This is a genomic window from Massilia phyllosphaerae, assembly GCF_034659755.1.
Classification (GTDB): Bacteria; Pseudomonadota; Gammaproteobacteria; order Burkholderiales; family Burkholderiaceae_D; genus Telluria; species Telluria phyllosphaerae.
Genome location: NZ_JAXSQX010000001.1, coordinates 115,343 through 172,455 on the forward strand (window position 1 = coordinate 115,343; position 57,113 = coordinate 172,455).

Consider the following 57,113-nt stretch of genomic DNA (forward strand, 5'->3'; position numbering starts at 1 on the left):
AGGACCATACCGGCGGCGTGTCGAAGGCCGGCGCGCCATCCTTCAGGTACTGGTTAAAGAAGGGCAGCATGACTTCGCGCCGGAACTGCTGGGCGGTGTCGCCGCTGAATTTCAAGGCGCCGAGCGACGAGCCCTCGTAGTTCACGCCGCTGTGGCGCCACGGGCCCACCACCAGCGAATTCAGCTTGTTCTGCGTGTCCTTCGGCTCCACCGCGGCATAGGTGGCGTAGGCGCCGTAGATGTCTTCCTGGTCCCAGCGCCCGACCACGGTCATGGTCGGCACCGTCAACGGGCGCTTGGCCAGGATGCGGTCGAGCGCCTGCTCCTGCCAGAAGCTGTCGTAGGCCGGGTGCTCGAACAGTTTTTTCGTGAAGTTCAGCTGGTCGACGCCGTACATGTGCGCAAAGTCGGCAGTCGAACCGGCGCGCAAGAAGGCGTCGTAGTCGTCCCAGGTGCCGGTCACGATCTGCTGGCCTTCGCCGCGCGCCGCGTTCTGGCTGGCGATGTACGACAGGTTCGGATTGCGGAAGGCGCCGTTGTGGAACCAGTCGTCGCCGCGCCAGCCGTCGACCATGGGGCTCATCGGCACCGCCGCCTTGAGCGCCGGGTGCGGCTCGGCCAGCGCCATCAGCACGGTAAACCCTTCGTACGAGGAGCCGACCATGCCGACCTTGCCGTTCGACTGCGGGATGTTTTTCACCAGCCAGTCGATGGTGTCGTAGGCATCGGTGACGTGGTCGACTTGCGTGTTGTTGAGCGGGCCGCGCACCGGCCGCGTCATCACGTAGTCGCCTTCGGAGCCGTACTTGCCGCGCACGTCCTGGAACACGCGGATGTAGCCGTTCTCGATGAAGGCATCGTCGCCGTCACCGAGGATCGAGCTGATGTGCGGACTCTTCATGCGGCCGGCGCGGCGCGCCGCGTTGTACGGGGTGCGGGTCAGCATGATCGGCGCCTTGGCCGCGCCCGCGCTTACCTGTCTTGGGATCACGACCACGGTGTACAGCTTGACGCCGTCGCGCATCGGGATCATGAACTCCTGCTTGACGTAGTCGGCGTTCGGGACCGTCGTGGTGAATTTTGCGCTGGGGATGTCGGGCGCCATCGGCGCCGTCTGGGCCGCGGCGGTGCCGTGGAGGGTGAACAAAGCAAGGGAAAGGGCGGACAGGGACAACAGGCGCGGCATCAGGAATCTCCAGGACGGTTGGGCAAGCTGCAACCTGGTTAAAGTTGCATCGAAGCATAGTACCGAAGCTGAAGATCCCCTGCAATCCGCGCCTTTGATCCGTGCCCGCCAGCGACGCCCCGGGCTGAAGCGTCAGGCCGGCAGCAGCGTGCGCGGACGCTTGCCCTGCACCTCGGCGCCGTGCACCTTGAACACGCTGAACACCTCGCCCAGGTGGCGCGCCTGTTCGTTCATCGAGGCCGCCGCCGCCGCGGCTTCCTCGACCAGCGCCGCATTCTGCTGGGTCGCGTTGTCCATCTCGGCGATCGCCTGGTTGACCTGGGCGATGCCGGCCTGCTGCTGTTCGCCGGCATTGGCGATCTCGCCGATGATGTCGTTGACGCGGGTGACGCTGGCAACGATCTCGCGCATCGTGCCGCCGGCCTCGGTCACCAGCTTGGCGCCGGCGCCGACCTTGGCCACCGAATCGTCGATCAGCGTGCGCACTTCCTTTGCGGCGGTGGCCGAGCGCTGCGCCAGGCTGCGCACCTCGGATGCCACCACGGCGAAGCCGCGCCCCTGCTCGCCGGCGCGCGCCGCTTCCACCGCCGCGTTCAGAGCCAGGATATTGGTCTGGAAAGCGATGCCGTCGATCACGCCGATAATGTCGGCGATGCGGCGCGCCGAAGCGTCGATCGCGTCCATGGTGCTGACCACCTGCTCGACCACGGTGCCGCCGCGCTGGGCCACTGCCGCCGCTTCCGAGGCCAGGCCGCTGGCGTGACGCGCATTGCCGGCGTTCTGCTGGACGGCGCCGGTCAGTTGTTCCAGCGTGGCCGCGGTTTCCTCGAGCGAGCCGGCCTGCTGCTCGGTGCGGCTGGACAGGTCCTGGTTGCCGCTGGCGATCTGGCTGGACGCGCTGGCGATGGTGCGGATGCCGTTGTCGACTTCGCCGACGATGCCGGACAGGCTGTCGTTCATGTCGCGCAGCGCGCGCAGCAGGCGCGCCGTTTCGTCGTTGCCATGCGCCTCGATCGCGGTGGTCAGGTCGCCCGCCGCGACTTGCCCCGCCAGGCGCACGGCGCTCGACAGCGGCCCGCGGATGCTGCGCGAGATCAAGTGGCCGACCAGCATCAGCACGCCGGACAGCAGCAGCGCCGCGCCCGAGAACATCCACACGCGCGGCCAGAACACGGCGTCCAGCGCATCCATGTAGACACCCGAGCCGAGCACCCAGCCCCACTCGGGCACGCCTTTCACGTAGGACAGCTTGGGCACCGGCGCCTCGTTGCCCGGTTTCGGCCACATGTACGACAGGAAGCCGCCACCCTGGGCGCGCACCAGGTCGACCATGGCCACGAACAGGTGCAGGCCGTTGGGATCGGCCTTGGCGCTCAGGTCCTGTCCCTGCAGCTTGGGCGAAATCGGGTGCATCAGCATGCGCGGCTGCATGTCGTTGACCCAGAAGTACTCCTGGCCGTCGTAGCGCAGGCCGCGCAGCGCGTCCAGCGCCTCGCGTTTGGCCTGGGCTTCGGGCATGGCGCCGCTGGCGGCGAGCTGCTGGTAGCGTGTCACCACGCCGCTGGCGACTTCGACCGCCTGGCGCACGGTACGGCCGCGCTCTTCCTCGATCAGGTGGCGTTCGGACAGCAGGAAGGCGGCGGCGACGGCAAGGATGCCAATGCCCGTGATCAGGGTCAGCAGGCCCAATTTTTGTGAGATGTTAAGTCGGGATAGGAGCATGGCGGGGGTAGGGGCGCAAGTTATCGGCAGTTCAAGGGTGCTTGAACCGAAATTGACGATCTATCAAGGAGCGGGGGCGAGTATAACAAAAAGTTGCTTGTGCACAATATAAATTGTCAGATTTGCTGATGCCTTTGGGTATTCGCACAACAATGCTAAGCTAGCGCCATTTTCCAAATTGGAATTGACCATGATCATCGTCCATCACCTGAACAATTCCCGCTCCCAGCGCATCCTGTGGCTGCTGGAGGAACTCGGCCTGGCCTACGAGATCAAAAAATACCAGCGCGACCCGAAGACGATGCTGGCGCCGCCCGAACTGCGCGCCGTGCACCCGCTGGGCAAATCGCCGGTGATCAGCGATGGCGACACCGTGGTGGCCGAGTCGGGCGCCATCGTCGAGTACCTGGTCGAACGCCACCGCGTTGGCGCGGAAGGATCGGCCCTGGCGCCGGCGCCGGGCACGCCAGAGCGCCTGCTGTATACATATTTCCTGCACTACGCCGAGGGGTCGATGATGCCGCCGCTGCTGCTCAAGCTGGTGTTCGACCGTGTGGCCAACGGTCCGGCACCGTTCTTCGTGCGCCCGATCGCGCGCGGCATCGCCGGCAAGGTGCTGGGCACCTTCGTGCAGCCGCAGATCGACCGCCACCTCGGCTACCTGGAAGCGGAGCTGGGCAAGCGCACCTGGTTCGCCGGCACCCAGTTCTCGGCGGCCGACATTCAGATGAGCTTCCCGCTGGAAGCGGCCGCGTCGCGTGGCGGGCTGGATGGGCGCTACCCGAACCTGGTCGCCTTCCTCGAACGCATCCACGCGCGCCCGGCCTACCGCCAGGCGCTCGAACGCGGCGGCAAGTACGACTTCGTCAAATAAATATAGTCACAAGGGAGGAGCATCACCCGACATGGCCAAGCTGCTCGCCATTGACGGCCTGAACATCGTGCGCCGCGTGTACGAGGCCAGTCCGGAACCGGACTCGGACCTGAAGGCCAGCATCGCGCTGCGCCACGCGCTGTCCTCGTTCCGCAACGTGCTGGAGGCGCATGCGCCGACCCATGTGCTGGCCGCCTTCGACTACGGCGGCGACAACTGGCGCCATGCGCTGTACCCGCGCTACCGCGAGGGCCGGGCGCCGATGCCGTCCTACCTGCGCGATGCGCTGCCGGGCTTCCACCAGCGCCTGCGCGAGGTCGGCCTGCACGTGGTGACGATCCCGGAAGTGGAAGCCGACGACGTGATCGCCACCGGCGTCACGCGCTGGCTGGCGGAAGGGCGCGGCGAGGCGATCGTCGCCACCACCGACAAGGACTTGCACTGCCTGATAGCGGACGGCGCCCTGGTGTGGGATCATTTCAAGGGCGAATGGCACGACGATGCCTGGGTGCGCGCGCGCTTCGGCGTCGCGCCCGAGCGCATGCTCGACCTGCTGGCGCTGATGGGCGACCCGACCGACGGCGTGCCCGGGGTCGACAAGGTCGGCATGAAGACCGCGGCACGGCTGCTGAATGCCTACGGCGACCTGGATGCCGTCATGGCCGGCGCCGGCATCCTCAAGACGCCGCTCGGCGAACGCCTGCGCGCCGGGCGCGAGATCCTGGCGCTGTCGCGCCGGCTGGTGCAACTGAAGACCGACGTGCGGCTGGGCGTGACCTGGAAGATGCTGGCCTACGACGCACACTGAAAGGAATCACATGCTCAAGGCGATTATCATCGACGCCAGCGCGGTGTCGCGCGGCCTGCTCAACACCGTGCTGACCGACGGCGGCTACGAGGTGGCCGGCCAGGGCCACACCAGCGCGCTCGCCTATGCGCTCGCGCTCAAGCACCGCCCCCACTTCGTCTGCATCGCGCGCGAGCAAATCGAGGACGGCAGCGACATCGTCGAACAGCTGCGCGCGAACCTGCCCAAGACCCTGGTGTTCATGGTGTCGGGCACGCTGGATGCGGCGGCAATCCAGGCCGCGCTGGCGCGCGGGGTGCACGGCTTCATCGTCAAGCCGTTCAAGGCCGATACGGTACTGCGCACGGTGCGCAATACGATCCTGTCGATCGTCAAGAAACACCAGGCCGGCTGATCCCGCACAGGCGGGGATCAAGTCCTGCGCGCCAGCTCTTCCGAGGCGATCGTCGCCAATTCTTCCAATGCCTTGAGTTCGCGGTCGCGCAGGCGCCGCGGTTCGCGGTCCAGCACGCACAGGGTGCCAAGCGGCTGGCCGCCGCCGTCGCGCAGGGTGACGCCGCCATAAAAGCGGATGCCCGCGCTGCCGGTCACCAGCGGGTTGTCGGCGAAGCGCGTATCGCTTTGCGCGTCTTCCACCATCAAGGGCTGGTCCTGCACGATGGCGTGGTTGCAGAATGCCCAGCCGCGCGGCGTCTCGGTGAAATCCACGCCGATGTGCGACTTGAACCACTGGCGATGCTCGTCCAGCACGGTGATCAGGGCGATCGGGCATTCGGTCACCTGGGTGGCGAGCCAGGTCAGGCGGTCGAACACGTTTTCCTGCGGCGAATCGATCAGGCCGCTGGCCTCGACCGCCGCCAGGCGCGCCGGCTCGTCAACGGGCAGCGGATGGGGCCCCGGCGGCGGCGGCACGACAGGGGCCGGCGCCGCAACCGATTTCAAGGGCCCGGCACGCACGCCGCCCTGGCGTGCGCGGGCACGGTCTTCGAGCAGCCTGAGGACGGCGCTGAGCCTGACGCGGCGGTGGCCACCCGGGGTTTTCCAAGAGGGCAGGGCACCGCTTTCGAGCCACAGCTGGGTGGTGCTGACGGCGACGCCCAGCAGCCGTGCGGCTGAGGCAGTCGTCAACACGGGGTCTTCGGTGTTGTCTTGTGCGGGGGGATGCATGGTGAACTAGAGCATGTAGGTAAAGATATTTTACCGTCAATCAACTGTTTCCTCAATTAAATTGATGAATTTGATTGTGATTGCCATCATCATATCTGTTGTTTTTAACGCGTGCACGTTAAACATCACGGTAAATCATGGACAAGGGTTGACTAAAGGAAATTACATAGGCACAATTCAATCAAATTCAATTATTTAATCAAATCCGTCAATTGCCCTGTCCGGGTCGTCATGAACTTACCTCTACCCAGTCCTCATTGCGAGGCCAGCCGGCTCGAAGCGCTGCGCAAGCTGAATCTGCTGGACACCCCGCCCAGCGAAGCCTTCGACCGCATCACGCGCATGGCGGCCCAGATGTTCAACCTGCCGATCGCGGCGGTGTCATTGACGGACAGCAACCGCCAGTGGTTCAAGTCGCGCGTGGGCGTCGAGCACGACTCGATCCCGCGCATGAAGGCGCCGTGCGGCCAGGTGGCGGATGAAAGCGAAATGCTGGTCATTCCCGACCTGATGCTGGACTGCCACTATCGCGAGAGCATCCTGGCCGAATCCGGCATCCGCTTCTATGCGGGTGCGCCCTTGATTACCCAGGACGGTTATTGCCTGGGCGCGATGTGCGTGCTCGGGACCGAGCCGCGCGTGATCAGCGAACTCGAACGCGAAGCCCTGCGCGACCTGGCGGCGATGGTGATGGCGCAGATCGAACTGCGCCACGCGCTGGGCCGGGTCGATCCATTCAGCGGCCTGCCCAACCGCAACCAGTTCGTCGACGATTTCCAGGACATGGCGGCCGACCGCCTGCAGGGCGAGGAAAGGCTGGCGGCGCTGGTCAACCTGGCCAGCCCGGAACAGCTCAGCAACGCGCTGCGCGCGATGGGCCCGGGCTACCTCGACGAAGTGGTGGGCGAAGCGGTGCGCATGCTGAAGACTACCATCGGCCTGGAGAGCACCGTGTATCACATCTCGCCAACCGAATTCGTGTTCGTGGCCAAGCCCGGCACCGGCGCGGTCGAGTTCTGCGTCAGGCTCGAGAACTGGCTGCGCCGCCGCGCCGCATCGCTGACCTCGCGCTTCGTGACCACCGCGCGCATCGGCGTGGCGCCGTTCACGGTCGGCGTCACCGGCTATGCCGACCTGCTGCGCAACCTGCATTCGGCCGTGCAGCACGGCCTCGACCAGGAGTGCGGCGTCTCCATGTTCTCGCAGGAGCAGGATGCGCTCTACCAGCGCCGTTTCTGGCTGGTCAACGAGTTCGGCGCCACGCTGGACGGCGCGATTCCCGGCCGCGACGGCCAGCTGCGCCTGGTGTTCCAGCCGAAGATCGATCTCGCCACCGGTGCCTGCATCGGCGCCGAAGCGCTGCTGCGCTGGACCCATCCGGAATTCGGCGATGTCTCGCCGGGCGAATTCATTCCCATCATCGAGCGGACCTCGATGGTGCGCGCGGTCACCAACTGGGTGCTGGAAACCGCCATGGTCCAGCTGGCCGAGTGGCGCATGGAAGGGTTGGAACTGGAACTGGCGGTGAACGTCTCGGCGGTCAACCTGCTGGAGCCGGACTTCTGCATCCGCATCGTCGATGGCCTGCAACGCCATGGCCTGCCGCCGTCCAGCCTGTCGCTGGAAATCACCGAGAGCGCGCTGATGCAGAACCCCAAGGTGGCACAGGCCACGCTGCGCGCGCTGAACGCGGCCGGCGTGCGCCTGGCGATCGACGATTTCGGTACCGGCTACAGCAGCCTGACCTATCTGCAAAGCCTGCCGGTGCAAGTGGTCAAGATCGACCAGGGCTTCATCCGCGGCATCGACAGCGACGAACGCAAGCGTTCGCTGGTGTCGGCCATGATCAAGCTGGCGCACGACCTCGGGCACCGCGTGGTGGCCGAGGGCGTCGAAACGCCCGAGGTGATGCACACGCTGGAACGCGTGGCCTGCGACGAAGCCCAGGGTTATTTGTATGCGCGGCCAATGCCGCCGCAGGTATTCGCGCAGTGGTTTGCCGAGCGCCGGGAAGAGGTGCTGGCCCTGGCCTGAATTGCTCGAGGGCATGCACGATTGGAACTATTGGTTGACGTATGGAAATAAGCTGAGCAAAATTGCTGGGTCAACAGATCGATGTCACCATCGTACGCCCATGAGCCTATTTCCTTCCAATCCGGTCACCGAAGCCAGCCGCCTCGACGCCTTGCACCGCCTGAATCTGCTGGATACGCCGCCGAACGTCGCCTTCGATCGCATCACGCGCATGGCGTCGCGCCTGTTCGGGCTGCCGCTGGCTGCCGTCTCCCTCACCGACGTCGATCGCCAGTGGTTCAAGTCGCGCGTCGGCATCGTGCAGGAATCGGTGCCGCGCCTGAAGGCGCCCTGCGCCCGCATTGCCGAAAGCGGGCAGATGGTGGTCGTGAACGACTTGCAGGCCGATGGCTACTATGCCGATAGCCCGCTGGCCGGCGCCGGCGTGCGCTTCTATGCAGGCGCGCCGCTGCTGACCAACGACGGCTATTGCCTCGGTTCGATGTGCGTGCTCGGCACCGAGCCGCGCGACGTGAGCGAGGCCGAGTGCGCGGCCCTGCGCGACATGGCCGCCATGGTGATGGCGCAGATCGAGCTGCAGCATGCGCTGGGGCGGATCGACCCGGCCAGCGGACTGCCCAACCGTACCCAGTTCGTCGACGACTTCAATGACCTGACCCAGGACCGCCCGGCCGGCGAACAGCGCGTGGCCGGGCTGCTCAACCTGGCCAGCCCCGAACAGCTCAGCAGCGCGTTGCGCGCGATGGGCGCCACCTGGCTCGACGAAGTGGTCGGCGAAGCGGTGCGCATGCTGGCCGAGATCATCGGCGCCGGCAGCACCGTGTACCACGTCACCCCGACCGAATTCGCCTTCATCACGGCGCCCGGCACCGACATCGATGCCGTCTGCGCCGAGATGGAAGCCTGGCTGGTGCGCCGCGCCCTTTCCGTCACCTCGCGCTTCGTGACCACCGCACGCATCGGCGTGGCGCCGTTCACCATCGGCGTGACCGGCTCGGCCGAACTGCTGCGCAACCTCCATTCGGCCGCCCAGCATGCGTTCGACCAGGACCGCGGCGTCTCCGTGTTCTCGCAGGAGCAAGATGCGCTGTACCGGCGCAGCTTCTGGCTGATCAACGCGTTCGGGGCAGCCCTGGACGGCGCGGCCGGCGCCGATGCGGACGGCCAGCTGCGGCTGGTGTTCCAGCCCAAGGTCGACCTCGTCAGCGGCGCCTGCATCGGCGCCGAGGCGCTGCTGCGCTGGACCCATCCGGAGCTCGGCGACGTCTCGCCGGGCGAATTCATCCCGATCATCGAACGGACCTCGATGGTGCGCGCCACCACCGACTGGGTATTGCGCTGCGCGATGCGGCAGCTGGCGGCCTGGCGCGCCGACGGGCTGGAACTGGAGCTGGCGGTGAATGTCTCGGCCGTCAACCTGCTGGAACCGGACTTCTGCACGCGCATCGTCGACAACCTGCGCAGCCACGGCCTGCCGGCATCCAGCCTGGCGCTGGAAATCACGGAAAGCGCACTGATGAAGAACCCGAAGGTGGCCGAAGCCACAATGCGCGACCTGCACGCTGCCGGCGTGCACATGGCGATCGACGACTTCGGCACCGGCTACAGCAGCCTGGCCTACCTGCAAAGCCTGCCAGCGCAGGTGGTCAAGATCGACCAGAGCTTCGTGCTCGGCATCGAGGACGACGAGCGCAAGCGCTCGCTGGTGTCGGCGATGATCAAGCTGTCGCACGACCTGGGACACCGCGTGGTGGCCGAGGGCGTGGAGACGGCCGAGGTGGCCGGTGTGCTGAAGGGCGTCGCGTGCGACGAGGCGCAGGGGTACTGGTATGCGAAACCGCTGGCGCCGGGGGCGTTCGTGGACTGGCTGGAGGAACGGGAGAGCGACGTCGCGAAGTCTGCTTGATCGTTAGCCTCAAATACGTCGTCCCTGCGAAGGCAGGGACCCAAGTTGGATGCGCAGCGTTAGCGCATATAGAACTTGGGTCCCTGCCTGCGCAGGGACGACGTTTAAAAGCTACGGGCGCTTTTCAGGCGCCCGTCATGTTTCAGGCAGCCGAACGCGCCGCCGCCAGCAGGCCCATCTCTTCCGAACCCAGCAAGCGATCGATGTCCAGCAGGATCAGCATGCGCTCGCCCACCGTACCCAGGCCCTGCAGGTAATCCGACGACACGCTGGCGCCCAGGTCCGGCGCCGGCTTGATCTGGTCCGGAGTCAGGGTCACGACGTCGGAGACGCTGTCGACCACCATGCCGATGGTGTGGCCATTGATGTTCAGGACGATGACGACGGTGAACGCGTCATAGGTCGCCTGGCCGACGTTGAACTTGATGCGCATGTCGACGATCGGCACGATGATGCCGCGCAGGTTGATCACGCCTTTCAGGTACTCGGGCGCGCTGGCGATGCGGGTGACGGCATCGTAGCCGCGGATTTCCTGCACTTTCAGGATGCTGATGGCGTACTCTTCGCCGCCCAACCGGAACGACAGCACTTCATTGGTGTTGTTGATGTCTTCAGCCATGGAACCTCCCTAAATTTTTCCTAACGGCAATATATAAGGAGGTTACGGCATTTTTACGTCGAGTTCGATGGAGAAAAGACAAGAGTGCGCAAAAATGTAGAACATTGCGGGGCCGTAACAACAGCCGGCCCCGCAGCGGGCGTCAAGCCGCCGACGCCGAATCGATGATGCCGCCGCCCAGGCAGACGTCGCCGTCGTACAGCACGGCCGACTGGCCCGGCGTTACCGCCCATTGCGGATCGGCGAAGGTCAGCGCGAAGCGGTCGAGGCCTTCCGGCATCACGGTGCAGGCGACGTCAGCCTGGCGGTAGCGGGTCTTGGCCGACAAGGCACGCGGCGCTGGCGGCTCGCCGGCGATCCAGCTGGCCTGGCCGGCGCCTAGTTCGCCGGACAGCAGCCACGGGTGGTCATGGCCCTGCACGATGTACAACGTGTTGTTGGCGATGTCTTTTCGCGCCACGAACCACGGCTCGCTGGTCCCGTCCGCGTTCTTGTGCGACTTGAGGCCGCCGATGCCGATGCCCTTGCGCTGGCCTAGCGTGTAGAACGACAGGCCGACGTGCTCGCCCACCGTCTGGCCGTTGTCCAGCTTGATCGGGCCCGGCTTGTGCTGCAGGTAGCGGCCCAGGAATTCGCGGAACGGACGCTCGCCGATGAAGCAGATGCCGGTCGAATCCTTCTTCGCCGCGTTCGGCAGCTGCAGCTTTTCGGCGATCTTGCGGACTTCCGTCTTGGCGATCTCGCCCAGCGGGAACAGCGATTTCGACAGCTGCGCCTGGTTCAGGCGGTGCAGGAAATAACTCTGGTCCTTGGTCGCATCCAGCGCTTTCAACAGCTCGAACTTGTCACCGTTCTGACGCACGCGCGCATAGTGGCCGGTCGCGATCAGGTCGGCGCCCAGCTTCATCGCATGGTCGAGGAAGGCCTTGAACTTGATCTCGGCGTTGCACAGCACGTCCGGATTCGGCGTACGGCCGGCCTGGTACTCGCGCAGGAATTCGGCGAACACGCGGTCCTTGTACTCGGCGGCGAAATTGACCGCCTCGATGTCGACGCCGACCACGTCGGCCACGCTGGCCGCGTCGATCCAGTCCTGGCGGGTCGAACAGTATTCGGAATCGTCGTCGTCTTCCCAGTTCTTCATGAACAGGCCGATGACTTCGTAGCCCTGTTCTTTCAGCATCCACGCCGCGACCGAGGAGTCGACGCCGCCCGACATCCCGATCACGACTTTTTTCTTGCTCATCTTTGTTTACTCTTTACGTTACGTCAGGTTCGGTCGACAGCCCGCCCTCGAAGACCGTCTGGTCGGTGTACAGCAATTCCAGGGGCGTGCGCTTGCCGGCCAGGTAATCGTCCACGCATTTCAGCACGGTCGGGCTGCGGTGGCGCTCCTGGCAGGCCGCCAGCTCGTCGCGCGTCATCCACAAAGTACGCAGGATGCCGTGGTCGAGCGGCTGGTCGAACTGCCTGCCGGGCTTGCCGCAGAAGGTGAAGCGCAGGTAGGTCACGTCGGTGTTGCGCGACTTCGAATGGTAGCGCGACATGTACATGCCGACCAGGGCTTCCGGGAAGAACTCGTGCGCCGTCTCTTCCAGCGCCTCGCGCACCACCGCCTGCTCGAGCGATTCGTGGGGGTCGAGGTGGCCGGCCGGCTGGTTCAGGCGGATGCCGTCGCTGGTCTCTTCCTCGATCACCAGGAAGCGGCCATCGCGTTCGATGATCGCGGCGACGGTGACTGACGGTCTGAAGGTATGTGTCATGCGCGTCCTTGGAAATGAGCCGACATTCTACCTTGATGGAACAGGCGTTGCTCGGCCGCACGCTGCAATGCAACAGGTTCTGTCGGTTTCAAACGTTGATCTGATACAAAAAATAAAATGACACGCCTAGGCGTGTATCAGGTTGTGTTGCAAAACAGTCGAGCTGTTTACGAAAAACTACGAATAAGTATTTACTATGAATCCCGCGTTGGGAACGTGCTAGATTGTAGACAGTTTATCAATTTTGCGAGGGAATCGTGAAGATTGGTGTTCCGGCAGAATCCAGACCGGGCGAAACGCGCGTCGCCGCCACGCCCGAAACCATCAAGAAGCTGTCCGCCAGCCACGAGCTCATCGTGGAATCCGGCGCCGGCCTGCATGCTTCCATTACCGACGACGCCTACGTGGCCGCCGGCGCCCGCATCGGCACCGCCGCCGATGCACTTGGCGCCGAACTGGTGCTCAAGGTGCGCGCCCCGGTCGCCGAGGAACGCGCGCTGATGCAGCCCGGCGCGGCACTGGTCGGCATGCTGAATCCTTTCGATAGCGACGGCCTGGCCGCGATGGCCGAGCGCCGCCTGACCGCCTTTGCACTGGAAGCGGCGCCGCGCATCACGCGCGCGCAGTCGATGGACGTGCTGTCGTCGCAAGCCAACATCGCCGGCTACAAGGCGGTGATGATGGCCGCCAACGCCTACGGGCGTTTCATGCCGATGCTGATGACGGCGGCCGGCACGGTCAAGGCGGCGCGGGTGCTGATCATGGGCGTCGGCGTGGCCGGCCTGCAGGCGATCGCGACGGCCAAGCGCCTCGGCGCCGTGATCGAGGCGTCGGACGTGCGCCCGCCGGTCAAGGAGCAGGTCGAATCGCTCGGCGCCAAGTTCATCGACGTGCCTTTCCTCACCGACGAGGAACGCGAGATCGCGCAAGGGGCCGGCGGCTATGCGCGCCCGATGCCGGCCGACTGGATGCGGCGGCAGGGCGAGCTGGTGCACGAACGCGCCAAGCTTGCCGACATCATCATCACCACCGCGCTGATCCCGGGCCGCAAGGCGCCGGTGCTGATTGCCGAGGACACCGTGCGCGCCATGAAGCCGGGCTCGGTGATCGTCGACATGGCGATCGAGCAGGGCGGCAACTGCCCGCTGACGGAACTCGGCAAGACCGTGATCAAGCACGGCGTGACCCTGATCGGCGAGCCGAACCTACCGGCGCTGGTGGCGGCCGACGCCTCGGCGCTGTACGCGCGCAACGTGCTCGATTTCCTGAAACTGATCATCGATAAAGAGGGCAGGCTGATCATCGACCGCGCCGACGAGATCGTGAATGCGGTGCTGGTCTGCCTGGATGGCCAAGTAGTACGCAAGTGAGTGCGCAGCCGATTGCACAAGCAGTCACATAAATAAGATGAGGAGACGCTCATGGAAATCAGTCACACGATCATCAACCTGATCATCTTCGTGCTGGCGATCTACGTCGGCTACCACGTGGTCTGGACGGTCACCCCCGCGCTGCACACGCCGCTGATGGCGGTGACGAACGCGGTGTCGGCCATCATCATCGTCGGCGCCATGCTGGCGGCCGGGCTTACCGAGGGCCTCACCGGGCAGATCGCCGGCACGCTGGCCGTCGCGCTGGCGGCGGTGAACGTGTTCGGCGGCTTCCTGGTCACCCAGCGCATGCTGGAAATGTTCAAGAAGAAGGAGCCGAAAACGGCCGCCAAGGCCGGCGCCGGTGCCGGCGTTCCGGATGCCGCCAAGGCCAGGGAGGCGGCATGAATGCAATCAGCATGAACATGGTCACCCTGTTCTACCTGGTGGCCTCGGTGTGCTTCATCCAGGCCCTCAAGGGCTTGTCGTCGCCGTCGACGGCGCGCGTCGGCAACGTGTTCGGCATGAGCGGAATGGCGATCGCGGTCGTGACCACGATCGCCCTGATGCTCAAGCTGCGCGAGCAGTTGAGCAGCGGCGGCATGGGCTTCGGACTGGTGCTGCTGGGCGTGGTGGTCGGCGGCGCGATCGGCGCGGTGGCCGCGCGCCGGGTCGAGATGACCAAGATGCCGGAGCTGGTGGCGGCCATGCACTCGCTGATCGGCCTGGCCGCGGTGTGCATCGCGATCGCCGCCGTGTCCGAACCCTGGGCCTTCAACATCGCCGCGCGCGGTGCGGCGCTGCCCTTCGGTAACCGGCTCGAACTCTTCATCGGCACCTTCGTCGGTGCGGTGACGTTTTCCGGTTCCGTGATCGCCTTCGGCAAGCTGGCCGGCAAATACAAGTTCCGCCTGTTCCAGGGCGCGCCGGTGCGCTATCCGGGCCAGCACATCATCAACCTGCTGGTGGCCATCGCCATCGTCGCGCTGGGACTGATGTTCTGCTTTTCAAGCGGCGCCACGCCGGCGTGGACGCCGTTCATCGTCATGGCCGCATTAGCCTTCGTGCTGGGCGTGCTGATCATCATCCCGATCGGCGGCGCCGACATGCCGGTGGTGGTGTCGATGCTGAACTCCTACTCCGGCTGGGCGGCGGCCGGCATCGGCTTCTCGCTGAACAATTCGATGCTGATCATCGCCGGCTCGCTGGTGGGCTCGAGCGGCGCGATCCTGTCGTACATCATGTGCAAGGCGATGAACCGCTCCTTCTTCAACGTGATCCTGGGCGGCTTCGGCGGCGAAGCGGCCAGCACCGGCGGCGGCGGGGCGCAGGAACAGCGTCCGGTCAAATCCGGCTCGGCCGAAGACGCCGCCTTCATCCTGCAGAACGCGGAAAGCGTGATCATCGTGCCCGGCTACGGCCTGGCGGTGGCGCGCGCCCAGCACACCGTGAAGGAACTGGTCGACAAGCTGACCGAACACGGCGTCACCGTGCGCTACGCGATCCATCCGGTGGCCGGGCGCATGCCGGGCCACATGAACGTGCTGCTGGCCGAAGCCGAGGTGCCCTACGACCAGGTGGCGGAAATGGAAGACATCAACGGCGAATTCGGCCAGACCGACGTGGTGCTGGTGCTGGGCGCGAACGACGTGGTGAACCCGGCGGCCAAGGACCCGACATCGCCGATCGCCGGGATGCCGATCCTGGAAGCCTACAAAGCCAGGAGCATCATCGTCAACAAGCGCTCGATGGCGTCGGGGTATGCGGGGCTGGACAACGACCTGTTCTACCAGCCGAACACGATGATGGTGTTCGGCGATGCGAAGAAGGTCATTGAATCGATGGTCAAAGCGGTTGAGTAAGAGGCAAGTGGGCGGGTGGTTGAGCGCGTGGACGGGAGACCCGTCCACCCTAGCGTAGGGTGGACAGCAGAGCTGTCCACGCGTTCAAATCACGTTTGCAAACACGCGCCGAGCTGTCAGCGCCGCCCGAACATCATGAACTCGGCCAACAGCATGCGCGCCGGCTTGACGGTGTCGAGCGCCGCCAGCGCCAGCCCGAACAGCGGCTGCAACGGTCCCTTGTCGGCAAACACCCGCGCCATGGTATCGGTGGCGCGGATCACCATCCCGCGGTCGCGTTCGCGCGCCGCGGTGAACTGCGCGATCGCGGACTGGCCGTCATCGTCGGTCAAGGAACGTGCCAGCAATCTCGCCAGCACGGCCGCATCGCGCAAGCCCAGGTTCAGGCCCTGGCCCGCCACCGGATGCAGGGTCTGGGCCGCATTTCCGATCGCCACCGTGCGCGCGGTCGCGCGCGGGTCGGCATTCAGGCCGAGCGGAAAGGCGGCCCGCTCCGACACCCGGGTAAAGCTGCCGAGCCGTTCGCCGAAGGCCTGGCCCAGCGCGCGCAGGAAGTCGTCGGCGCCGAGGTCGAGCAGCTGCTGCGCGCGTTCCGGCCGCACGCACCATACCAGCGCGTACTGGTGCCCATCCGCGCCGTCCTGCGGCAGCAGCGCCAGCGGGCCTTCGTCGGTAAAGCGCTCGAAGGCGCGGTGCGGGATCGGCGCGCTGGCGGACACGCGCGCGATCACCGCGGTCTGGCCGTAATCGTGCGAGCGCGCCGCTGTGGCTTGTTCACCGAACACGCCGCCTTCGGCCTGCACCGCCACCTTCGCGTGCAACGCCCGGCCATCGTCCAGCTGCAGCACCACGCCATCCGTCCGTTCGTCGAGCGCGGCCACGCGCAGCGGCCGCAGCACCTGCACGCCGGCGCGCTCGCAGGCGCGCGACAGCGCATCGACCACGTCGCCGTAGCGCGCCACGTAGCCCAGCGCTTCCAGGCCATGCTCGCTGCGGTCCATCATGCTGCGGCCCAGGTGGCCGCGGCGCGACACGTGGATCTCGTGGATGGCCGTGGCCGATGACGCCATGCCGGGCCAGGCGCCGACGTCCTGCAGCAGCAGGCGGCTGCCCCAGGCCAATGCGATCGAGCGCGGGTCCGAGATCGCCTGGCCCAGCGACTTGCCGTCGATGAGGGCGATGCGTTCGCCGGCCACGCCGCGCGCCGCCATCAGCGCCGCCAGCGCCATGCCCACCGGGCCGGCGCCGCAGATCGCCACGTCGACGTCCAACCGCTTATCCAACTGCGCATCCATCTTCACGTCATCCGTCATGCCTGTCCTTTGCCAACCAGTGCTTCGATCTCGGCCACCGTCTTGGGCGCGGCGCCGGTCAGGATGCGATACCCATCCTCGGTGACGACCACGTCATCCTCGATGCGGATGCCGATGTTCCAGAATTGTTCGGGCACGCCTTCGCTTGGGCGTACGTAGATGCCCGGTTCCACCGTCAGCGTCATGCCGGGCACCAGCGGGCGCGACGGCTTGCCGGGCTCCGCCAGGTCGCGGTAGCTGCCGACGTCGTGCACGTCCATGCCCAGCCAGTGGCCGGTGCCGTGCATGTAGAAGGGCAGGTGGGCCTTGTCGGCGATCGCGTCGTCGGCGTTGGCGTAGCGCGCGCGGTCGATCAGGCCCAGGTCCAGCATGCCCGCGGTCAGCACGTGCAGCGCCGCCTCGTGGAAGGCGCTGTACGGCTGGCCGGGTGCGATCGCGGCGAACGCCGCGTCCTGCGCCGCCAGCACCAGTTCGTACAGGGCGCGCTGCGGCTGCGTGAAGCGGCCATTCACCGGGAAGGTGCGGGTGATGTCGGACGCATAGCCATCCAGCTCGCAGCCGGCGTCGATCAGCACCAGTTCGCCATCCTGCATGCGCCGGTCGTTGGCGTTGTAGTGCAGCACGCAGGCGTTCGGGCCGGACGCGACGATCGAGGTGTAGGCCGGGAACTGGGCGCCGTTGCGGCGGAATTCGTACAGCAGTTCGGCCTCCAGCTCGTACTCGGCCATGCCGGGGCGGGCGGCGCGCATGGCGCGCGCATGCGCCTGGCCCGAGATCAGGCCGGCGCGCAGCATGACCGCCTGTTCCTCCTGGTCTTTCACCAGGCGCATCTCGTCCAGCAGCGGCAGCAGGTGCTGGAAGCTGGCCGGCGCGGTGACGCCGCTGCGCGCTTGCGCGCGCACGGTCTTGATCCAGCCGGTCACTTGCGCGTCCAGCGCGCCGCTCGCGCCCACCGCGTAATACAGGACGGGCACGTTGGCGAGCAATTTGGCCATCTGGGCGTCCAGCGCGTCGATCGGCCAGGCTTCGTCAAAGCCGAATGCGGTGCGCGCGGCTTCCGGGCCGTAGCGGTAGCCGTCCCAGATCTCGCGTTCCAGGTTTTTCTCGCGGCAGAACAGGATGGAACGCGCCGGCGCGTCGCCGGAAGCGGCCACCAGCACCAGCACGCTTTCCGGCTCCGTAAAACCGGTCAGGTAATAGAAATAGCTGTCGTGGCGGTAGGGGTAGTCGCTGTCGCTGTTGCGCGCGACTTCGGGTGCGGTCGGCAGCACGGCCACCGCACCCGGCTGCATCTGCGCGGCCAGGCGCGCACGGCGTGCTGCATGAACGGTCATTTCTTGGCTCGGCTCGACAAGGGGGTATTCAGTTCTTCCAACTGCTGCATGGTACCCACGTTGACCCACTGGCCGTCGTACAGTTCGCCGCCGACGCGTCCCAGGTCGATGTACTTGCGCATCAGGGGGCCGAGCTTGGCGAATTCGCCCGGCTCGATCCCGTCGAACATCTCGGGCCGGTAGACGCCGATGTTGGCGAAGTTCCACTTCGGCGTGCCCTCGTTGGACAGCGTGTACATGGTCATGCCGAAGTCGCCTTCCGGGTTGTGCCACGGGTTCGGCGTCAGGTACAGCCAGGCGATGTCGCGCTTGTCGAGCGGGTAGGGCTGGCCGACGGCGTCGATGTCCTTGAGCGCGTCCTTGCACTGTTCGAAGTCGAAGTAGGGCGCGTAGATGTCGCCCGACAGCGCGATGAAGGGCTCGTCGCCCAGCAGGTGCAGGGCGTTGGCGATGCCGCCGGCGGTTTCCAGCGGCGCCGGCTCGTGCGAATACGCGATGCGCGCGCCGTAGCGGCTGCCGTCGCCCAGCGCTTCCTCGATCATGTGGCCCAGGTGCGAGTGGTTGATCACGATGTCGGTGATCCCGGCGCGCACCAGGTTCAGCACGTGGTAGACGATCAGGGGCTTGCCGCGCACCTTGACCAGCGGTTTCGGGAGCGTGTCGGTCAGCGGGCGCATCCGCTCGCCGCGGCCGGCGGCGAAGATCATGGCTTTCATGCTGGTGGTGCCCTCAGAAGGTGTAGCCGACCTGCGGACCCTTTTCCTCGAGCGTGTCGAGCAGGCGGGCCAGCGGTTTCAGTTCGGTGTAGCGGTTGGCGGTCTTGCGCACGTAATCCATCACGGTCGGCAGGTCGCCCATGTAGACGTTCTTGCCGTCGCGGTAGTTCAGGCGGCAGAACAGGCCGAGGATCTTCAGGTGGCGCTGCAGGGCCATGTATTCGAAGTCGCGGTAGAAGGCGTCGATGTCCGGATTGACCGGCAGGCCGGCCCCCTTGGCGCTCTGCCAGTAGCGCACCACCCAGTCCAGCACGAATTCCTCGTCCCACTGGATGTAGGCGTCGCGCAGCAGCGACGCCAGGTCGTAGGTGACCGGGCCGAACACGGCATCCTGGAAATCCAGCACGCCCGGATTGCCCTGGTCGAGGAACATCAGGTTGCGCGAGTGGAAATCGCGGTGCATGAACACCTGCTGCTGGGCCAGCACGTTGGCGGTGATCGCCTCGAACACTTTATCCAGCTGCGCCTGCTGGATGTCGTTCAGGGTGGCGTTCAGGTGGCGCCCGATGAACCACTCCGGGAACAGGTTCATTTCGCGCAGCACGAAGGCGCGGTCGAATTCCGGCAACACGCTCGGCTGGCTGGTCATCTGGAACTTGATCAGGGCGTCGACCGCGTCCGAGTACATGAAGGACGCGTTGTCGACGTCGAGGCGCTGCAGGTAGGTGGTGGTGCCGAGGTCGGACAGCAGCAGGAAGCCGTTGTCGACGTCGCGCGCGACGATCGCGGGCACGGTGACGCCGGCGTCGAACAGCAGGCCGGCGACGTGAATAAAGGCCGGCACGTTTTCGCGCTCGGGCGGGGCGTCCATGGCGATCAGGGTGGCGCCGAGCTTGTCCCGCAGCGCCGGCACGACGTCGAGGCGGTAGTAGCGGCGGAAGCTGGCATCGGACGAGGCAGGGCGCAGGCTCCCGGTGTCGACCAGGTCCAGGGTGCCGAGCCAGGCGGTCAGCTGGGCCAGCCGGGCATCTTTGTCAGGGGTCGAGGGAGAGGTGGAGGGCAGAGAAGACATGAAGCGTCCCGGTGATCCGGTCGGTGAGGAGTGAGCAGAAAGTGAGCACGGTGCCGCGCAGCGTTTGGGCGCACGGGGGCTGGATTGTAACGTTGAAGTTTAGAGCATGCTCCAGAGCATGGCAATCGGCAACCGTGCCTGCCCGATGCGTACGCTGCCACCGTTGTCGATGCGTTATCTTTGAGTCCGGTCAATCCATGCAGCCGGATTGCCATTGCCAGGCGCATCTAATCTTGCCGGTTGTAACATTTGTATCCAGTGATGCTCGGCGGGTCTTTTAAAATCAAAGACTTACGAGTGCACGGGCTGGCTGCAAGCGGCACCGCGCTCAGGCGTTTTTGCGACCCCGGCGCGGATATTCCCATATAATAAGGAATTCATTAGCAAAAATCGCCCTCCATGGTGCAACGCGACCTTTCATGAGCTGGATCTCGGCCCTACCTTTCCCGCCACGGCGCGCCGTCGCCTTGTCTGCACTCGTCTCCGTGGCCACGGGGCCGCTGCACGCCCAAACGGCGCCCGCCGTCGCCTCTGCCTTCGCGCGGCCTGCCGCTCCTGCCTCCACGCAGGCGTCGTCTGCTGCGGCGACTTCCCGTGCCGATGAGCAAAATCTGCCGGTCACCATGATGGCCGAGGAATTCACCGGCCGTCCGGACCGCGAACTGAACCTGTACCGCAACGTCGAGATCACGCGCGGCGCCACCGGCATCACCGCCGACACCGCCTGCTACCGGCGCGTCGAAGACGAGGTCACGGCCGAGGGCAACATCAACATGTGGCGCTTCGGCGACCGCTACAAGGGCGACGCCCTGCAGCTGAACCTCGAAACCGGCAAGGGGTGGGTGCGCAATCCGGCCTACCACCTGCACCTGAACAATGCGCAAGGCACCGCCCAGCGCATCGACTTCCTGGGCGAAGACCAGGCGGTGGTGGTGGACGGCACCTACAGCACCTGCGAAGGGCCGAACCCGGCCTGGTATCTGAAATCGAGCTCGCTGCGCCTGGACCAGGGCCGCGACATCGGCACCGCCGGCAAGACCGTGGTCTATTTCAAGGACGTGCCGATCCTCGGCACTCCGGCGCTGTCGTTCTCGCTGTCCGGTGCGCGCCGCTCGGGCTGGCTGCCGCCGACCGTCGGCTTCGGTTCCGGCGCCAAGGGTTCGGCCGAGCTGATGGTCCCGTATTACTTCAATATCGCTCCCAACCGCGACCTGACCGTGTTCCCGCGCTACATCGTCGAACGCGGCCTGCAGATGGGCGCGACCGGGCGTTACATCGGCGAGACCGCGGCCGGCATGTACAACGGCGAGACCCACCTCGAATTCCTGCCGAACGACCGCCTGGCGCACCGCGACCGCTGGTGGATCGACACCCTGCACAGCCAGGTACTGGCACCGGGCTGGACCTTCGGCTGGAATGCGCACGCCGCGTCCGACAACGAATACCCGTCCGACTTTTCGCGCACCGTGGCGGCCAGCGCCGAGCGCCAGCTGCTGCGCGAACTGCGCACCGATTACTTCGGCCAGTACTGGAGCCTGACCACGCGCGTGCAGAGCTACCAGGTGCTGCAGGACCCGGCATCGCGCACCAATCCGGCGCTGACCGTGCCGCGTCCGTACGACCGCCTGCCGCAGGTAAACTTCCACACCGGCCGCTACGACGTGCTGGGCGGCTTCGACTGGTCGCTGGATGCCGAGGCGGTGCGCTTCTCGCATCCGACCGACACCACGGTACAGGGCAACCGCGCCAACCTGGTCGGCTCGGTCAGCTATCCGATCGTGCGTCCGGGCTGGTTCTTCACGCCCAAGCTGCTGATGCACGCGACCAAGTACAGCCTCGAGAACAACTTCGATGCCGGCGGCAACAACCGCAACAACATCTCGCGCGTGCTGCCGACGGTGTCGCTGGACAGCGGCCTGGTGTTCGAGCGCGAAGCCTCGCTGTTCGGCCGCGCATCGACGCAGACCCTGGAGCCGCGCCTGTTCTACGTGCGCACGCCGTACAAGGACCAGAGCGCCATTCCGAACTTCGATACCGCTGTCGCCGGCTTCAACTACGCACAGCTGTTCACCGAAAACCGCTTCGTCGGCGCCGACAAGGTGTCGGATGCCAACCAGCTGACCGCTGCGCTGGTATCGCGCTTCATCGAGTCGAGCGGCATCGAGCGCATGCGCCTGGTGGTCGGCAACCGCTATTATTTCAGCGATCCGCGCGTGCGCCTGGATCCGACCGAAAAGCCGAACGTGACCCGTTCGGACGCGCTGCTGGCCGCATCCGGCCGCATTTCCGAGTCCTGGAGCTTCGACAGCGGCGTACAATACGATGCGCAGGCACGCAGCCTGTACAGCATGAACTACGGCGCGCAGTGGAGTCCGGCGCCGATGAAGGTGCTCAATGCCGAGTACCGTTACCAGCGCGACACCGTCACCACCTCCAGCGGCTTCCGCAACGTCGACGTGTCGGGCCAGTGGCCGCTGTCGGACCGCTGGTACGGCGTTACCCGGGTCAGCTATTCGATGCGCGACCGCAAGCTGCTCGAGAGCCTTATCGGGCTCGAGTACAAGGCGGACTGCTGGGTGTTCCGTGTCGGTGCCCAGCGCTTCGTGACCGCAGCCCAGACGACGTCGACGCCGGTCTTCTTCCAGCTCGAGCTGAGCGGCCTGTCGGGTCTCGGCCTGGGCAACAATCCGCTCGAGACGTTCAAAAAGAGCATTCCGGGCTACACCCGGCTGAACTCCAACGTAGGCCGCCCCTGAACGGGGCTATGGACAACTAGAACCCTGAATGAGTGCTTCCCTGACTATGCGTACCACCCAAATCAAGCTGGCGGCAGCCCTGCTGTGCGCCATCGCGGCCAACGATGTCCTGGCCCAGGCCGCCAAGCCTGCCGCCAAACCGGCCGCTGCCGCCGCCGCACCCGCCGCCAAGCCCTCGACCGGCTTCCTGCCGCCGGCGGCCAGCAACGCCAACGTGATCGACTCGGTCTACGTGATCGTCAACGACGAAGTCATCACCAATCGCGAAGTCGACCGCCGCATCAACGAATACACCCAGCGCGCGCGTGCCGCCAACATGCAGCTGCCGGCGCCGGACGACCTGCGCCGCCAGGCCGTGGAGGCCATGATCAGCGAACGCGCCCAGCTGCAGCTGGCCAAGGAAATGGGCGTGCGCGTGTCCGATACCGAACTCGACCGCGCCATCGGCCGCATCGCCGAAAGCCAGAAGATGAGCGTGCAGGAACTGCGCAACCAGGCGGAAAAGGAAGGCATGAGCTATGCCGCCTTCCGCGAGCAGATCCGCAACGAGATCATGATGAGCCGCCTGACCGACCACGAGGTCGACAGCAAGATTCAGGTGTCGGAAGCGGAAATCGACACCTACCTGGCCGCCGAAAAGGCCGCCGCCGCCGATCGCGTCGAGATGGACATCGCCCAGATCATGGTGCGCATCCCGGAAAACGCCTCGCCGGAACAGATCGCCGCCCGCAAGGCGCGCGCCGACGAAGTCGCGCGCCAGCTGCGCACCGGTGCCGACTTCGCCAAGATGGCCGCCACCTATTCCGACGCGCCGGACGCGCTGAAGGGCGGCGCGATCGGCTGGCGCGACCCGGCATCCCTGCCGACGCCGATCTCCAACGAACTGCGCAAGTTGAAGCCGGGCCAGTCGACCCAGGTCATCCGCGCCAACTTCGGCTTCCTGATCCTGAAGCTGAACGACGTGCGCAAGCTGGCGGCCGCGGAGCAGGCACAGGGCCCGGCCGCGGTGACCCAGACCCATGCCCGCCACATCATGCTGAAAGTGACGCCGACCCTGACCGAAGCCGACGCCCGCAAGCGCCTGGCCGAGTACAAGGCGAAAATCGACAGCAAGCAGGCCACCATGGAAGACCTGGCGCGCCAGTTCTCCCAGGACAGCTCGGCGGCCAAGGGTGGCGACATGGGCTGGCTGGAGCCGGAAGACACCGTGCCGGAACTCACGGCCGCGATGGATGCGCTGCAGCCGGGCCAGGTGTCGGACGTGGTCAAGTCGCCGTTCGGCCTGCACATCGTGCAAGTTATCGAGCGCAAGACCCAGGACACCGCCAAGGACCGCGAGCGTACCGCCGCCCGCCAGGTGCTGACCGAGCGCAAGCGCGGCGAAGCGCTGGAAGACTGGGCACGCCAGGTGCGCGACCGCGCCTACGTCGAGTTCCGCGAGGATAAGTAAGCGCATGGCTACGCCAGCATCGCGTCCTTCGCTGGCGCTCACGGTCGGCGAACCGGCCGGTATCGGCCCGGAAATCTCGATCCGCGCCGCCTGGGCGCTGCGCCACCAGGCGCGCTGCGTGCTGATCGGCGACGCCGCCTTCCTGTCGCTCACGGCCAGCCTGATCGATCCGGCGATCCGCCTGTCGGCGATCTCGACGCTGGCGCTGCGCCACAGCGGCCTGCCGCATTTCGGGCCGGACGTGATCCCGGTGATCGACGTGCCGCTCGACGCCCACGTGGTGCCGGGCCAGCTCGACGCCCGCAACGGCCGCGCGGTGCTGGCCACGCTCGATCTTGCGATCGAGGGCGTGGGCGCGGGGTGGTTCGACGCCATCGTCACCGCGCCGCTGCAGAAAAGCACCATCAACGACGCCGGCATCGTCTTTTCCGGCCACACGGAATACCTGGCCGACAAGACCGGCACGCCCAAGGTCGTCATGATGCTGGCCGGTTCGCCGGGCAGTGACGAGCCTTACCTGCGGGTGGCGCTGGCCACCACCCACCTGCCCCTGAAGGACGTGCCGGCGGCGCTCACGCGGGATAGCCTGACCCAGGTGCTGGACATCCTGCATGCCGACCTGGTCGCCAAGTTCGGCCTGGCGGCGCCGCGCATCCTGGTCACAGGCCTGAATCCGCATGCCGGCGAAAACGGCTACCTGGGCCGCGAAGAGATCGACGTGATCGAGCCGGTGCTCGAGGCGGCGCGCGCACGCGGCATCGACGCCCGCGGCCCGTATCCGGCCGACACCCTGTTCCAGCCCAAGTACCTGCGCGACGCCGACGCGGTGCTGGCCATGTACCACGACCAGGGCCTGCCGGTGCTCAAGCACGCCACCTTCGGGCGCGGCGTCAACATCACCCTCGGCCTGCCCCTGATCCGGACCTCGGTCGACCACGGCACCGCGCTCGACCTCGCCACCCAGGGACTGGGCCTGGCCGATTGCGGCAGCATGGAAGAGGCGATTCGCGTCGCCCTGTCCATGGCAGATGTGCAAAAATCGGCTCAAAACAACAAATAAGAACTTCATGAAACACGTAGCCCGCAAGCGCTTCGGCCAGAACTTCCTGACCGACGACCACGTCCTCAACGACATCATCGAGGCGATCGGCCCGCGCCAGGGCGATACCATGGTCGAGATCGGCCCCGGCCTGGCCGCGATGACCGCGCTGCTCCTGAAGGAGCTCAAGCACATGCACGTGGTCGAACTCGACCGCGACCTGGTGGCGCGCCTGGAAAAAGCCTATCCGCGCGAGCGCCTGACGGTGAATTCCGGCGACGCCCTGAAATTCGACTTTGGCAGCATTCCAGTCCCGGAAGGCAAGAAGCTGCGCGTGGTCGGCAACCTGCCGTACAACATCTCGAGCCCGCTGCTGTTCCACCTGGCCGAGTTCGCGCACCTGGTCGAAGACCAGCACTTCATGCTGCAGAAGGAAGTGGTCGAGCGCATGGTGGCCGAGCCCGGCACCAAGGCCTACAGCCGCCTGTCCGTGATGCTGCAATGGCGCTACGACATGGCGATGCTGTTCGTGGTGCCGCCGACCGCCTTCGACCCGCCGCCGCGTGTCGACTCCGCGATCGTGCGCATGGTCCCGACCAAGCGCCAGCTGCCGGCCGACGCCGCCACGCTGGAAGCGGTGGTCGCCAAGGCCTTCTCGCAGCGGCGCAAGGTGATCCGCAATTGCGTGGCCGGGATGTTCACCGAGCAGCAACTGATCGAGGTCGGCATCGATCCGGGTGCGCGTCCGGAAGCGGTGGGGCTGGAACAGTATGTGGCGCTGGCGAACCTGCTGAAGCCCGTCGCCTGATAGAAAGTTGTCCCCGCGTGCGCGGGGGCGACGGCAAGCCACTTCTGCCGCACTGCAGCATCCCGATTTCCCTGCCTTTTTACCTCTTCACGCCACGTTTTCGACCGTCCGTCGCACCCCGATGGCACCGCGGCGCGCATGCGCCTACAGTGACTCCATCGAAAGACGAAACACAGTCCAGAACCTGAACTGACACTGAAGGAGCGCACAATGAACATCCTCAAGAACATGGAAGCGATTTTCCTGGCAGCCGCCTTCCTGGCCGGCGTCACCAGCTACGCCAGCGCCGCCATCCCGGCCGCGCATGCCCGCTACAACGCCCAGGTCGCGATCGAAGGCCAGCAGATGGCCGTTGTCAAAGTCACCGCCAAGCGCCTGGGTAGCGCCGGCTGAGGCACGCAAGCGAAAAAAAAGCCCGCTTTTGAGGGCGGGCTTAAATCCAATTCTTTTCTGAGGAGAGTTGGAGGAGACAGATGCAGTATGCTGCATCACAGCATATCAGTCCAATTTTTGTTTGGAATATTTGATATAAGCTGGTTTCATATCTCCTCGACTCGCTTCAGGTCGGATTGTTGACGCAGCTGATCACGAAGTTCGATACCCCACCGGCCGTTTCCGCCGCCTGGTCCATCGTGCCTGCCCCGGTGCCGTTGGCGCCACCGCTGACCGTGCAGGTCTGGCCGGTCGGCTGGCTCAGGACGGTCACGCCGTAGGTGGTAGCGAACGTCACCGAGAACAAGGTGAGGTTCGTGATATCGGCGCCAGTCGGCTGGTTGTCGGTGCCGAGGACCGGCGACACCGATACGGGCGCCACGCCGCTACCGTTGGCCAGGCTCAGGCCAGTGGCGCGCAGGCCCGTCACCTTGGCAACCAGCGGATAGGCATTGATCGAGCAGGCATAGTTGATCTGGATCTTCGCCAGCTGGCCCGCAGTGCCGGTGATCGGCAGGCCGATCGGATAACCGGTGGCCGGCGAGCAAGTCTGGTGTTGCGGGTAGCTCACCGTGGTAACGGCTTTGCCATCGCTGCCGGTGGTGGTCACGGTTTTCGGCACCACGGTGTAGATCTCGCCGTACTCGATCCCGTTCGGGAAAACGGCATTGATCGTGGCCGGTGTCTTGGGATCGCCAGTGTAGTGGATGGGCAGTTCCTGGCCATTGGTGGTCAGGATCAGGCCGTCGTAGGACACGCCAGAGACCGAGACGTTGATCGGGAAGGTGGCCTTGCCGCCACCGCAGGATGCCAGCGTCAGCGTTGCCATCAGGGCCAGCGCGCCACGCGCAAAGGAAAACTTCATGTGCTTCTCTCCAGAATAATTAAGCGGGGCGTATCAGGCGCAATTCACGATAACGTTGTTGTTGTTCTGGTCGGTCGAGCCCATGGTGGCCGTGCCATTCTGGACGGTGCAGGTCTGGCCGCTCGGCTGGGTCAGGACTGTGACGCCGTAGGCGCCGTCTTCGTAGACCGGACTCATCTCCAGCGTGGTCGAGTTGGCCGGGACTTCCCTGCGGTCGGTGCCATTCACCACCACCAGGCCACTCGTGGTCAGACCCTGGATCTTGATGATGAACGGGTGCGTCTTGATTTCGCAAGACATACTGACCTGCGCGATCGTGTAATAGTTGGCGCGGGCCTTGCCATTAACAATCGTACAAGTCTTTACGTTCGACGGATATTGCTTGACCTCGATGTTGAATTCGTCATCGGTCGAGACCGCACGCGAAAACTGGAAGCTGGTCGCACCGGCCGGGATGACCAGGTCGTCGCCGCCGTTGTTGGTCAGGATCAGACCGGCCTTGGTCACGCCGCTGTAAATCGTGCCTTGCAACAGCAAATCGCCACTCCCGCCGCCGCATGCGGCCAGGCCCAGTGCGCATGCCAGCGCAACGCCGGCACGCAGGATCGAACTCTTCATAACTTCTCCAAAATGGACAGGATGTGGCGCGCGAGAAAGACTGCCGGCACCGCTGAGTAGAAAAATGCCCATCATTTTAGTGCATTTGCCAATCTGGGGCGCCATTTGCCATGCATTACCTTTGTATCACGGTGTAACCAACACTTGACACGGCGCAGCACCGTTGCATTTCGCAGCGGCCATCGTTATGCTGGACCCGCCTCGTCTTCATGCTTCCTGCATCCATCCTGCTACCCTGGCGTTTCAACATGACAAGCCCCCGTGCCTGGCCGAAGGCCATCCTGTTCGACCTGGACAACACCCTGTGGCCGATTTCGCCCGTGATCGTCCAGGCCGAGGAAAGCCTGTTCGCCTGGCTGCGCGAGCACGCGCCGCGCGTGGCCGAGCGCTTCACCATCGACGGCCTGCGTCAGGCGCGCCTGCAACTGCTGGCGCAACAGCCCGAATTCCACCTCGACCTGGGCAAGCTGCGCCGCGCCGGCCTGCATGCGGCGTTCCAGGAAGCGGGCGAGGATGCCGCCAAGGTGGAACTGGCGATGCTGCACTTTTTTGCCGCCCGCAACGCGGTCACGCCCTACGACGACGTGCTACCGGGCCTGTTGCGTTTGCAAGACAAACTGCTGGTCGGTTCGATCTCGAACGGCAATGCGGACTTGAAAGCGATCGGCCTGTCCCATCATTTCAAGGTGTCGGTGGCGGCGCACGAACTGGGCGTGGCCAAGCCGGACGCGGCGATCTTCCTGGAAGCCTGCCGGCAGCTCGGCGTGGCGCCCGAGGATGCGGTGTACGTCGGCGACGACGTGCTGCTCGACGTGCAGGGCGCCCAGCGCGCCGGCCTGCGCGCGGTATGGATGAACCGCACCGGATCGACCAGCCACCTGGAACACGAGGTGGTGCCGGATGCGATCGTGCGCGATTTCGACGAGCTGCTGGCCTGGCTCGAGCACCAACACGCGCACACTAAATAAGGCCGCGATCACTGCACGCCCGGCATGTGAACAGGCATAATGACATCTGAATAACGTACCGCGATGACCTGCAAGCGCGGATTTCTTCCGCCTCGTTCTAAATTATGCAACTCGATAATCGTGCCCAAACCCTGCTGAAAGCCCTGGTCGAGCGCTACATCGCCGATGGCCAGCCGGTCGGTTCGCGCGCGCTGTCGAAGATTTCCGGGCTGGACCTGTCGCCGGCCACGATCCGCAACATCATGGCCGACCTCGAAGAGATGGGCTATGTGGCCAGCCCGCACACCTCGGCCGGGCGCGTCCCCACGCCGCGCGGCTACCGCCTGTTCGTCGACACCCTCCTGACCGTGCGCCAGATCGACGAGAACGCGGTCGAGGCCGGCATGCGCCTGCCGGCGCACCAGCCGCAAAAAGTCATCGCCAACGCGGCGCAGATGCTGTCGTCCTTGTCGCAGTTCGCCGGGGTGGTGCAGAGTCCGCGGCGCGAGTCGATCTTCCAGCAGATCGAATTCCTGCGCCTGTCCGAAAAGCGCATCCTGCTGGTCATCGTCGACCCGCGCGGCGACGTCCAGAACCGCCTGCTGCTGACCGACGTCGATTATTCGCCGGCGCAGCTGACGCAATCGGCCAATTACCTGAACCAGAATTTCGCCGGCCTGACCTTCGACCAGGTGCGCGGCCGCCTCACCGGCGAGCTGCGCCAGCTGCGCGACGACATGGGACAGCTGATGCAGACGGCGGTCGAGGCCGGCAGCGAAGCGATGCAGGAAGGCGAGGGCATGGTCATCGCCGGCGAGCGCAACCTGCTGTCGGTGACCGATCTCTCATCCAACATGAGCTCGCTGCGCCAGATGTTCGAGATGTTCGAGCAAAAGACCGGGCTGATGCAGCTGCTGGACGTGTCCAGCAAGGCCGGCGGCGTGCAGATCTTCATCGGCGGCGAATCCAAGCTGGTGCCGATGGACGAAATGAGCGTGGTGACCGCGCCCTACGAGGTCAACGGCAAGATCGTCGGCACGCTCGGGGTGATCGGGCCGACCCGGATGGCCTACGAGCGCGTGATTCCGATCGTGGACATCACGGCCAAGCTGCTGTCGAACGCGCTCAGCCATTCCTGACTGCAGGCGGCGTAAAAAAACCACCCGGAGGTGGTTTTTTTGCATCTATTTTGTTTCCAGTTATGTCAGTGCCGGTGCGGGCAATCCGTCTTCACGCAATTGCCATAGATTGCCAGCGCGTGTTCGGTAATCTTGAAACCGCGCTCCAGCGCAATCTTTTGCTGGCGCGATTCGATTTCCTCGTCATAGAACTCTTCCACGTGGCCACAGTCTAGACAGACGAGGTGGTCGTGGTGCGAGCCGGCGTTCAGTTCGTAGATCGCCTTGCCGGTTTCGAAGTGGTTGCGGTTCAGAAGTCCGGCCTGCTCGAACTGGGTCAGGACACGATAAACAGTTGCCAAGCCGACATCCATGTTTTCGTTCAGCAGGGTTTTATAGACGTCTTCCGCCGTCAGGTGCCGGACCGCGCTGTTCTGGAAAATTTCGAGGATTTTCAGGCGCGGCAGAGTCGCTTTCAGGCCGCTGGCCTTCAGGTCGGTTGGGTTGTTGCTCATGTTTTGTTACTCGGATATGGGCGGAGTGCTTTATGATATAGCGTTTTCCGAGCGCCCGCTCGATCATTCAGGCCTGGTTTACGAGCTTTCGCTCACTTGTTTTGGGATTAGATATGCGCATCAAGAATGCCGTTTTCCATCGTTTCCACGTGCGCCCAGCGCTCGTGGCAGGTGTCGCCTGCACGGCGCTGCTGCTGTCGGGTTGCGCATCCTGGCGTAACCAGACCAAGCCGGCAGCGCCGGTGAGCACCGCGCCGACCGCGGTCGCCGCCGACGCCGACAAGGCTGCGGCAGCCGCAAACTCCGGTGCCCAGACCACCCGCGTCACCAAGCTGCAGAAATTCCTGTGGGTGTTCTCGCCCTACCGTCCGGACATCCAGCAAGGCAACTTCGTGTCCGAAGAAATGATCAAGCAACTGAAGCCCGGCCAGACCCGCGACCAGGTCAAGTTCGTGCTCGGCACCCCGCTGCTGACCGACACCTTCCACCGCGACCGCTGGGATTACCCGTTCTACCTGGCGCGCGGCAATGGCGAGCTGACCACCAGCCGCGTGACCGTGTATTTCAAGGATGACAAGGTCGACCACTTCGACGGCGGCAACCTGCCGAGCGAGCGCGACTACATCAATCGCCTGATCGGCATCTCGAAGTGGGAGCAGAAGAGCGCGGAAGAAGACATCGACGACATCAAGCGCAAGCAGGAAAAAGCAGCAAAAGGAGAGTAAGGCATGACCCAGTTAAAAATCGCAGTGGCCGGTGCCAGCGGCCGCATGGGCCGCATGCTGATCGAAGCCATCGCCGCCGCACCCGATGCGGTCCTTTCCGGCGCACTCGACCGCGAGGGCTCGCCCTTCATCGGGTCGGATGCCGGCGCCTTTTCGGGCCAACTGACCGGCGTCATCATCCAGTCGGACCTGGACAAGGGCCTGGACGGCGCCGACTACCTGATCGACTTCACCCGCCCGGAAGGCACGCTGCGCCACCTCGAGGTGTGTGCCGAGAAGGGCATCAAGGTCATCATCGGCACCACCGGTTTCGATGACGGAGGCAAGGCCGCGATTCGCGCCGCCGCCGACAAGACCGCGGTCGTGTTCGCGCCGAACATGAGCATCGGCGTGAACGTCACGCTGAAGTTGCTGGAAATGGCTGCGAAGAACTTCGCGGAAGGCTACGACATCGAGATCATCGAAGCCCACCACCGCCACAAGGTCGACGCCCCGTCCGGCACTGCGCTTAAAATGGGCGAAGTGATCGCCGACGCGCTCGGCCGCGACCTGAAGGAATGCGCCGTCTACGGCCGCGAAGGCGTGACCGGCGAGCGCGACCCGTCGACCATCGGTTTCGCCACCGTGCGCGGCGGCGACATCGTCGGCGACCACACGGTGCTGTTCGCCGGCACCGGCGAGCGCATCGAGATCAGCCACAAGTCGAGCAGCCGCGTCAGCTACGCCCAGGGCTCGCTGCGCGCCGCGCGCTTCCTGGCCGACAAGCCGACCGGCTACTACGACATGCAAGATGTGCTGGGCCTGAAAGCCTGACCGCCTGACGCGCCCCGCGCGCGACGCCCGCCGAACTGGACGGCTTGACCGGCAATCTGCTGGCATACTGACCGGGACGGCGGGCGTTTCTATTGTTACCGCTAGTACACAGCATCTGTTCCAAGTTATTCCCGAGAGGAGACCCGCCATGCCCACCGTCGAACTGAACGGCGCCGCCATCACCGACGCAGAAAGCTTCCACATCGAAAGCGCCCACGCCTTCGGCTTCCCGGACTCGTATCCGCACACCATGGATTCCTGGGTAGACTGCCTCAGCTACCTGCGCGACGAAGACGGCATGAGCAGCATCCGCCTCAAGCCGGACGAAACCCTGCACATCGTGGTCACCCACTCGGAAGCCCTGAGGGAACGCGCCGAGGACGTGCTGGAAGAGATGGCGTTCTGCATCATCGGCATCAACGAGCGTTACGAAGACTACGGCGAGAAGCCGGCGCTGGAACTCGAACTGCGCTAGGTCCCGCCACCCATCCCGGTGGACCTATGTGCCGGTATAATGTTCTGCTCACCTCCATTCAGTCCGCAGAACATCATGCAAGATAAATATAGTCCAGCCGAAGTCGAACAGGCCGCCCAGGCCTACTGGAAGTCGATCGACGCCTATAAAGCGGTCGAACACGACCCGCGTTTCCCAAAAGGCAAGTATTACGCCTGCTCGATGCTGCCTTACCCGTCGGGCAAGCTGCACATGGGTCACGTGCGCAACTATACGATCAACGACGTGATGTACCGCTACCTGCGGATGAACGGCTACAACGTGCTGATGCCGATGGGCTGGGACGCCTTCGGCATGCCCGCCGAGAATGCGGCGATGGCCAATAACGTACCGCCGGCGGAATGGACCTATTCGAACATCGCGCACATGCGCAGCCAGATGGAGTCGATGGGCCTGGCCATCGACTGGTCGCGCGAGATGACCGCCTGCAAGCCGGAATACTACAAGTGGAACCAGTGGATGTTCCTCAAAATGCTCGAGAAGGGCATCATCTACCAGAAGACCGGCACCGTGAACTGGGACCCGGTCGACCAGACCGTGCTCGCCAACGAGCAGGTGGTGGACGGCAAGGGCTGGCGTTCGGGCGCGCCGATCGAGAAGCGCGAAATCCCGATGTACTACGTGCGCATCACCGACTACGCCGAAGAGTTGCTCGACTACGTCGACAACAAGCTGCCGGGCTGGCCGGAGCGCGTGCGCATCATGCAGGCCAACTGGATAGGCAAATCGGTCGGCGTGCGCTTCGCCTTCCCGCACGTGATCACCGACGATGCCGGTGAGCCGATCAACGACGGCAAGCTGTACGTCTTCACCACCCGCGCCGACACCATCATGGGCGTGACCTTCTGCGCGGTCGCCGCCGAGCACCCGCTGGCGGCCCAGGCCGCCAAGAACAATCCGGAACTGCAGGCCTTCATCGCCGAGTGCAAGCTGGGTTCCGTGATCGAAGCCGACATGGCGACCATGGAAAAGAAGGGCATGCCGACCGGCCTGACCGTCATCCATCCGATCACCGGCGAAGAAGTGCCGGTCTGGGTCGGCAACTACGTGCTGATGACCTACGGCGACGGCGCCGTGATGGGCGTGCCGGCCCACGACGAGCGCGACTTCGCGTTCGCCAAAAAATATGACCTGCCGATCAAGCAGGTGGTCGCCGTCGAGGGCGAGACCTTCTCGCTGGACGGCTGGCAGGAGTGGTACGGCGACAAGGAACGCGGCGTCATCGTCAACTCGGGCCACTACGACGGCCTGGACTACATCGCCGCCGTCAACGCGGTGTCGGGCGACCTGGCCGAGAAGGGCCTGGGCGACAAGAAGGTCACCTTCCGCCTGCGCGACTGGGGCATCTCGCGCCAGCGCTACTGGGGCACGCCGATCCCGATGATCCACTGCGAGTCCTGCGGCACCGTGCCGGTCCCTGAAAAAGACTTGCCGGTGGTGCTGCCGGAAGACTGCGTCCCGGACGGCAGCGGCAACCCGCTTAAAAAACACGAAGCCTTCCTGAAGGTCGACTGCCCGTGCTGCGGCAAGCCGGCGCGCCGCGAGACGGATACGATGGACACCTTCATCGACTCGTCCTGGTACTACATGCGCTATACCTCGCCGGGTTCGAACGACGCGATGGTCGACCCGGCCCGCAACGATTACTGGATGCCGATGGACCAGTACATCGGCGGCATCGAACACGCCGTGCTGCACCTGCTGTACGCGCGCTTCTGGACCAAGGTGATGCGCGACTTCGGCCTCGTCAAATTCGACGAGCCCTTCGTCAACCTGCTCACCCAAGGCATGGTGCTGAACGAGACCTACTACCGCGAGGATGCGGCGGGCAAGAAGACCTGGTTCAACCCGGCCGACGTCGACCTGGTGTTCGACGACCGCGGCCGTCCGCAGGCCGCCGCACTGAAGCTTGATGGCGCCCCGGTCATCATTGGCGGCACCGAGAAGATGTCGAAATCGAAGAACAACGGCATCGACCCGGCAGCGCAGATCGAGCAGTACGGCGCCGACACCGCGCGCCTGTTCACCATGTTCGCGGCGCCGCCGGAGCAGACGCTGGAATGGTCGGAATCGGGCGTGGAAGGCGCGAGCCGCTTCCTGCGCCGCGTCTGGGCCTTCGCCTACGCCCAGCGCGAGCGCGTCGCCGCCAGCCTGGCCGCACAGCAGCAAGGCACGCTGGATGACGCCCAGAAGACCTTGCGCCGCGAAGTCCATAAAGTGCTGCAGCAGGCCGACTACGACCTGAAGCGCATCCAGTACAACACCGTGGTGTCGGCCTGCATGAAGATGCTGAATACCCTGGAGTCGGCCAAGCTGGCGGAAGGGGCGGCGAGCGACGCCGTGATCGCCGAAGGCCTGTCGATCTTCCTGCGCATGCTGAACCCGGTGGCGCCGCACATCACCCACGCGCTGTGGACGGAACTCGGCTATGCCGCCAAGTATGGCGACATCCTCGACGTGCAGTGGCCGGCGGTCGACCCGGCGGCGCTGGAACAGTCCGAAATCGAGATGATGATCCAGGTGAACGGCAAGCTGCGCGGCTCGGTCAAGGTCGCCAAGGATGCCGACAAGGCCGCCATCGAAGCTGCCGCCCTGGCGTCGGAAGCGGTGCAGAAGTTCGTCGAAGGCACGCCGAAGAAGGTCATCGTCGTCCCCGGCAAACTGATCAACATCGTGGTGTAAGCGATGACCATCTCCTCCTTGAAGAGAAGGGTGGTGCTGCGCGCGGCAGCCGCAGTGGCGGTGGCCGCTGCGCTGCCCGGCTGCGGCTTCCAGCTGCGCGGTTCGAACGGCAGCTACACGATGCCCTTCCACAGCATCTACATCGGTTTTCCGGACAACTCGGCGCTGGGCACGGAACTCAAGCGCAACCTGCGCGCGGGCAACGTGGCCATCGCCGACTCGGCCACCGCGGCCGAGGCCCAGCTGGTGGTGCTGAGCGAAAACCGCGGCAAGCAGATCCTGTCGCTGAACAGCCTGGGCCGCGTGCGCGAATACCTGCTGACCTATACGCTGTCGTTCACGGTGCGCGACCCGAAAGGCGTCGAGCTGCTGGCGCCGGCCGAGATCTCGCTGCGCCGGAACATGGCCTTCGACGAGACCCAGGTGCTGGCCAAGGAATCCGAAGAAGCGCTGCTGTACCGCGACATGCAGGCCGACCTGGTACAACAAATCATGCGCCGCCTGGCGGCCATGAAGCCGGCGACGTAAGAGGAAACCCCCATGCAACTTCGGCCTGAGGCGCTCGACGGGCACCTCGCCAAGGGGCTCGCGCCCCTGTACGTGATCACCAGCGACGAGCACCTGCTGGCGCTGGAAGCGGCGGACAAGATCCGCGCGCGGGCGCGGGCGCAAGGCTTTTCCGAGCGCGACGTGCTCACGGTCGAGCGCAGTTTCAAGTGGGGCGAGCTGCTCGCCGCCAACCAGGAAATGTCCCTGTTCGGCGACAAGAAGCTGATCGAGCTGCGCATCCCCGGCGGCAAGCCGGGCAAGGACGGTAGCGCGGCGCTGCAGAACTACGCGAAGGACCTGAACCCGGACAACCTGACCCTGATCACGCTGCCCAAGCTCGACTGGCAGACGGCCAAGGCGGCCTGGGTGGCGCAGCTGCAGCAGGCCGCGGTCTACATCGAGATCCCGAACGTGGAGCGCGCCCAGCTGCCGAACTGGATCGGCATGCGCTTGAGCAGCCAGGGGCAGGGCACCGACCGCCACGGCCTCGACTTCATCGCCGATCGCGTGGAAGGCAACCTGTTGGCGGCGCACCAGGAAATCCAGAAGCTCGGCCTGCTGTACGAGCCGGGCAAGCTGAGCTATGAACAGGTGCATGACGCGGTGCTGAACGTGGCGCGCTACGACGTGTTCAAGCTGTCCGAAGCGATGCTGGCCGGCGATCCGGCGCGCCTGGTGCGCATGCTGGAAGGCCTGAAAGGCGAGGGCGAGGCGCTGCCGCTGGTGCTGTGGGCGGTGTCCGAGGAGATTCGCACGCTGCTAAAATTGAAAGCCGGCATGGCGCAGGGCCGGCCGCTCGGTGCGCTGCTGAAGGAATACCGCATCTGGGGTCCGCGCGAACGGATGATGGAGCCGGCGCTGCGCCGGATGTCGCTGCCGACCCTGGAAGCGGCGCTGCAGCAGGCGGCCCAGGTCGACAAGATGGTCAAGGGCTTGCGCGCGAAGCAGTTCGCGGGCGATGCCTGGGATGCGATGCTGCAGCTGGCGCTGCGGGTCGCTTCGTGAAATAAATCGGACTGCACAATGGACATCACTGAATACATGCACACCATCGGCCGCCAGGCGAGAAGCGCCTCGCGCGCCATGGCCCGCGCCGACAGCGCCACCCGCAACCAGGCCCTGCTCCTGATCGCCGCCGCCATCGAACGCGACGCGCCGGCCCTGGTCGAGGCCAACGCGCGCGATCTCGACGCCGCCCGTGCCAACGGCCTGGCGCCGGCCCTGCTCGATCGCCTGGCGTTGTCGAGCAAGGCGATCGCCACCATGGTCGACGGCCTGCGCCAGATCGTCGCGCTGCCGGACCCGATCGGCGAAATCAGCGGCATGAAATTCCGCCCGAGCGGCATCCAGGTCGGCCAGATGCGCGTGCCGCTGGGCGTGATCGGCATCATCTACGAAGCGCGTCCGAACGTGACCGTGGATGCGGCCGGCCTGTGCATCAAGAGCGGCAATGCCGCCATCCTGCGCGGCGGCTCCGAAGCGATCCACTGCAACCGCGCGCTGGCCGCGCTGGTGGCCGAGGGCCTGCGCGGCGCCGGCCTGCCCGAGCATGGCGTGCAAGTGGTGGACACGGTCGACCGCGCCGCCGTCGGCGCCCTGATCACGATGCCGGAGTACGTCGACGTGATCGTCCCGCGCGGCGGCAAGGGCCTGATCGAGCGCCTGATGAAAGAGTCGACGGTCGCGATGATCAAGCACCTGGACGGCATCTGCCACGTCTACATCGACGCCAAGGCCGATCTCGCCAAGGCACTGCCGATCGCCATGAACGCCAAGACCCACCGCTACGGCACCTGCAACACGATGGAGACGCTGCTGGTGGCGCGCGCCATCGCCCCCACGGTGCTGCCGCAGCTGGCCGGCCTGTATGCGACGAAAGAGGTCGAGCTGCGCGCCGACCCGGAAGCGCTGGCCATCCTGCAGGGCTATCCGCACCTGGTGCCGGCCACCGAAGAGGACTGGCGCACCGAATACCTGGCGCCGATCCTGGCGGTGAAGATCGTCGACGGCATCGACGCCGCGATCGAGCATATCAACACCTGGTCGTCGAAGCACACCGACGCCATCGTCACCGAAGACTACAGTGACGCCATGCGCTTCCTGCGCGAAGTCGATTCGGCCTCGGTGATGGTGAACGCCTCGACCCGCTTCGCCGACGGTTTCGAGTACGGCCTGGGCGCCGAGATCGGCATCTCGAACGACAAGCTGCATGCGCGCGGACCGGTCGGGCTGGAAGGGCTGACCTCATTGAAGTATGTCGTGTTCGGACACGGCGAAATTCGCCAATAGCGTCGCCCCTGCGTAGGCAGGGGGCCAAGTTTTCGGCTGCGCCACGAACTTGGATCCCCGCCTCCGCGGGGACAACGAGTCAACACTAATAAGAAAGCACTGCATGGCCTACCTCTGGATCAAAGCCTTCCACATCATCTTCATCGCCTCCTGGTTCGCCGGCCTGTTCTACCTGCCGCGCATCTACGTGAACCTGGCCCAGGAAACCAATCCGGCGGCACTCGAGCGCCTGCTCGGCATGGCGCGCCGCCTGTTCCGCTTCACCACGATGCTGGCGCTGCCGGCGCTGCTGCTGGGCCTCTGGCTGTGGCTGGGCTACGGCATCCGCGGCGGCTGGCTGCATGCGAAACTGGCGCTGGTGATCCTGGTGATCGGCTACCATCACGCGTGCGGATCGCTGCTGAAAAAGTTCGAGCGCGGCGTGAACACGCGCAGCCACAAGTGGTTTCGCGTGTTCAATGAAGTGCCGGTTTTGCTGCTGATTGCGATTGTGATTCTGGTCGTGGTGAAGCCGTTCTAAGCTTCCGCTATCATTGTAGTAATAGCGGCCGGAGACTCCGGCCGTTTGTTTTTTGTTTTGAAACTAACAGGGGCCTCGCAAACCGTCGCGAGCGGCCGCAGATTTGGCCGAGAAGCGCAGCCGTACTAGGGTACGGCGAGCATCGCAGGCCTACGCGGCCCGGCCAAATCTGCAACGCGCGGCAGGTTTGCGAGGCCCCCACCACAACGGATAAAGGGTACCCCCGATGACCTCCTATTTCTGCCCCTGCCCACGCGGCATGGAACAAGCCCTCGCCGACGAACTCGCCGAGATCGCGCAAACCACCAACAGCAAGACGCTGAAGGTCCACAACCAGGTCCCCGGCGGCGTCCACTGCTCGGGCGACATGCTCGACGCCTACCGCCTCAACCTGCATTCGCGCATCGCCTCGCGCGTGCTGATGCGCATCGCGAATAAAACCTACAGCAACGAGAACGACATCTACGACCTGGTGCTCGAGCAGCCCTGGGAAGACTGGTTCAGTGTCGACCACACCATCCGCGTCGACCTCACCGCCATCAAGTCGCCGCTGAAAAGCCTGGAATTCACGACGCTGAAGATCAAGGACGCCGTGTGCGACCGCTTCCGCGACCAGTTCGGCAAGCGCCCGTCGGTCGACACGCGCGAGCCGGACATGCGCATCGTCGGCTTCCTCGACGCGCGCAACTTCACGATCTACCTGGACACCTCGGGCGAGGCGCTGTTCAAGCGCGGCTGGCGCGAAGAGACCGGCGACGCGCCGCTGCGCGAGAACCTGGCCGCCGGCCTGCTGCGCGTGGCCGGCTGGAAGCCGGGCGTGCCGCTGTTCGACCCGATGTGCGGTTCCGGCACGATCCTGATCGAGGCCGCCCAGATGGTGCAGGGCATCCCGCCGGGTGCGCGTCGCCGCTTCGCCTTCGAGCAGTTCGCCAACTTCGAGCGCCAGGCCTGGCAGGACATGAAGGCGGCGATCAAGCCGAACCCGCTGCCAAGCGAGCCGACCATCTTCGGTTCCGACATCTCGGGCGACATGGTGGCGATGACGCGCCATAACCTGCGCGCGGCCGGCGTCCTGTTCGAGGTGCCGCTCAAGCAGATCGAGGCGCAGCAGGTGCAGGCACCGACCGCCACCCCGGGCCTGGTGGTGACCAATCCGCCGTACGGCGAGCGGATCGGCGTGCGCGGCGATTCCACCATCCCGCAGGACGAGATGGCGGTCGGCTTCTACCAGCAGCTGTCGACCACCCTGAAGCAGCGCTTCGCCGGCTGGACCGTGTACCTGTTCACGGCCGACCTGGGCGTGCCCAAGATGCTGCGCCTGAAGGAATCGCGCAAGACCCCGTTCTTCAACGGCGCGCTCGAATGCCGCCTGTTCCGCTTCGACATGGTCGCCGGCTTCAACCGCCGCGACGGGGCAAAACCGGACGCCAAACCCGCACAACAATAACCCATGCTGCCCGAACCAGAACCCGACAACCTGCCGAAGGATCCCGTCACCCCGGTCCCGCTGCCCGCGCCGCACAAGGTTACGATGCTGTCGGCCGGCGGCCTGGCCGCACTGCTGGCCGCGCTGGCGATGCTGGGACCGTTCTCGGTCGACGCCTACTTGCCGGCCTTCCCGGCCATCCAGGACAGCCTGCATGCGACCTCGATCGAGGTCCAGCAGACGCTCACCGCCTACATGCTGGCCTTTGCCGTCATGTCGCTGTGGCACGGCGCGCTGTCGGACGCCTTCGGGCGCCGCAACGTGATCCTGGTCGGCCTGGTCGTGTTCGCGGTCGGCACGCTCGGCTGCGCGTCCGCGCATTCGGTGCACTACCTGTGGATCTTCCGCATCATGCAGGGCATCTCGGCCGGTGCCGGGGTGGTTGTCGGGCGCGCCATCATCCGCGACCTGTATTCGGATGCGCCGGCCGCGCGCCTGCTGTCAATGGTGACGATGATCTTCTCGATCGCGCCTGCCATCGCGCCGGTGCTGGGCGGCTGGGTGGTGACCCTGTTCGACTGGCGCGCCATCTTCCTCGGCCTGCTGGTGTTCAGCCTGGGCCTGTGGTGGGTGTGCTGGCAGCACCTGCCGGAAACCGTGCCGAAAGAGCAGCGCCAGCCCTTCAATCCGCGCTTCCTGGCGAAGAGCTACTGGGACATCTTCAGCTCGGTGCAATTCCAGATGAAGTCGGGCGTGACCGCCTTCAATTTCGGCGGCATGTTCCTGTTCATCTCGGGCGCGCCGGTGCTGCTGCCGGTGCACCTGCACCTGGGACCGTCGGACTTCGCCTGGCTGTTCGTGCCGGCCGTGGGCGGCATCTTCCTGGGTGCGCTGGCAGCCAACCGGCTGGCCGGCAAGATGCATTTCTCGCGCCAGATCGCGATCGGCTATACCTTCATGCTGGCCGCGGTGGCCTTCAGCGTGAGCTATCACGGCTTCTTCCCGCCGGCGCTGCCGTGGACCGTGCTGCCGATGTTCTTCTATAACTTCGGCAGTTCGGTCATCAACCCCAGCGCGACCCTGCTGGCGCTCGACCTGTTCCCGCATATCCGCGGCACCGCGGCTTCCTGCCAATCCTTCCTGACCACGCTGATGGGAGCGATCGTGGCCGGCATCGTGGCGCCGGCGCTGACCCATTCGGTGCTGGCGATGGCGCTCGGCCAGGCCGCCTTTGCACTCGCCTCGCTGGCGTGCTGGATGGTGTCGCGCCATTATCGCCGGCGCAACGGATTGGCATGAGTCGCTTGCGCAAAGATCGCAGACCTGTCATATAGGTATGCGATCATCGTTTGATCAAAATCAATACATTTCGGCCATTTGTGACTCTAAAACACATCACTTATCTTAGAAACTGTTGTTCCCGGTCAGAAATGTATATATGCTAAGACCCGTTTTCATTATCAGAACAGAGCCCAAAAAATTGCTCTTTTCGAAAGATTAAAAATAAGATACCTCGTGGCGGTTGTGCCGAAATGGCTGCCACTTTCCCAAGAATGTGGCGGCCGTGCTTGACTCAATACAATCAGACCAGGACATACGCAATCGTTTGCTGATCGCACGATTGCCGGCCATGCCTCAGATTCTCATCAAATTGCTCGCCCATTTGCAGGCGGACGATCTGGGCATGGCCGAACTGGCGGCGCTGGTCGCCACCGATGCCGGCATGACGGGCAAGATCCTGGGCGTTGCCAACAGCTCGGCTTACCACCGCGGCGGCCGCCAGGTCAGCCTCGAGCAGTCGATGATGGCGCTCGGCACCGACATGATCAAGATCCTGGTGATCGGCGACTCGGTGTTCCAGACCTTCAACAGCTTTCCGAATTCCGGCGCTACCGACCTGCGCGGCTTCTGGAAGCAATCGCTGACGACGGCGGTGCTGGCGCGCGAGATCGCGCGCCGTATCGGCTATGCCCAGTCCGAGGAAGCCTACCTGGCCGGCCTGCTGCACAATGTCGGCCGCCTGGCGCTGCTGGCCACGGCACCCAAGGAATACGCCTACAACTTCCTGGCGCACGACGACGAAGACCTGTGCGCGGTCGAGCAGCGCACGCTGCAGATCACCCATACCGAAGCCGGCGCCTGGCTGATCGAGCGCTGGCAGCTGGATTCCTTCCTGGCCGATTCGGTGCTGTACCACCATGAGCCGAGCGAGCGCCTGGAAGCCGCGCACCCCCTGATCCGCATCCTGCGCACCGCCCACGTGCTGGCCTACCACGCCGACGACATCGCGCAGGTGATCGAAGCCTGCAGGCTGTGCGGCCTGGACCCGGAGGATGCCGACGCCGTGCTGGCCGGCGCCACGCGCCAGGTCGAGAAGTCGGCGATCCACCTCGGCATCGACCTGGCCGGCGCCGACGACGTCCCGCCGCCGCCGGCCTACGCGCCGCCGCCGCCGAGCGACCCGGTGCAGCAGCGCCTGAACGAAGAGGTGCGCAACCTGGTGCTGGTCTCGGAAATCGGCCAGATCTTCACACGCCAGCAGCAGGATGGCGATAAAAGCGGACACGGCGAAACCGGGCTGCTGGAATCGATGACGCGCTCGGCGCGCATCCTGTTCGATTTCGAGAATGCGCTGGTGCTGCTGGAAAACCCGACCGGCCAGGCGCTGGTCGGGGCCGCAGTCGGCAGCCAGCAGCGCATCGCCGAATTCGCGGTGTCGCTCGCCAAGGGCGGCGCCGTGGCCGAGGCGGCGCTGGAGCGCAAGCTGGCCTTCGTGCGCCGCGACCGCCCGCTCGGCCTGCCGGAAGAGCAGCTGCTGCGCATGCTGGGCGCCGAATCGATGGTGTGCGTGCCGCTGGTCGCCGGCGGGCGCTGCCTGGGCGTGCTGGTCGGCGGCGTCGCCAGCTGGCAGCTGCCATCCTGCCAGAAGCGCGAGCGCTTCCTGCAATCGTTCGGCAACCAGGCCGCGGCCGCGCTCGAGAAAGCGATCCAGGCGCGCGGCCAGGTGCGCCGCCAGCTGGCCAACGTGGCCGAGGAATACCGCGAAGCCTCGCGCCGCGTGGTCCACGAGGTCAACAACCCGCTGGCCATCATCAAGAATTACCTGTCGGTCCTGGACAGCAAGCTGGAACGCCAGGAGCCGGTCGGTGGCGAGCTGTCGGTGCTGCATGACGAGATCGACCGCGTCGGCCAGCTGGTCAACAGCCTGACCGAGACCGATCCGATGGCGAACGGCGCCTTCGACGGCAGCCGCGGCGCCGACGTGGCGAAGGTGGTCGACGACGTGCTGCGCCTGTTCCGCACCACCGACTTCGTGCCGTCCAACGTCGAGATCGTGGTCGGCATGGCCGGCCAGGACAGCCGCGTCAAAGGCGATCCGGACGCGATCAAGCAGATCCTGGTCAACCTCGTCAAGAACGCCATCGAGGCCTTGACCGACCGCGGCGGCCGCATCGAGATCGCCAACCGCGGCCATGTCAACCGCGAACGCAGCCTGTACGTTGAGCTGGTCGTTGCCGACACCGGTCCAGGCCTGCCGCATGAGGTGCTGGCCAACCTGTTCGCCGCCGTCACGAGCACGAAGCCGGGGCCGCACCATGGTCTCGGCCTGTCGATCGTGCACAGCCTGGTCAAACAGCTGAACGGGCATATCGCCTGCCGCAGCGGCGCCACCGGCACCAGTTTTGAAATCCTGCTGCCGGCGCATGCCGGCGCCAGCGCCCCGGCCACATTGCCGGCGCGCGCGCTCGGATCCGTATAAGGCAACAATGAATCCATTCTCAGCCAGCGCCCCCGCACCCTTGCCGTTTCCGGTCAACGCCGACGGCAACGCTGCACCCGGCCTGATGGACCAGCCCAGACTCCTGCTGGTCGACGACGAACCGCGCCTGCTCACCTCCCTGTACGAACTGCTGCAGGGCCGCGGCTATCAGCTTTCGACCGCCGCCACCGGCGGCGAAGCGTTGGCCCATTTATCGAAGCTGCGCTTCGACCTGGTGCTGCTCGACCTGCGTCTGCCCGACATCGGCGGCCACCAGATCATGGATTTCATCAACGAGAAGGGCATCGACGCCGATGTCATCGTGATGAGCGGCGAGGTCGGGATCGATGCGGCGATCGGCGCCCTGAAGCGCGGCGCCTACGACTACCTGCGCAAGCCCTACAGCCGCGAAGAGCTGCTGAAGACGGTCGCCAACGCGCTGGAGCAGCGCCGCCTGGCGCAGTCGAACGCGTTCATGGCGAACCAGCTGGAAAACTCGGAGAAGATGTACCGCTACCTGGTGGACTCCTCGCCCGACATCATCTACACGCTGAACCACGAGGGCCGCTTCACCTTCATCAACGACCGCGCCTACCAGCTGCTGGGCTACCGGCGCGACGAGCTGATCGGCCAGCATTACTCGATCCTGGTGCACGACGAGGACCTGGAGCGCGCGCGCTACGTGTTCAACGAGCGCCGCGTCGACGAACGCGCCTCGCGCAACGTCGAACTACGCCTGAAGTGCCACGCCAACACCACCCACGAGCGCACCTTCAACAACACCCTGATGACGATCTCGCTGAACGCGATCGGCATGCACGTGCCCGACCAGGAAGTCAGGAAGCTCGAATTCTTCGGCACCTACGGCGTGGCGCGCGACATCACCGACCGCAAGCGCGCGGAAGAGGTGATCTCGTACCAGGCCTACCACGACATCCTGACCGACCTGCCGAACCGCATCCTGTTCAAGGACCGGCTCGGCCTGGCCGTGATCCAGGCCAAGCGCAAGCAGACCGAGCTCGCGGTGATGTTCATCGACCTCGACCGCTTCAAGCTGGTCAACGACACCCTCGGCCACGTCAAAGGCGACGAACTGCTGCAGCAGGTGGCGGGGCGCCTGAAGGAATGCCTGCGCAAGGGCGACACGCTGGCGCGCCAGGGCGGCGACGAATTCACCATCGTGCTGCCCGAGCTGCGCGACCGCGACGACGCGCGCCAGGTGGCCGATAAATTCCTCGACTGCCTGCACCTGCCGTTCGACCTGGACGGCCACGAAGTCCACATCTCGGCCTCGATCGGTATCGCTATCTATCCGGGCCACGGCGAATCGATCGACGAGCTGCTGCGCCACGCCGACATCGCCATGTACCAGGTGAAAGGGCAGGGCAAGAACGGCCACGCCTTCTACGATCCGTCGATGCAGGACGTGTCGCACCAGAAGATCGCGCTCGAGCAGAGCCTGCGCAAGGCGCTCGAGAACGAGGAACTGGAAATGTATTACCAGCCGCAGATCGACGCCATCAGCGGCCGCATCATCGGCGCCGAGGCGCTGATGCGCTGGAACCATCCGACCCGCGGCGTGGTGTCGCCGGGCGAGTTCCTGCCCTTCGCCGAAGAGAACGGCCTGATGCTGCCGATCTCGGACTGGATGATCGTCGCCCTGTGCCGCGACATGCTGCAGTGGAACAGCCTCGGCGGCAGCCAGATCAAGCTGTCGCTGAACCTGTCGCCGCAATACCTGGACCGCGGCGAATTCTTCGAGAAGATGCGCGGCGCGCTGCTGCGCCACGGGATCGCGCCGGGCCAGATCGAGGTCGAGATCACCGAGAACATCTGCATCCGCAACCCGCAGCATGCGATCGAGCAGCTGAATAAACTGGGCCAGCTCGGCGTGTCGGTGGCGATCGACGACTTCGGCACCGGCTACTCGTCGCTGGCCTATCTGCACCGGTTCCCGGTCCACACCATCAAGATCGACCAGTCCTTCGTCAAGGAGATCCACGACGAGCACGGGCACTACCCGGTGGTGCTGGCGATCATCTCGATCGCGCGCGGGCTGGGCCTGAACCTGATCGCCGAAGGCGTCGAGACCGATGCCCAGGCGCGCTACCTGCGCGCCAACGGCTGCCTGACGATGCAGGGCTACCTGTACTACCGCCCGATGCCCCTGGGCCGCTTCATCGACGTGCTGCGCGCCCAGGGCGTGCCGAGCGGCGTACCCGGCATGCTGGCCTTCCCGGCCTGATGGACGAGAGCCGCCACACCGCCGAATTCCTGCGGGTCAAGGCGCTGGCCGAGCGCGGCGTGGCCACCGCCCAGCACAGCCTGGGCTTCATGTACGTCAATGGCCAGGGCGTGCCGCGCAACGAGGAACTGGCGGTGGCCTGGTACCGCATGGCCGCCAGCAGCGGCCTGGAACAGGCCCAGTACAACCTCGGGGTGCTGTACCAACGCGGCTGGGGACCGGAACCGGGCATGACCCAGGACCTGGTGCAGGCCGTGTACTGGTACCGCCAGGCCGCCGAGCAGGGGTACGCGCCGGCCCAGTACAACCTGGGCTGGCTGTACGCCAAGGGCCAGGGCGTCGGCGCCGACGTGCAGCAGGCGCTGCACTGGTTCACGCAGGCGGCCGGGCAGGGCGACGCCGGCGCCCAGCACAACCTCGGCATGATGTACGAAGGCGGCAAGGGCGTCCCCCAGGACCTGGCGCAGGCGCTGGCCTGGTACCGGCGCGCCGCCGAACAGGGCTACGCGCGCTCGCAATTCAATCTCGCGCTGCGCCATGACAGCGGCCAGGGCCTGCCGCGCGATGCGCAGCAAGCCGTCCACTGGTTGCGCAAGGCCGCCGAGCAGGGTTATGCGCCGGCCCAGTTCAACCTCGGCCTGCGCTACGACAAAGGCCAGGACTTGCCGCAGGACGGCGCCAAAGCGATCGAGTGGTATGGCCGCGCCGCCGCACAGGGCCACTCCAGCTCGCAATTCAACCTGGCCCTGATCCACGACAACGGCCATGGCCACAACCTCGACCCCGATCCGGTGCAGGCGCTGCACTGGTTCCGCAAGGCAGCCGAACAGGGGCACGCCGGCGCCCAGGACAACCTCGGCCTGCGCTTCGAGAACGGCCTGGGCGTCGACCAGGATCATGCCCAGGCCGCGCACTGGTACCGCCAGGCCGCCGAGCAGGGGTTCGCGGGCGCGCAATACCACCTCGGGCTGCTGTACGCCGCCGGCCTGGGCGTGCCCCGGGATGCCGCGGCGGCCGCCGACTGGACCCGCCGCGCCGCCGAACAGGGCCACCTGCGTGCCCAGTTCGACCTGGCGCTGCGCTACGCGAGCGGGCAACTGAGCGGGCAAACGCGCGAACAAGCGGACGCCGGCAGCGCCGCGGCCGACCTGCAGCAGGCCTTGTACTGGTGCCGCAAGGCGGCCGACCAGGATTACGCGCCGGCCCAGTACATGCTGGCCCAGCTGCTGGACCGCGACGACAGCGGCAGCGTCGACCCGCGCCAGGCCGGCGACTGGTACCGCAAGGCGGCCGAGCAGGGCCATGCGCAGGCCCAGTTCGCGCTCGGCCTGCGCTACGACAGCGCGCACGGGGTGGCGCGCGACTACGAGGCGGCGCACTTCTGGTACCTGGGCGCGGCGCGCCAGGGCCATGTGCGCGCCCAGTTCAACCTCGGTGTGATGTACGCGGCCGGGCAGGGCGTGCCGCCGGACCAGATCGAAGCCTATGCCTGGCTGCACCGCGCCGGCGCCGCCGGGCTGGCATCGGCCGCACGCTATCTGCAGCGCGTCGCCGCGCGCATGTCGCCGGCGATGCTGGCGCAGGCCGATACCCTGATCGGAGGCGCCTGACGTGAAGATCGAATTGACCAGGCTGCGCCTGCTGGAAACCGGACTGCGGCGCTTCTGGCCGTTCCGTTCGGCCGCGCAGCTGCAGAGCTACTTGCTATGCGTGCTGGTGCCGCTGGTCGGCATCGGCGCGCTGGCCCAGGCGGTCTGGCATGCCCACGTGATCGGCATCCCGGCGGTGGCCGGCGCCTTCGGCGGCGCGCTGCCCTCGGTCTACCTGGCGCGCCCGGCCCGCTTCGGCGTCAAGGGGCCGGGCCGGGCCCAGGCCCTGGCCGCCCTCGAGGCGCGCCTGCCGCTGCTGGGCTTCCAGCCCAGCGATACCGAAACCGGCCTGTGGGTCTATCGCAAGCGCCTGCCGCGGCTGCTGCGCTGGGACCAGCAGGCCGTGCACCTGGCGATGGACGGCAACACGGTCTGGGTCAGCGGCCACTATGCGGGCCTGCTGTCGCTCAGGCGCTTCCTGCGCCAGGCTTTCCCCGCTTAGGCGGGCGCCGCTTCCGGCTGGCGCAGGCGGCTGTGCACCTCGACATCCTTGAACTCGATCAGGATCGTGGCCCCGGTGGCGAACAGGATCTCGTGGCGCAGGAAGCCTTCGCCGCAGGCGCTCAGCTCGTGGCAGGCGACGTCGCCGAAGCCGTCGCCGTCCTGGTGGAACAGCGGTTTACCAGAAGGAAAATCGACCAGGATGCGGCGGATCGCGCTGTAGCGCAATCCCCAGATCCGGCGGTCGTAGGTATCCATGATGGCTAGCTCGACCCGCACCGGATGGTCGCCGGGCACGATCCACGGGCGCGGCAGCTGGTCCAGCGGCGCCGGCCGGCTGCCGTCGCGGATATCCAGGTGCAGCAGCTCGCCGTCGTGGATGTCGGCGCGGTCGAAGAAGGCGAACACGTGCTCGGGCAGGGTGCCGCGCAGGGTTTCCAGCTGCTCGCGGTAGGCGCGCAAGGCCTTGCCCCAGCTGGCGGCATCGCTCTCGGCTTGTCCGCTGCGAACGCTTGCCCAACGTTTTTTTGTCAGATATTTCATGATTTCCCGGAGATGTGTCTGGAGCCCGCCACTGCCGGCTCATAAATACGACATGGGTGCGTTCGCGCACGGCGCTTCGCTAAGGAACTGGGGTATACTGTACATCCATACAGTGTTTCTGCCAAGATGGAACTCAAAGACAAGCTGGAAATCCTGGCCGATGCCGCCAAGTACGACGCGTCCTGCGCCAGCAGCGGCGCGCCCAAGCGCGATTCCGTCGACAAGGACGGCCTCGGCGCCACCAACGGCATGGGCATCTGTCACAGCTATACGCCGGACGGGCGTTGCGTCTCGCTGCTCAAGATCCTGCTGACCAACTTCTGCATCTACGATTGCCAGTACTGCGTCAACCGGCGCACCTCGAACGTGCCGCGCGCCCGCTTCAACGTCGACGAAGTGGTCAAGCTGACCCAGGACTTTTACCTGCGCAATTACATCGACGGCTTGTTCCTGAGTTCCGGCATCATCCAGTCCAGCGACTACACGATGGAGCAGCTGGTGGAAGTCGCGCGGCGCCTGAGGGTGGAGCATAAATTCCGCGGCTACATCCATTTGAAGACGATCCCGGATGCCGACCCGCGCCTGATCGAACTGGCCGGCAAGTACGCCGACCGGCTGTCGGTCAACATCGAGCTGCCGACCCAGGACAGCGTGCAGAAGCTGGCTCCGGAAAAGAGCGTGCACACGATCAAGCTCGCGATGGGTTCGATCCGCACCAAGCTCGACGAAAAGGACGACCACCCCAAGGCGCCGGTATTCGCCCCGGCCGGCCAGAGCACCCAGATGATCGTCGGCGCCGACGCCAGCGACGACCACACCATCCTGAACACGGCCCAGACCCTGTACGGCAGCTACAAACTCAAGCGCGTGTATTACTCGGCCTTCAGCCCGATCCCGCAAAGCCCATCCAGCGTGCCCTCCGCGCCGCCGCCGCTGCTGCGCGAGCACCGCCTGTACCAGGCCGACTTTTTGCTGCGCGGCTATGGTTTCACCGCCGGCGAACTGATGCCGCAATCCGGCAACCTGGCGCTCGACATCGACCCCAAGCTGGCCTGGGCGCTGGCCAACCGCGAGCACTTCCCAATGGACCTGAACCGCGCCGATGAAACCATGATTGCGCGCATTCCCGGCATCGGCCTGCGCTCGGCCAAGCGCCTGATCGACCTGCGCCGGCTGCGCCGCATCCGCTGGGAAGACCTGTCGCGCCTGCGCTGCAGCCTGAAAAAGCTGGCGCCCTTCGTCGTCACCGCGGACTACAAGCCGGCGCAAGGCGCGGTGTCGTCCGAGCTGCTCAGGCGTAACATGGCGGACGCCCCCGAGCAGATGAACCTGTTTCCGGAAATACAGGCCGCATGAGCGCACCGACGCCAGCGCTTCCGGCAGCGGTCCTGCGTGTGCAGGCTGGCCAGCCGCTGCTGGTCGAGACCTTTGCCGCCTGGCGCGAAGCGGCACGCGACCTGCTGGTCTGGGGTGTGCCGCCCGAGGCGATCACCTGGAGCTCGCCGCAGGCCGGCGGCGATCTGTTCTCGAGCGCGCCGGCCGCGGCCGAAACCGCGCCTCCTGCGTTCACGGCGTCCGTGCCCACGAAAAATCCACCCCATGTGCCACGCTCGCTGATGGAGATGCTGCAATCCGCCGCCTGCTGCCGCGTGCCCGACCGCTGGGCCTTCCTGTACCGCGTCATGTGGCGCTGGCAGCAGGGCGAGCACGACGTGCAGTCGCCGGCCGACGAAGACGGCGCCCGCCTGAATGCGATGGTGAAGGCGGTGCGGCGCGAGGAACACGACATGCATGCCTACATCCGTTTCCGCGAACGCCCGGTGGATGCCGGCGCGCCGCGCTTCGTCGCCTGGTACGAGCCGCGCCACGACGTACTGCCGCAGGTGGCCCAACATTTCGTCAGCCGCATGGGCAAGGTCAGCTGGATGATCGCCACGCCCGAGGCCAGCGTGCTGTGGGACGGCCAGTCGCTGCACAACACCGGCCCGCTGGTCGGCCGGGCCGAAGACCTCGACGACAGTGGCGAAGCCCTGTGGCTGACCTATTACCGCAGCATCTTCAATCCGGCGCGCCTGAACACCGCGGTGATGCAGCAGCACATCACCTCGGACCGCTGGAAGAACCTGCCGGAGGGGAAGATCGTGCCGCACATGATCAGCGAAGCCGCCATGGGTGCGCGCAAGATCGGCCAGGCCCAGGCCGTCGGCCAGCGCAAGGGGACGACGATCCCGATCGCGCCGGCGGATGCCCAGCCCGAACGCCAGCAGCCGACCAAACTCGACGAATGCCGGCGCTGTGAACTATGGCAGTTCGCGACCCAGGCCGTGCCCGGCGAAGGCCCGCAGCACGCGCCCATCATGTTCGTCGGCGAGCAGCCGGGCGACCAGGAAGACCTGGCTGGCCACGCATTCATCGGCCCGGCCGGCAAGCTGCTCGACCAGGTGTGCGACGCGGCCGGCGTCGACCGCGACACGATCTACGTCACCAACGCCGTCAAGCATTTCAAGTGGGAGCCGCGCGGCAAGCGCCGCCTGCACAAGACGCCGGCCCAGCGCGAAGTCGAGGCCTGCCACTATTGGCTGGACAAGGAACTGGCGCAGGTCAACCCGACCGTCATCGTGGCGCTCGGCGCCACCGCGCTGAAATCGGTGCTGCGCACCGCCAACGTCACCCTCAAGAATTCGCTGGGCAAGCCGATGAAAGTCGACGGACGCTGGGTCGTCACCACCTATCACCCGTCGTACGTGCTGCGCGTGCCCAGCGAGGAAGCCAAGCGGGAAGCGTTTTCGACCATGGTGGCCGGCCTCAAGCTGGCGCATGAGTTGCTCGACCGGCCGATCGACGCGCCTGAGCCGGAATAATCGTCGGTTTTTATAGGCATGTGTGCCCTTTTAATACGGCACATATGCATGTCAAAAATGTAATATTTTGTTGCGTCAATATCCCGTTTGGTGTCCACTAGCTAATCTCTAGCGACACCAACAATAAAGGGATGCCGATGAACAAACGCACTGCCTGCGCGCTGGTCCTGACTTGCCTGACGCTGCCTGTCCTTGCCCAGACCCAGCCTGAACCTGCACCTGCTGCAGCCGCCGCACCCGCCGCCGCCGTCGCGCCGGCGCAGCAAGCTGCAGCTGAACCGGCGCCGGAAACGGTCGCCGCCCAGATCCTGGTGTCCGGCAAGCGCCCCGGTCCCGGGCTGTGGAAGGTGTCCAAAGGCGACCACGTGATGTGGGTATTCGGCCTGTACTCGCCGCTGCCGCACAAGATGGAATGGGACGCCGGGCGCGTCGAACGCCTGGTGGCGCAGTCGCAGGAAGTGTTGACGCCACCGGGCGTCTCGGTCGGCACCGACAGCATTTTCGGTACCCTGGCCGCACTGCCGGCAATGATCGGCATGAAGAAGAACCCGGACGGCGCCACGCTGCATGACATGCTGCCCGCCGACGTCTACGTACGCTGGCAGGCGCTCAAGAGCAAGTACATCGGCAGCGACGACGATGTCGAACGTTATCGTCCACTGTTCGCTGCCGACGAACTGATGGAAGCCGGCCTGAAAAAGACGGGCCTCACCAAGTCGTTCGAGGTACGCAAGCAGATCGAGAAGATCGCAAAAAAGAACGACGTCAAAGTGACCGATGCCAGCGTCCATATCGCGATCGACAGCCCGCGCCGCGCGCTGAAGGAATTCAAGCAGTCGCAGATCGAAGACACTGCCTGCTTCGTCAAGACCCTGGAGCGCTTCGAATCCGACATCGATGCGATGCGCGCGCGCGGCAATGCCTGGGCCAACGGCAATATCGCCGAGATCCGCAACCTCGACTATGCCGAACGCGAAGATGCCTGCAACAGTGCCGTGTTCAACGGCTCCTTTGCCAGGAATAATCCGCAGATGCAAAACCTGCCCGAGCGCCGCCGTACAGCCTGGCTGAAAGCCGTCGACAGTGCGCTGGAAAAGAACAAGGCGACGTTTGCGATGCTGTCGATGAGCGACATTCTCGGGCCGAGGAATTACCTGTCCCTGCTGCAGGAAAAGGGCTATACCGTCGAGAGTCCGAAATGAGGCGCCGCGGCATTGCATGCGTACTGATGCTGGGCGTGCTGGCGCTCCCGGCGCTGGCCCAGACCGCATCCGACCCGGCCATGCCGCCGGCCGCCGCACCCCAGGCCGAGGGCGCATCCCCGGCACTGGAGGGCTTGCAGGCGGCGCCGGCCCAGATCGTCGTGTCCGAACGCCGCCCCGGCCCCGGGGTCTGGAAAGTCTCGAAGGGCAACCACGTGATGTGGGTGTTCGGCGTGTACTCGCCGCTGCCCAAGAACATGGAATGGGATGCGAGCCGGGTCGAGCGCCTGCTGTCGCAGTCGCAGGCGCTGCTGGCACCGCCGTCGGCGTCGGCCCACGTCGGTTTCTTCAATGGATTGCGCTTGCTGCCGCAACTGCCGCGCCTGATCGGCATCCAGAACAACCCGGACGGCGCCACGCTGCAGGAAGTGCTGCCGGCCGAGGTCTACGCGCACTGGACAGTATTGAAGGACCGCTACATCGGCGACAACGAGGACATGGAACGCCTGCGGCCGCTCTTCGCGGCGCAACGCTTGCAGGCCGCCGGGCGTGACAAGGCCGGCCTGGTGAACGGCAGCATCGTGCGCGAACGTATCTTCCAGATCGCCAAGGCCAACAAGGTCAAGGTGTTGCAGTCCGGTTTCGAACTCGAGCTGGACAACGTGGGCAAGGGGATCACCGCATTCAAGAGGACCCAGCTGAACGATGCGGCCTGCCTTGCCAGGACGCTCGACAGCCTGGAACAGGATATCGACGCGCTCCAGCAGCGCACCAGCGCTTGGGCCAACGGCAACATCGCCGAGATCGAAGGCCTCGACTACACGACGCAGGCGCACGCCTGCGACGAGGCGATCCTGGGCAGCAGCGCCGCCGAGCAGGCCAGTCCGGCATTCCGCTCGATCCGCGAGCGCCTGCGCACGGCCTGGCTGGAAGCCGCCGAAAAGGCGATGGCGGAAAACGCATCGACCTTTGCCGTGCTCGAGATGAAAGACGTGTTCGATCCGACGGGCTACCTGGGCGCGCTCCGGGCCAAGGGCTATACCGTCGACAGCCCCAGATAACGCTGCACCGGAGCGAGCGCCTGCCTAGGCGGCATCCCCATGGCCGTTGCCGCCATCCTCGCGCGCCGCGGCCTGGGCCACGCGCGCGCCCGGCGCCACATCGTGGGTCACCCAGACGTTGCCGCCGATGACCGCGCCCTTGCCGATCGTGATGCGGCCGAGCACGGTGGCGCCGGCATAGATGACCACGTCGTCTTCGACCACCGGATGGCGCGGCTGGCCTTTCTGCAGCGAGCCGTCGGCCAGCGTGGTGAAGCGCTTGGCGCCCAGCGTGACGGCCTGGTACAGGCGTACGTGCTGGCCGATGACGGCGGTTTCGCCGATCACGATGCCGGTGCCGTGGTCCATGAAGAAGCCGGCGCCGATGGTCGCGCCGGGATGGATGTCGATCCCGGTTTCCGCATGCGCCAGTTCGCCGACGATGCGCGCCAGCAGCGGCAGGCCGAGTTTGTACAGGCAATGCGCCAGGCGGTGATGGATCATCGCCAGGATGCCGGGATAGCACAGCAGCACTTCGTCGACGCTGCGCGCGGCCGGGTCGCCCTGGTAGGCAGCCAGCACGTCGCTGTCGAGCATCGTGCGGATGCCGGGCAGGGCGGCGCCGAAAGCTTGTGTGGCCGCGAGCGCCTGGCCGGCACTGTCGGCGCTGGTTAGCTGCTGCAGCGCCGCGCTGTACTTGAGCTCGATCTCCACCTGGCGCAGCAGCGCATGCAGGGCCGAGTCGAGCGCATGTGCGACATGGAATTCCTCGCTCTCCTGGCGCAGGCCGGTCGGCCCCAGGCGCATCGGGAACAGTACGCCCTTCAGCTGCCCGACGATGGCGGCCAAGGCATCGCGCGAAGGAAATTCGATGCCGCGTACCTCGCCTGTGGCAGGGCGGTGCGCCTGGCGCCATTGCTGGCGCGCGTCATGCAAGCCCTGCACGATGCCGGAGATGTCGAAATTGGCCATGGGTCTAATCTTGAAAAATTGATATGGATGAGTGCTTACTATATGAGTCCATACCACCTAATTCAAACGAATATATTAGAGCAAGGTCATGCGGCCAAAAAAAAAGCGAAGTCACGGCCGTGACTTCGCTTCCCTGCGCATCCGTAGAGCGCGGCGTGTCTTATTTGGTTTTCGACTTGCGGCGCGCAGCAACGCAACCGAGCATGGCAATGCCGAACAGGGCGAGGGTGCCGGGTTCCGGAACCTTGCCCGGGGTCGGCGTCGGGGTAGGAGTAGGCGTCGGGGTCGGCGTCGGAGCGATGACGTTGGCGGCGAAGCCGGAGATCTTGAAGAAATCGTTGCCGTCACCGAAGTAGTTCGAATGCGCGACACCCGAATAGGCCGAGTTGTAGGCGCTGACGAGCCACCAGGAAGCGGCCTTGTCGCTGCTATTGAAGTTCAGGGCGCTGCTGGTGCTCACGTTGGCATAGTCGCCGACCCATTCCCAGCCGGCAGTGTCGGTCAGGTTGGCGACCGTGCTGTTGCCGAGCACCGGTGCCTGGGTGCCGGTATAACGCAGGATGCTGACGTCGGCATCGTAGTAGCTCCAACCGATCGACAGCTGGTTCAGTGCCACGTTGTTCGTGCCAAAATTGATCAGCAGCGCTTCGGTGCCATTATAGTTGTCGATCGCGTGCTCCGGGCTGCTAATGGATTCGCCCGTGGAGGTGATGCCCAGGCCGTAGCCGGGATAGTAGGCCATCGAGGCGCTGCCGAAGGTACCCTTGGCGGTGCCGGCGGTCGACCAGGCCGATACGGTCGCACCGTAATTCATGCCGGCCGAACTTGCCGAGCATGTAATTGCAGACGACACGTTGGTACTCTGGCAGTTGTTATCATTGAAGGAAATCTGTCCGGCTTGTGCCAGCCCGGAGGTCGCTGCTACGGCAAAGGTAAAAGCAAGAACGCGGAAGTTGTTGAATTTCATGCTGGCCCCAAAATGGTAAATTTCTATAAGGATACGTAAGTTATTATATTGCAACATATCAAAGTGTTCTGATAATTTTTCGTTCCATTGAAAAAATAAGTGCTGTTGTTGCTTTTACACACACTTAGTTACCTTGTGTCACTTTTATGCGGTATCGTTGCGCGCGTCTCCTCGCGCGCGTTTACACTGTCAGGTTGTCAATGGCGGGCGAAGCCGCGTAAAATGCTGCTGACGCGGGTGTAGCTCAATGGTAGAGCCGAAGCTTCCCAAGCTTAAGACGAGGGTTCGATTCCCTTCACCCGCTCCAATCTTTCCTGCTGTTCATTCCACTCAGCCGTTCCCGCCCGCGCGCCCCCTGTCTTGACCTTATGGCAAACTATCGCCGTAACTGTTTCCATATCCACCATGCCAGACGACGACCAACGAACCCGACCACCCGACGATTCGCAAGACCAGATCGATGGCGTTTCGGGCGCGCTCATGTTCCTGAGCGGCGGCGGCGAGGTCGGGGCGATGATGCGGGCGCACGACTGGTCGACGTCACCGCTGGGGCATCCGCGCGACTGGCCGCAGGCCTTGCGCACGGTGGTCGGGCTGATGCTGAACTCCAAGTTCCCGATGTTCGTTGCCTGGGGGCCGGAGCTGGCCTTCCTGTACAACGATTCCTACCGCGACATACTGGGCGAAAAGCACCCGCAGGCGCTGGGGCGGCGCTTCTGCGATATCTGGTCCGAGATCTGGGACGATATCCATCCGCTGATCGAGCGCGCGCTGGCGGGCGAGGCCACCTACGCCGACCGCCTGTACCTCGAGATGAACCGCCACGGCTACGACGAGCCGACCTGGTTCACCTTCTCTTATTCGCCGGTGCGCGACGAGAGCGGCCGCATCGCCGGCATGTACTGCGCCTGCGTCGAGGTCACCGAACAGGTGCTGGCCGAAAAATACCGCCAGGAAGAGAACGAGCGCTTCCGCGCCCTGTTCGAGCAGGCGCCCGGCATCATGGCCGTGCTGCGCGGGCCCGAGCACGTGTTCGAGCTGACCAACCAGTCCTACCTGCAACTGGTCGGCCACCGCCACATCGTCGGGAAAAGCGCGCGCGAGGCGCTGCCGGAGGTGGCGGGGCAGGGCTTCTTCGAGCTGCTCGACCGCGTGTACACCAGCGGCGAACCTTTCGTCGGCCATGCCATGCCGCTGCGCGTGCAGCGCGAACCTGGCAGTCCGCTGGAAGAGCGCTTCCTCGACTTCGTCTACCAGCCGATCCGCAATGCCAACGGCGAGGTGTCCGGCATCTTCGTCGAAGGCAGCGACGTCACGGCGCGCAAGCTGATCGAGGACGAGCTGCGCGCCGCCAACCGCCAGAAAGACCAGTTCCTGGCCATGCTGGCGCACGAACTGCGCAACCCGCTGGCGCCGATCATGACCGCGGCCAGTTGCTCAAGCTCGGCCGCCACGACCCGAAAAGCGTGAGCAACGCCAGCGAGATCATCGCGCGCCAGGCAGCCCACATGACCGACCTGGTAAACGACCTGCTGGACGTCTCGCGCGTTACCCGCGGGCTGGTCACGCTGGAAAAGGAAGAACTCGACCTGAACGTGATCGTGGCCGCGGCGGTGGAGCA

51 protein-coding genes and 1 tRNA gene (2 of these 52 running past the window's edge) are annotated in these 57,113 nt (G+C 65.3%); 36 read left to right on the forward strand and 16 right to left on the reverse strand.

The annotated features are described in order from the left end of the window. Positions 1–1,186, reverse strand: the 5' portion of a protein-coding gene (locus tag U1H99_RS00465) for a CocE/NonD family hydrolase (protein WP_323139827.1). The gene continues 749 nt to the left of window position 1, outside the view; only the first 1,186 of its 1,935 coding nucleotides appear in the window; the start codon lies at positions 1,184–1,186; its stop codon lies off the left edge, out of view. Positions 1,187–1,318: 132 nt separating this feature from the next. After that, positions 1,319–2,875: a methyl-accepting chemotaxis protein gene (locus U1H99_RS00470; RefSeq protein ID WP_323139828.1), complete on the reverse strand. Its 1,557-nt coding sequence runs from the start codon at positions 2,873–2,875 to the stop codon at positions 1,319–1,321. A gap of 223 nt (positions 2,876–3,098) precedes the next feature. On the opposite strand from U1H99_RS00470, the gene U1H99_RS00475 reads away from it, so the two are divergent. Genes U1H99_RS00475 through U1H99_RS00485 form a run of 3 tightly spaced genes read left to right on the forward strand, consistent with a single transcriptional unit; the run spans position 3,099 to position 4,984 of the window. Next, entirely contained in the window at positions 3,099–3,782 is a 684-nt protein-coding gene (locus U1H99_RS00475; protein WP_323139829.1) for a glutathione S-transferase, read from the forward strand. A 31-nt stretch (positions 3,783–3,813) separates the two neighbouring features. Next, on the forward strand, positions 3,814–4,590 hold the full coding sequence (locus tag U1H99_RS00480; protein ID WP_323139830.1) for a 5'-3' exonuclease: 777 nt from the start codon (positions 3,814–3,816) through the stop codon (positions 4,588–4,590). Between the two features lie 10 nt (positions 4,591–4,600). Then, positions 4,601–4,984, forward strand: coding sequence for a response regulator (locus tag U1H99_RS00485; RefSeq protein WP_323139831.1), 384 nt, complete (start codon positions 4,601–4,603; stop codon positions 4,982–4,984). Between the two features lie 17 nt (positions 4,985–5,001). On the opposite strand, the gene U1H99_RS00490 is transcribed toward U1H99_RS00485, so the two are convergent. Then, complete coding sequence (locus U1H99_RS00490; protein WP_323139832.1) at positions 5,002–5,721, reverse strand: GAF domain-containing protein; 720 nt, start codon at positions 5,719–5,721, stop codon at positions 5,002–5,004. A 267-nt stretch (positions 5,722–5,988) separates the two neighbouring features. Here U1H99_RS00490 and U1H99_RS00495 point away from each other — a divergent pair, with 267 nt between their 5' ends. Further along, entirely contained in the window at positions 5,989–7,791 is a 1,803-nt protein-coding gene (locus U1H99_RS00495) for a sensor domain-containing phosphodiesterase (protein ID WP_323139833.1), read from the forward strand. Positions 7,792–7,891: 100 nt separating this feature from the next. Then, positions 7,892–9,697: a sensor domain-containing phosphodiesterase gene (locus U1H99_RS00500; RefSeq protein WP_323139834.1), complete on the forward strand. Its 1,806-nt coding sequence runs from the start codon at positions 7,892–7,894 to the stop codon at positions 9,695–9,697. 142 nt (positions 9,698–9,839) lie between these two features. Here U1H99_RS00500 and U1H99_RS00505 read toward each other — a convergent pair whose 3' ends face one another. The 3 genes from U1H99_RS00505 to U1H99_RS00515 form a co-directional block, all read right to left on the reverse strand. Continuing rightward, complete coding sequence (locus U1H99_RS00505) at positions 9,840–10,316, reverse strand: chemotaxis protein CheW (protein WP_141831275.1); 477 nt, start codon at positions 10,314–10,316, stop codon at positions 9,840–9,842. A gap of 142 nt (positions 10,317–10,458) precedes the next feature. Then, on the reverse strand, positions 10,459–11,562 hold the full coding sequence (mnmA, locus tag U1H99_RS00510; protein ID WP_323139835.1) for a tRNA 2-thiouridine(34) synthase MnmA: 1,104 nt from the start codon (positions 11,560–11,562) through the stop codon (positions 10,459–10,461). A 13-nt stretch (positions 11,563–11,575) separates the two neighbouring features. Continuing rightward, on the reverse strand, positions 11,576–12,079 hold the full coding sequence (locus U1H99_RS00515; RefSeq protein ID WP_141831279.1) for an NUDIX hydrolase: 504 nt from the start codon (positions 12,077–12,079) through the stop codon (positions 11,576–11,578). Between the two features lie 257 nt (positions 12,080–12,336). Between U1H99_RS00515 and U1H99_RS00520 the strand changes: the two genes are divergently transcribed. From U1H99_RS00520 to U1H99_RS00530, 3 genes are read left to right on the forward strand one after another with little or no spacing between them, the layout of a single operon-like run. Then, the gene (locus U1H99_RS00520; RefSeq protein ID WP_323139836.1) at positions 12,337–13,449 is read left to right on the forward strand and encodes a Re/Si-specific NAD(P)(+) transhydrogenase subunit alpha; all 1,113 of its coding nucleotides are present in this window, start codon (positions 12,337–12,339) and stop codon (positions 13,447–13,449) included. A 51-nt stretch (positions 13,450–13,500) separates the two neighbouring features. After that, on the forward strand, positions 13,501–13,857 hold the full coding sequence (locus tag U1H99_RS00525; protein ID WP_141831283.1) for an NAD(P) transhydrogenase subunit alpha part 2: 357 nt from the start codon (positions 13,501–13,503) through the stop codon (positions 13,855–13,857). Continuing rightward, on the forward strand, positions 13,854–15,311 hold the full coding sequence (locus tag U1H99_RS00530; RefSeq protein ID WP_323139837.1) for an NAD(P)(+) transhydrogenase (Re/Si-specific) subunit beta: 1,458 nt from the start codon (positions 13,854–13,856) through the stop codon (positions 15,309–15,311). The genes U1H99_RS00525 and U1H99_RS00530 overlap by 4 nt, the downstream gene beginning before the upstream one ends. A 116-nt stretch (positions 15,312–15,427) precedes the next feature. Here U1H99_RS00530 and U1H99_RS00535 read toward each other — a convergent pair whose 3' ends face one another. The 4 genes from U1H99_RS00535 to U1H99_RS00550 are packed head-to-tail and all read right to left on the reverse strand — an operon-like array spanning position 15,428 to position 19,746. Beyond that, the gene (locus U1H99_RS00535; protein WP_323139838.1) at positions 15,428–16,624 is read right to left on the reverse strand and encodes an FAD-dependent monooxygenase; all 1,197 of its coding nucleotides are present in this window, start codon (positions 16,622–16,624) and stop codon (positions 15,428–15,430) included. Beyond that, positions 16,621–17,958, reverse strand: coding sequence for a Xaa-Pro aminopeptidase (pepP, locus tag U1H99_RS00540; RefSeq protein ID WP_323139839.1), 1,338 nt, complete (start codon positions 17,956–17,958; stop codon positions 16,621–16,623). The genes U1H99_RS00535 and pepP overlap by 4 nt, the downstream gene beginning before the upstream one ends. Then, positions 17,955–18,674 carry an N-acetylmuramate alpha-1-phosphate uridylyltransferase MurU gene (gene murU / locus U1H99_RS00545; protein WP_323139840.1) on the reverse strand — a complete coding sequence of 240 codons (720 nt, stop codon included), beginning with the start codon at positions 18,672–18,674 and terminating at the stop codon, positions 17,955–17,957. Before murU ends, pepP begins: the two co-directional genes overlap by 4 nt. A gap of 13 nt (positions 18,675–18,687) precedes the next feature. Further along, positions 18,688–19,746 carry an aminoglycoside phosphotransferase family protein gene (locus U1H99_RS00550; RefSeq protein ID WP_323139841.1) on the reverse strand — a complete coding sequence of 353 codons (1,059 nt, stop codon included), beginning with the start codon at positions 19,744–19,746 and terminating at the stop codon, positions 18,688–18,690. A gap of 419 nt (positions 19,747–20,165) precedes the next feature. Here U1H99_RS00550 and U1H99_RS00555 point away from each other — a divergent pair, with 419 nt between their 5' ends. From U1H99_RS00555 to U1H99_RS00575, 5 genes are all read left to right on the forward strand, one after another. Further along, entirely contained in the window at positions 20,166–22,502 is a 2,337-nt protein-coding gene (locus U1H99_RS00555; protein ID WP_323139842.1) for an LPS-assembly protein LptD, read from the forward strand. A gap of 46 nt (positions 22,503–22,548) precedes the next feature. Further along, entirely contained in the window at positions 22,549–23,952 is a 1,404-nt protein-coding gene (locus tag U1H99_RS00560) for a peptidylprolyl isomerase (RefSeq protein WP_323139843.1), read from the forward strand. A 4-nt stretch (positions 23,953–23,956) separates the two neighbouring features. After that, the gene (gene pdxA, locus U1H99_RS00565) at positions 23,957–25,012 is read left to right on the forward strand and encodes a 4-hydroxythreonine-4-phosphate dehydrogenase PdxA (RefSeq protein WP_323139844.1); all 1,056 of its coding nucleotides are present in this window, start codon (positions 23,957–23,959) and stop codon (positions 25,010–25,012) included. 7 nt (positions 25,013–25,019) lie between these two features. Further along, positions 25,020–25,799: a 16S rRNA (adenine(1518)-N(6)/adenine(1519)-N(6))-dimethyltransferase RsmA gene (gene rsmA, locus U1H99_RS00570; protein WP_323139845.1), complete on the forward strand. Its 780-nt coding sequence runs from the start codon at positions 25,020–25,022 to the stop codon at positions 25,797–25,799. A 210-nt stretch (positions 25,800–26,009) separates the two neighbouring features. After that, entirely contained in the window at positions 26,010–26,192 is a 183-nt protein-coding gene (locus U1H99_RS00575; RefSeq protein ID WP_323139846.1) for a hypothetical protein, read from the forward strand. 166 nt (positions 26,193–26,358) lie between these two features. Here U1H99_RS00575 and U1H99_RS00580 read toward each other — a convergent pair whose 3' ends face one another. Next, positions 26,359–27,096, reverse strand: a complete 738-nt coding sequence (locus U1H99_RS00580; protein WP_323139847.1) for a hypothetical protein — start codon at positions 27,094–27,096, stop codon at positions 26,359–26,361. Positions 27,097–27,129: 33 nt separating this feature from the next. After that, entirely contained in the window at positions 27,130–27,714 is a 585-nt protein-coding gene (locus U1H99_RS00585) for a hypothetical protein (RefSeq protein WP_323139848.1), read from the reverse strand. Between the two features lie 248 nt (positions 27,715–27,962). Between U1H99_RS00585 and U1H99_RS00590 the strand changes: the two genes are divergently transcribed. After that, positions 27,963–28,682, forward strand: coding sequence for an HAD family hydrolase (locus U1H99_RS00590; RefSeq protein ID WP_323139849.1), 720 nt, complete (start codon positions 27,963–27,965; stop codon positions 28,680–28,682). A 104-nt stretch (positions 28,683–28,786) separates the two neighbouring features. Next, entirely contained in the window at positions 28,787–29,800 is a 1,014-nt protein-coding gene (gene hrcA / locus U1H99_RS00595; RefSeq protein ID WP_323139850.1) for a heat-inducible transcriptional repressor HrcA, read from the forward strand. Positions 29,801–29,865: 65 nt separating this feature from the next. Here the strand turns inward: hrcA and fur are convergent, their stop codons facing one another. Next, complete coding sequence (fur, locus tag U1H99_RS00600) at positions 29,866–30,294, reverse strand: ferric iron uptake transcriptional regulator (protein ID WP_141831311.1); 429 nt, start codon at positions 30,292–30,294, stop codon at positions 29,866–29,868. Between the two features lie 113 nt (positions 30,295–30,407). On the opposite strand from fur, the gene U1H99_RS00605 reads away from it, so the two are divergent. The 14 genes from U1H99_RS00605 to U1H99_RS00670 all read left to right on the forward strand — a co-directional run bounded on the left by U1H99_RS00605 (position 30,408) and on the right by U1H99_RS00670 (position 47,908). Next, positions 30,408–31,019, forward strand: coding sequence for an outer membrane protein assembly factor BamE (locus tag U1H99_RS00605; RefSeq protein WP_323139851.1), 612 nt, complete (start codon positions 30,408–30,410; stop codon positions 31,017–31,019). A 3-nt stretch (positions 31,020–31,022) separates the two neighbouring features. Next, positions 31,023–31,832: a 4-hydroxy-tetrahydrodipicolinate reductase gene (gene dapB / locus U1H99_RS00610; protein WP_323139852.1), complete on the forward strand. Its 810-nt coding sequence runs from the start codon at positions 31,023–31,025 to the stop codon at positions 31,830–31,832. Positions 31,833–31,980: 148 nt separating this feature from the next. Beyond that, on the forward strand, positions 31,981–32,307 hold the full coding sequence (locus tag U1H99_RS00615; RefSeq protein WP_323139853.1) for a barstar family protein: 327 nt from the start codon (positions 31,981–31,983) through the stop codon (positions 32,305–32,307). 75 nt (positions 32,308–32,382) lie between these two features. After that, a complete protein-coding gene (gene leuS / locus U1H99_RS00620; protein ID WP_323139854.1) occupies positions 32,383–35,028 on the forward strand; it encodes a leucine--tRNA ligase in 2,646 nt (881 codons plus the stop codon). Positions 35,029–35,031: 3 nt separating this feature from the next. Next, positions 35,032–35,556, forward strand: coding sequence for an LPS-assembly lipoprotein LptE (locus U1H99_RS00625; protein ID WP_323139855.1), 525 nt, complete (start codon positions 35,032–35,034; stop codon positions 35,554–35,556). Positions 35,557–35,568: 12 nt separating this feature from the next. Further along, the gene (gene holA, locus U1H99_RS00630; RefSeq protein ID WP_323139856.1) at positions 35,569–36,582 is read left to right on the forward strand and encodes a DNA polymerase III subunit delta; all 1,014 of its coding nucleotides are present in this window, start codon (positions 35,569–35,571) and stop codon (positions 36,580–36,582) included. An 18-nt stretch (positions 36,583–36,600) separates the two neighbouring features. Then, complete coding sequence (locus U1H99_RS00635; RefSeq protein WP_323139857.1) at positions 36,601–37,866, forward strand: glutamate-5-semialdehyde dehydrogenase; 1,266 nt, start codon at positions 36,601–36,603, stop codon at positions 37,864–37,866. 103 nt (positions 37,867–37,969) lie between these two features. Then, the gene (locus U1H99_RS00640) at positions 37,970–38,386 is read left to right on the forward strand and encodes a CopD family protein (protein ID WP_323139858.1); all 417 of its coding nucleotides are present in this window, start codon (positions 37,970–37,972) and stop codon (positions 38,384–38,386) included. A 226-nt stretch (positions 38,387–38,612) separates the two neighbouring features. Further along, positions 38,613–39,833: a THUMP domain-containing class I SAM-dependent RNA methyltransferase gene (locus tag U1H99_RS00645; RefSeq protein WP_375341572.1), complete on the forward strand. Its 1,221-nt coding sequence runs from the start codon at positions 38,613–38,615 to the stop codon at positions 39,831–39,833. Between the two features lie 3 nt (positions 39,834–39,836). Continuing rightward, entirely contained in the window at positions 39,837–41,111 is a 1,275-nt protein-coding gene (locus tag U1H99_RS00650) for a multidrug effflux MFS transporter (RefSeq protein WP_323139860.1), read from the forward strand. Between the two features lie 331 nt (positions 41,112–41,442). After that, complete coding sequence (locus U1H99_RS00655) at positions 41,443–43,572, forward strand: HDOD domain-containing protein (protein ID WP_323139861.1); 2,130 nt, start codon at positions 41,443–41,445, stop codon at positions 43,570–43,572. An 85-nt stretch (positions 43,573–43,657) separates the two neighbouring features. After that, on the forward strand, positions 43,658–45,817 hold the full coding sequence (locus tag U1H99_RS00660; RefSeq protein WP_323141185.1) for a putative bifunctional diguanylate cyclase/phosphodiesterase: 2,160 nt from the start codon (positions 43,658–43,660) through the stop codon (positions 45,815–45,817). Further along, positions 45,817–47,427, forward strand: coding sequence for a tetratricopeptide repeat protein (locus U1H99_RS00665; RefSeq protein ID WP_323139862.1), 1,611 nt, complete (start codon positions 45,817–45,819; stop codon positions 47,425–47,427). The genes U1H99_RS00660 and U1H99_RS00665 overlap by 1 nt, the downstream gene beginning before the upstream one ends. Before the next feature lies 1 nt (position 47,428). Next, complete coding sequence (locus U1H99_RS00670) at positions 47,429–47,908, forward strand: hypothetical protein (protein WP_323139863.1); 480 nt, start codon at positions 47,429–47,431, stop codon at positions 47,906–47,908. Here the strand turns inward: U1H99_RS00670 and U1H99_RS00675 are convergent. After that, positions 47,905–48,450: a hypothetical protein gene (locus U1H99_RS00675; RefSeq protein ID WP_323139864.1), complete on the reverse strand. Its 546-nt coding sequence runs from the start codon at positions 48,448–48,450 to the stop codon at positions 47,905–47,907. The genes U1H99_RS00670 and U1H99_RS00675 overlap by 4 nt on opposite strands. Before the next feature lie 126 nt (positions 48,451–48,576). On the opposite strand from U1H99_RS00675, the gene U1H99_RS00680 reads away from it, so the two are divergent. From U1H99_RS00680 to U1H99_RS00695, 4 genes are all read left to right on the forward strand, one after another. Next, positions 48,577–49,806 carry a putative DNA modification/repair radical SAM protein gene (locus U1H99_RS00680; RefSeq protein ID WP_323139865.1) on the forward strand — a complete coding sequence of 410 codons (1,230 nt, stop codon included), beginning with the start codon at positions 48,577–48,579 and terminating at the stop codon, positions 49,804–49,806. Continuing rightward, entirely contained in the window at positions 49,803–51,311 is a 1,509-nt protein-coding gene (locus U1H99_RS00685) for a UdgX family uracil-DNA binding protein (protein ID WP_323139866.1), read from the forward strand. The genes U1H99_RS00680 and U1H99_RS00685 overlap by 4 nt, the downstream gene beginning before the upstream one ends. A gap of 137 nt (positions 51,312–51,448) precedes the next feature. After that, positions 51,449–52,513, forward strand: a complete 1,065-nt coding sequence (locus U1H99_RS00690; protein ID WP_323139867.1) for a TraB/GumN family protein — start codon at positions 51,449–51,451, stop codon at positions 52,511–52,513. Further along, complete coding sequence (locus tag U1H99_RS00695) at positions 52,510–53,574, forward strand: TraB/GumN family protein (RefSeq protein WP_323139868.1); 1,065 nt, start codon at positions 52,510–52,512, stop codon at positions 53,572–53,574. The genes U1H99_RS00690 and U1H99_RS00695 overlap by 4 nt, the downstream gene beginning before the upstream one ends. A 24-nt stretch (positions 53,575–53,598) precedes the next feature. Here the strand turns inward: U1H99_RS00695 and epsC are convergent, their stop codons facing one another. Then, on the reverse strand, positions 53,599–54,525 hold the full coding sequence (gene epsC / locus U1H99_RS00700) for a serine O-acetyltransferase EpsC (RefSeq protein WP_323139869.1): 927 nt from the start codon (positions 54,523–54,525) through the stop codon (positions 53,599–53,601). Positions 54,526–54,685: 160 nt separating this feature from the next. Beyond that, on the reverse strand, positions 54,686–55,549 hold the full coding sequence (xdp1, locus tag U1H99_RS00705) for an exosortase-dependent surface protein XDP1 (protein WP_323139870.1): 864 nt from the start codon (positions 55,547–55,549) through the stop codon (positions 54,686–54,688). A gap of 176 nt (positions 55,550–55,725) precedes the next feature. Here xdp1 and U1H99_RS00710 point away from each other — a divergent pair. The 3 genes from U1H99_RS00710 to U1H99_RS00720 all read left to right on the forward strand — a co-directional run. Then, positions 55,726–55,799, forward strand: a tRNA-Gly gene (locus U1H99_RS00710). 98 nt (positions 55,800–55,897) lie between these two features. Beyond that, the gene (locus U1H99_RS00715; protein ID WP_323139871.1) at positions 55,898–56,962 is read left to right on the forward strand and encodes a PAS domain-containing protein; all 1,065 of its coding nucleotides are present in this window, start codon (positions 55,898–55,900) and stop codon (positions 56,960–56,962) included. Then, positions 56,959–57,113: the start of an ATP-binding response regulator gene (locus tag U1H99_RS00720; RefSeq protein ID WP_323139872.1), read on the forward strand. It continues 862 nt past the right edge of the window; only the first 155 of its 1,017 coding nucleotides appear in the window; it begins with the start codon at positions 56,959–56,961; its stop codon lies beyond the right edge, outside the window. The genes U1H99_RS00715 and U1H99_RS00720 overlap by 4 nt, the downstream gene beginning before the upstream one ends.

Bases quoted from the DNA above. Each gene is read 5' to 3' on its own strand.
- U1H99_RS00550 (WP_323139841.1), bottom strand. From the start codon at position 19,746: ATGTCTTCTCTGCCCTCCACCTCTCCCTCGACCCCTGACAAAGATGCC.
- U1H99_RS00515 (WP_141831279.1), bottom strand. From the start codon at position 12,079: ATGACACATACCTTCAGACCGTCAGTCACCGTCGCCGCGATCATCGAA.
- U1H99_RS00660 (WP_323141185.1), top strand. From the start codon at position 43,658: ATGGACCAGCCCAGACTCCTGCTGGTCGACGACGAACCGCGCCTGCTC.
- fur (WP_141831311.1), bottom strand. From the start codon at position 30,294: ATGAGCAACAACCCAACCGACCTGAAGGCCAGCGGCCTGAAAGCGACT.
- U1H99_RS00575 (WP_323139846.1), top strand. From the start codon at position 26,010: ATGAACATCCTCAAGAACATGGAAGCGATTTTCCTGGCAGCCGCCTTC.
- U1H99_RS00680 (WP_323139865.1), top strand. From the start codon at position 48,577: ATGGAACTCAAAGACAAGCTGGAAATCCTGGCCGATGCCGCCAAGTAC.
- holA (WP_323139856.1), top strand. From the start codon at position 35,569: ATGCAACTTCGGCCTGAGGCGCTCGACGGGCACCTCGCCAAGGGGCTC.
- U1H99_RS00560 (WP_323139843.1), top strand. From the start codon at position 22,549: ATGCGTACCACCCAAATCAAGCTGGCGGCAGCCCTGCTGTGCGCCATC.
- dapB (WP_323139852.1), top strand. From the start codon at position 31,023: ATGACCCAGTTAAAAATCGCAGTGGCCGGTGCCAGCGGCCGCATGGGC.
- U1H99_RS00665 (WP_323139862.1), top strand. From the start codon at position 45,817: ATGGACGAGAGCCGCCACACCGCCGAATTCCTGCGGGTCAAGGCGCTG.
- U1H99_RS00650 (WP_323139860.1), top strand. From the start codon at position 39,837: ATGCTGCCCGAACCAGAACCCGACAACCTGCCGAAGGATCCCGTCACC.
- U1H99_RS00585 (WP_323139848.1), bottom strand. From the start codon at position 27,714: ATGAAGAGTTCGATCCTGCGTGCCGGCGTTGCGCTGGCATGCGCACTG.
- U1H99_RS00625 (WP_323139855.1), top strand. From the start codon at position 35,032: ATGACCATCTCCTCCTTGAAGAGAAGGGTGGTGCTGCGCGCGGCAGCC.
- epsC (WP_323139869.1), bottom strand. From the start codon at position 54,525: ATGGCCAATTTCGACATCTCCGGCATCGTGCAGGGCTTGCATGACGCG.
- U1H99_RS00635 (WP_323139857.1), top strand. From the start codon at position 36,601: ATGGACATCACTGAATACATGCACACCATCGGCCGCCAGGCGAGAAGC.
- U1H99_RS00530 (WP_323139837.1), top strand. From the start codon at position 13,854: ATGAATGCAATCAGCATGAACATGGTCACCCTGTTCTACCTGGTGGCC.
- U1H99_RS00695 (WP_323139868.1), top strand. From the start codon at position 52,510: ATGAGGCGCCGCGGCATTGCATGCGTACTGATGCTGGGCGTGCTGGCG.
- U1H99_RS00645 (WP_375341572.1), top strand. From the start codon at position 38,613: ATGACCTCCTATTTCTGCCCCTGCCCACGCGGCATGGAACAAGCCCTC.
- U1H99_RS00640 (WP_323139858.1), top strand. From the start codon at position 37,970: ATGGCCTACCTCTGGATCAAAGCCTTCCACATCATCTTCATCGCCTCC.
- U1H99_RS00485 (WP_323139831.1), top strand. From the start codon at position 4,601: ATGCTCAAGGCGATTATCATCGACGCCAGCGCGGTGTCGCGCGGCCTG.
- mnmA (WP_323139835.1), bottom strand. From the start codon at position 11,562: ATGAGCAAGAAAAAAGTCGTGATCGGGATGTCGGGCGGCGTCGACTCC.
- U1H99_RS00715 (WP_323139871.1), top strand. From the start codon at position 55,898: ATGCCAGACGACGACCAACGAACCCGACCACCCGACGATTCGCAAGAC.
- U1H99_RS00605 (WP_323139851.1), top strand. From the start codon at position 30,408: ATGCGCATCAAGAATGCCGTTTTCCATCGTTTCCACGTGCGCCCAGCG.
- U1H99_RS00475 (WP_323139829.1), top strand. From the start codon at position 3,099: ATGATCATCGTCCATCACCTGAACAATTCCCGCTCCCAGCGCATCCTG.
- U1H99_RS00495 (WP_323139833.1), top strand. From the start codon at position 5,989: ATGAACTTACCTCTACCCAGTCCTCATTGCGAGGCCAGCCGGCTCGAA.
- U1H99_RS00535 (WP_323139838.1), bottom strand. From the start codon at position 16,624: ATGACGGATGACGTGAAGATGGATGCGCAGTTGGATAAGCGGTTGGAC.
- U1H99_RS00580 (WP_323139847.1), bottom strand. From the start codon at position 27,096: ATGAAGTTTTCCTTTGCGCGTGGCGCGCTGGCCCTGATGGCAACGCTG.
- U1H99_RS00590 (WP_323139849.1), top strand. From the start codon at position 27,963: ATGACAAGCCCCCGTGCCTGGCCGAAGGCCATCCTGTTCGACCTGGAC.
- leuS (WP_323139854.1), top strand. From the start codon at position 32,383: ATGCAAGATAAATATAGTCCAGCCGAAGTCGAACAGGCCGCCCAGGCC.
- U1H99_RS00505 (WP_141831275.1), bottom strand. From the start codon at position 10,316: ATGGCTGAAGACATCAACAACACCAATGAAGTGCTGTCGTTCCGGTTG.
- pdxA (WP_323139844.1), top strand. From the start codon at position 23,957: ATGGCTACGCCAGCATCGCGTCCTTCGCTGGCGCTCACGGTCGGCGAA.
- U1H99_RS00690 (WP_323139867.1), top strand. From the start codon at position 51,449: ATGAACAAACGCACTGCCTGCGCGCTGGTCCTGACTTGCCTGACGCTG.
- hrcA (WP_323139850.1), top strand. From the start codon at position 28,787: ATGCAACTCGATAATCGTGCCCAAACCCTGCTGAAAGCCCTGGTCGAG.
- pepP (WP_323139839.1), bottom strand. From the start codon at position 17,958: ATGACCGTTCATGCAGCACGCCGTGCGCGCCTGGCCGCGCAGATGCAG.
- murU (WP_323139840.1), bottom strand. From the start codon at position 18,674: ATGAAAGCCATGATCTTCGCCGCCGGCCGCGGCGAGCGGATGCGCCCG.
- U1H99_RS00500 (WP_323139834.1), top strand. From the start codon at position 7,892: ATGAGCCTATTTCCTTCCAATCCGGTCACCGAAGCCAGCCGCCTCGAC.
- U1H99_RS00655 (WP_323139861.1), top strand. From the start codon at position 41,443: ATGCCTCAGATTCTCATCAAATTGCTCGCCCATTTGCAGGCGGACGAT.
- xdp1 (WP_323139870.1), bottom strand. From the start codon at position 55,549: ATGTTGCAATATAATAACTTACGTATCCTTATAGAAATTTACCATTTT.
- U1H99_RS00675 (WP_323139864.1), bottom strand. From the start codon at position 48,450: ATGAAATATCTGACAAAAAAACGTTGGGCAAGCGTTCGCAGCGGACAA.
- U1H99_RS00615 (WP_323139853.1), top strand. From the start codon at position 31,981: ATGCCCACCGTCGAACTGAACGGCGCCGCCATCACCGACGCAGAAAGC.
- rsmA (WP_323139845.1), top strand. From the start codon at position 25,020: ATGAAACACGTAGCCCGCAAGCGCTTCGGCCAGAACTTCCTGACCGAC.
- U1H99_RS00685 (WP_323139866.1), top strand. From the start codon at position 49,803: ATGAGCGCACCGACGCCAGCGCTTCCGGCAGCGGTCCTGCGTGTGCAG.
- U1H99_RS00480 (WP_323139830.1), top strand. From the start codon at position 3,814: ATGGCCAAGCTGCTCGCCATTGACGGCCTGAACATCGTGCGCCGCGTG.
- U1H99_RS00555 (WP_323139842.1), top strand. From the start codon at position 20,166: ATGAGCTGGATCTCGGCCCTACCTTTCCCGCCACGGCGCGCCGTCGCC.
- U1H99_RS00525 (WP_141831283.1), top strand. From the start codon at position 13,501: ATGGAAATCAGTCACACGATCATCAACCTGATCATCTTCGTGCTGGCG.